At 70.1% G+C, this 55,966-nt stretch carries 53 protein-coding genes and 3 tRNA genes (2 of these 56 running past the window's edge); 30 read left to right on the top strand and 26 right to left on the bottom strand.

What is annotated here, in order from left to right:
• A protein-coding gene (locus tag N177_RS14440) for an NADH:flavin oxidoreductase (protein ID WP_023433106.1) crosses the window boundary here: on the top strand, positions 1-160 show its 3' portion. It extends 1,883 nt beyond the left edge of the window; 160 of the gene's 2,043 nt are visible here — the last part of the coding sequence; its start codon lies off the left edge, out of view; the stop codon is at positions 158-160.
• 10 nt (positions 161-170) lie between these two features.
• Here N177_RS14440 and N177_RS14435 read toward each other — a convergent pair whose 3' ends face one another.
• From N177_RS14435 to N177_RS14395, 9 genes are all read right to left on the bottom strand, one after another.
• A complete protein-coding gene (locus N177_RS14435; protein ID WP_023433105.1) occupies positions 171-1,265 on the bottom strand; it encodes an ABC transporter ATP-binding protein in 1,095 nt (364 codons plus the stop codon).
• Positions 1,262-2,062 carry an ABC transporter permease gene (locus tag N177_RS14430; protein ID WP_040485869.1) on the bottom strand — a complete coding sequence of 267 codons (801 nt, stop codon included), beginning with the start codon at positions 2,060-2,062 and terminating at the stop codon, positions 1,262-1,264. Before N177_RS14430 ends, N177_RS14435 begins: the two co-directional genes overlap by 4 nt.
• A complete protein-coding gene (locus N177_RS14425) occupies positions 2,062-2,910 on the bottom strand; it encodes an ABC transporter permease (RefSeq protein WP_040485868.1) in 849 nt (282 codons plus the stop codon). Before N177_RS14425 ends, N177_RS14430 begins: the two co-directional genes overlap by 1 nt.
• 63 nt (positions 2,911-2,973) lie before the next feature.
• Positions 2,974-3,987, bottom strand: coding sequence for an ABC transporter substrate-binding protein (locus N177_RS14420; protein WP_023433102.1), 1,014 nt, complete (start codon positions 3,985-3,987; stop codon positions 2,974-2,976).
• A 67-nt stretch (positions 3,988-4,054) separates the two neighbouring features.
• Positions 4,055-5,533 (bottom strand): aldehyde dehydrogenase, encoded by a 1,479-nt coding sequence (locus N177_RS14415; RefSeq protein ID WP_023433101.1) that lies wholly within the window; start codon positions 5,531-5,533, stop codon positions 4,055-4,057.
• Positions 5,534-5,540: 7 nt separating this feature from the next.
• Positions 5,541-6,584 (bottom strand): LLM class flavin-dependent oxidoreductase, encoded by a 1,044-nt coding sequence (locus N177_RS14410; RefSeq protein ID WP_023433100.1) that lies wholly within the window; start codon positions 6,582-6,584, stop codon positions 5,541-5,543.
• 13 nt (positions 6,585-6,597) lie between these two features.
• The gene (locus N177_RS14405) at positions 6,598-7,527 is read right to left on the bottom strand and encodes a flavin reductase family protein (RefSeq protein ID WP_023433099.1); all 930 of its coding nucleotides are present in this window, start codon (positions 7,525-7,527) and stop codon (positions 6,598-6,600) included.
• Positions 7,524-8,369, bottom strand: coding sequence for an alpha/beta fold hydrolase (locus N177_RS14400; protein ID WP_023433098.1), 846 nt, complete (start codon positions 8,367-8,369; stop codon positions 7,524-7,526). The genes N177_RS14405 and N177_RS14400 overlap by 4 nt, the downstream gene beginning before the upstream one ends.
• The gene (locus tag N177_RS14395) at positions 8,362-8,946 is read right to left on the bottom strand and encodes an amino acid synthesis family protein (RefSeq protein WP_023433097.1); all 585 of its coding nucleotides are present in this window, start codon (positions 8,944-8,946) and stop codon (positions 8,362-8,364) included. Before N177_RS14395 ends, N177_RS14400 begins: the two co-directional genes overlap by 8 nt.
• 128 nt (positions 8,947-9,074) lie before the next feature.
• Between N177_RS14395 and N177_RS14390 the strand changes: the two genes are divergently transcribed.
• On the top strand, positions 9,075-9,746 hold the full coding sequence (locus N177_RS14390; protein WP_023433096.1) for a GntR family transcriptional regulator: 672 nt from the start codon (positions 9,075-9,077) through the stop codon (positions 9,744-9,746).
• Between the two features lie 132 nt (positions 9,747-9,878).
• Positions 9,879-10,241: a hypothetical protein gene (locus N177_RS14385; protein WP_040485867.1), complete on the top strand. Its 363-nt coding sequence runs from the start codon at positions 9,879-9,881 to the stop codon at positions 10,239-10,241.
• On the opposite strand, the gene N177_RS14380 is transcribed toward N177_RS14385, so the two are convergent.
• Both N177_RS14380 and N177_RS14375 read right to left on the bottom strand, forming a co-directional pair.
• Positions 10,155-11,180, bottom strand: a complete 1,026-nt coding sequence (locus tag N177_RS14380; RefSeq protein WP_081718556.1) for a metal-dependent hydrolase — start codon at positions 11,178-11,180, stop codon at positions 10,155-10,157. The two genes, N177_RS14385 and N177_RS14380, sit on opposite strands and share 87 nt — an antisense overlap.
• Positions 11,181-11,330: 150 nt before the next feature.
• The gene (locus N177_RS14375) at positions 11,331-12,134 is read right to left on the bottom strand and encodes an NAD-dependent epimerase/dehydratase family protein (protein WP_023433094.1); all 804 of its coding nucleotides are present in this window, start codon (positions 12,132-12,134) and stop codon (positions 11,331-11,333) included.
• Between the two features lie 199 nt (positions 12,135-12,333).
• Here N177_RS14375 and N177_RS14370 point away from each other — a divergent pair, with 199 nt between their 5' ends.
• The 6 genes from N177_RS14370 to N177_RS14345 all read left to right on the top strand — a co-directional run bounded on the left by N177_RS14370 (position 12,334) and on the right by N177_RS14345 (position 20,072).
• On the top strand, positions 12,334-13,266 hold the full coding sequence (locus N177_RS14370) for a GntR family transcriptional regulator (RefSeq protein ID WP_051402408.1): 933 nt from the start codon (positions 12,334-12,336) through the stop codon (positions 13,264-13,266).
• 130 nt (positions 13,267-13,396) lie between these two features.
• Entirely contained in the window at positions 13,397-16,012 is a 2,616-nt protein-coding gene (gene acnA / locus N177_RS14365) for an aconitate hydratase (RefSeq protein ID WP_040485866.1), read from the top strand.
• Positions 16,012-17,103, top strand: coding sequence for an isocitrate/isopropylmalate dehydrogenase family protein (locus N177_RS14360; RefSeq protein WP_023433090.1), 1,092 nt, complete (start codon positions 16,012-16,014; stop codon positions 17,101-17,103). Before acnA ends, N177_RS14360 begins: the two co-directional genes overlap by 1 nt.
• Before the next feature lie 31 nt (positions 17,104-17,134).
• Complete coding sequence (locus tag N177_RS14355; protein WP_023433089.1) at positions 17,135-17,680, top strand: TRAP transporter small permease; 546 nt, start codon at positions 17,135-17,137, stop codon at positions 17,678-17,680.
• Positions 17,677-18,999, top strand: coding sequence for a TRAP transporter large permease (locus tag N177_RS14350; protein WP_023433088.1), 1,323 nt, complete (start codon positions 17,677-17,679; stop codon positions 18,997-18,999). Before N177_RS14355 ends, N177_RS14350 begins: the two co-directional genes overlap by 4 nt.
• Positions 19,000-19,052: 53 nt before the next feature.
• On the top strand, positions 19,053-20,072 hold the full coding sequence (locus N177_RS14345) for a TRAP transporter substrate-binding protein (protein ID WP_023433087.1): 1,020 nt from the start codon (positions 19,053-19,055) through the stop codon (positions 20,070-20,072).
• Positions 20,073-20,113: 41 nt separating this feature from the next.
• Here N177_RS14345 and N177_RS14340 read toward each other — a convergent pair whose 3' ends face one another.
• Positions 20,114-20,980, bottom strand: a complete 867-nt coding sequence (locus N177_RS14340; protein ID WP_023433086.1) for an amidohydrolase family protein — start codon at positions 20,978-20,980, stop codon at positions 20,114-20,116.
• 62 nt (positions 20,981-21,042) lie between these two features.
• On the opposite strand from N177_RS14340, the gene N177_RS14335 reads away from it, so the two are divergent.
• Positions 21,043-22,095 carry an Ldh family oxidoreductase gene (locus N177_RS14335; RefSeq protein WP_023433085.1) on the top strand — a complete coding sequence of 351 codons (1,053 nt, stop codon included), beginning with the start codon at positions 21,043-21,045 and terminating at the stop codon, positions 22,093-22,095.
• 27 nt (positions 22,096-22,122) lie between these two features.
• A complete protein-coding gene (locus N177_RS14330) occupies positions 22,123-22,890 on the top strand; it encodes an MBL fold metallo-hydrolase (protein ID WP_023433084.1) in 768 nt (255 codons plus the stop codon).
• 10 nt (positions 22,891-22,900) lie between these two features.
• Here N177_RS14330 and N177_RS14325 read toward each other — a convergent pair whose 3' ends face one another.
• Entirely contained in the window at positions 22,901-23,626 is a 726-nt protein-coding gene (locus tag N177_RS14325; protein ID WP_023433083.1) for a TetR/AcrR family transcriptional regulator, read from the bottom strand.
• 239 nt (positions 23,627-23,865) lie between these two features.
• Between N177_RS14325 and N177_RS14320 the strand changes: the two genes are divergently transcribed.
• The 8 genes from N177_RS14320 (at position 23,866) to nhaA (ending at position 34,048) form a co-directional block, all read left to right on the top strand.
• The gene (locus N177_RS14320) at positions 23,866-25,062 is read left to right on the top strand and encodes an ABC transporter substrate-binding protein (protein WP_023433082.1); all 1,197 of its coding nucleotides are present in this window, start codon (positions 23,866-23,868) and stop codon (positions 25,060-25,062) included.
• A gap of 67 nt (positions 25,063-25,129) precedes the next feature.
• Positions 25,130-26,002: a branched-chain amino acid ABC transporter permease gene (locus tag N177_RS14315; RefSeq protein WP_200863415.1), complete on the top strand. Its 873-nt coding sequence runs from the start codon at positions 25,130-25,132 to the stop codon at positions 26,000-26,002.
• Positions 25,999-28,494: a branched-chain amino acid ABC transporter ATP-binding protein/permease gene (locus N177_RS14310; protein ID WP_023433080.1), complete on the top strand. Its 2,496-nt coding sequence runs from the start codon at positions 25,999-26,001 to the stop codon at positions 28,492-28,494. The genes N177_RS14315 and N177_RS14310 overlap by 4 nt, the downstream gene beginning before the upstream one ends.
• Before the next feature lie 210 nt (positions 28,495-28,704).
• Positions 28,705-29,733: a TRAP transporter substrate-binding protein gene (locus N177_RS14305; protein ID WP_023433079.1), complete on the top strand. Its 1,029-nt coding sequence runs from the start codon at positions 28,705-28,707 to the stop codon at positions 29,731-29,733.
• On the top strand, positions 29,730-30,272 hold the full coding sequence (locus N177_RS14300) for a TRAP transporter small permease (RefSeq protein ID WP_023433078.1): 543 nt from the start codon (positions 29,730-29,732) through the stop codon (positions 30,270-30,272). Before N177_RS14305 ends, N177_RS14300 begins: the two co-directional genes overlap by 4 nt.
• A 13-nt stretch (positions 30,273-30,285) precedes the next feature.
• Entirely contained in the window at positions 30,286-31,572 is a 1,287-nt protein-coding gene (locus tag N177_RS14295) for a TRAP transporter large permease (protein ID WP_023433077.1), read from the top strand.
• Between the two features lie 30 nt (positions 31,573-31,602).
• On the top strand, positions 31,603-31,980 hold the full coding sequence (hpxZ, locus tag N177_RS14290; protein WP_023433076.1) for an oxalurate catabolism protein HpxZ: 378 nt from the start codon (positions 31,603-31,605) through the stop codon (positions 31,978-31,980).
• Between the two features lie 184 nt (positions 31,981-32,164).
• On the top strand, positions 32,165-34,048 hold the full coding sequence (nhaA, locus tag N177_RS14285; RefSeq protein ID WP_023433074.1) for a Na+/H+ antiporter NhaA: 1,884 nt from the start codon (positions 32,165-32,167) through the stop codon (positions 34,046-34,048).
• A gap of 22 nt (positions 34,049-34,070) precedes the next feature.
• On the opposite strand, the gene N177_RS14280 is transcribed toward nhaA, so the two are convergent.
• The 9 genes from N177_RS14280 to N177_RS14240 all read right to left on the bottom strand — a co-directional run bounded on the left by N177_RS14280 (position 34,071) and on the right by N177_RS14240 (position 45,751).
• Entirely contained in the window at positions 34,071-35,840 is a 1,770-nt protein-coding gene (locus N177_RS14280) for a TRAP transporter permease (RefSeq protein WP_023433073.1), read from the bottom strand.
• A 37-nt stretch (positions 35,841-35,877) separates the two neighbouring features.
• Entirely contained in the window at positions 35,878-36,834 is a 957-nt protein-coding gene (locus N177_RS14275; RefSeq protein WP_023433072.1) for a TAXI family TRAP transporter solute-binding subunit, read from the bottom strand.
• 125 nt (positions 36,835-36,959) lie between these two features.
• Complete coding sequence (locus tag N177_RS14270; RefSeq protein ID WP_023433071.1) at positions 36,960-38,057, bottom strand: siderophore-interacting protein; 1,098 nt, start codon at positions 38,055-38,057, stop codon at positions 36,960-36,962.
• A gap of 134 nt (positions 38,058-38,191) precedes the next feature.
• Complete coding sequence (gene cydC, locus N177_RS14265; protein ID WP_023433070.1) at positions 38,192-39,967, bottom strand: thiol reductant ABC exporter subunit CydC; 1,776 nt, start codon at positions 39,965-39,967, stop codon at positions 38,192-38,194.
• Positions 39,960-41,705 (bottom strand): thiol reductant ABC exporter subunit CydD, encoded by a 1,746-nt coding sequence (cydD, locus tag N177_RS14260; RefSeq protein WP_023433069.1) that lies wholly within the window; start codon positions 41,703-41,705, stop codon positions 39,960-39,962. Before cydD ends, cydC begins: the two co-directional genes overlap by 8 nt.
• Before the next feature lie 91 nt (positions 41,706-41,796).
• Positions 41,797-42,564: a glycerophosphodiester phosphodiesterase family protein gene (locus tag N177_RS22090; RefSeq protein WP_023433068.1), complete on the bottom strand. Its 768-nt coding sequence runs from the start codon at positions 42,562-42,564 to the stop codon at positions 41,797-41,799.
• A gap of 14 nt (positions 42,565-42,578) precedes the next feature.
• Positions 42,579-43,817 (bottom strand): 5-aminolevulinate synthase, encoded by a 1,239-nt coding sequence (hemA, locus tag N177_RS14250; RefSeq protein ID WP_051402399.1) that lies wholly within the window; start codon positions 43,815-43,817, stop codon positions 42,579-42,581.
• A gap of 198 nt (positions 43,818-44,015) precedes the next feature.
• Positions 44,016-45,506, bottom strand: coding sequence for a hypothetical protein (locus N177_RS14245; RefSeq protein WP_023433066.1), 1,491 nt, complete (start codon positions 45,504-45,506; stop codon positions 44,016-44,018).
• A 170-nt stretch (positions 45,507-45,676) separates the two neighbouring features.
• Positions 45,677-45,751: transfer RNA gene (locus N177_RS14240), tRNA-Thr, on the bottom strand.
• A 151-nt stretch (positions 45,752-45,902) separates the two neighbouring features.
• Between N177_RS14240 and N177_RS21905 the strand changes: the two genes are divergently transcribed.
• From N177_RS21905 to N177_RS14195, 10 genes are all read left to right on the top strand, one after another.
• Positions 45,903-46,058, top strand: coding sequence for a hypothetical protein (locus N177_RS21905; protein ID WP_023433065.1), 156 nt, complete (start codon positions 45,903-45,905; stop codon positions 46,056-46,058).
• 94 nt (positions 46,059-46,152) lie between these two features.
• Positions 46,153-47,445 carry a UDP-N-acetylglucosamine 1-carboxyvinyltransferase gene (murA, locus tag N177_RS14235; protein ID WP_023433064.1) on the top strand — a complete coding sequence of 431 codons (1,293 nt, stop codon included), beginning with the start codon at positions 46,153-46,155 and terminating at the stop codon, positions 47,443-47,445.
• A gap of 152 nt (positions 47,446-47,597) precedes the next feature.
• On the top strand, positions 47,598-48,053 hold the full coding sequence (locus N177_RS14230; protein ID WP_040485890.1) for a DUF2948 family protein: 456 nt from the start codon (positions 47,598-47,600) through the stop codon (positions 48,051-48,053).
• Positions 48,050-48,526 (top strand): UPF0262 family protein, encoded by a 477-nt coding sequence (locus N177_RS14225; RefSeq protein WP_023433062.1) that lies wholly within the window; start codon positions 48,050-48,052, stop codon positions 48,524-48,526. Before N177_RS14230 ends, N177_RS14225 begins: the two co-directional genes overlap by 4 nt.
• A 4-nt stretch (positions 48,527-48,530) precedes the next feature.
• Entirely contained in the window at positions 48,531-49,004 is a 474-nt protein-coding gene (locus N177_RS14220) for an arsenate-mycothiol transferase ArsC (RefSeq protein WP_023433061.1), read from the top strand.
• Between the two features lie 218 nt (positions 49,005-49,222).
• Positions 49,223-49,849: a Maf-like protein gene (locus N177_RS14215; RefSeq protein ID WP_023433059.1), complete on the top strand. Its 627-nt coding sequence runs from the start codon at positions 49,223-49,225 to the stop codon at positions 49,847-49,849.
• Between the two features lie 40 nt (positions 49,850-49,889).
• Positions 49,890-50,093 (top strand): DNA gyrase inhibitor YacG, encoded by a 204-nt coding sequence (gene yacG / locus N177_RS14210; protein WP_023433058.1) that lies wholly within the window; start codon positions 49,890-49,892, stop codon positions 50,091-50,093.
• An 89-nt stretch (positions 50,094-50,182) separates the two neighbouring features.
• Positions 50,183-50,392 (top strand): CsbD family protein, encoded by a 210-nt coding sequence (locus tag N177_RS14205; protein ID WP_023433057.1) that lies wholly within the window; start codon positions 50,183-50,185, stop codon positions 50,390-50,392.
• A gap of 214 nt (positions 50,393-50,606) precedes the next feature.
• A tRNA-Phe gene (locus tag N177_RS14200) sits at positions 50,607-50,682 on the top strand.
• 150 nt (positions 50,683-50,832) lie between these two features.
• Entirely contained in the window at positions 50,833-51,210 is a 378-nt protein-coding gene (locus tag N177_RS14195; protein WP_040485889.1) for a sensory rhodopsin transducer, read from the top strand.
• Here N177_RS14195 and N177_RS14190 read toward each other — a convergent pair.
• The 4 genes from N177_RS14190 to N177_RS14175 all read right to left on the bottom strand — a co-directional run bounded on the left by N177_RS14190 (position 51,179) and on the right by N177_RS14175 (position 53,870).
• Positions 51,179-51,817: a response regulator gene (locus tag N177_RS14190; RefSeq protein WP_023433055.1), complete on the bottom strand. Its 639-nt coding sequence runs from the start codon at positions 51,815-51,817 to the stop codon at positions 51,179-51,181. The genes N177_RS14195 and N177_RS14190 overlap by 32 nt on opposite strands.
• A 44-nt stretch (positions 51,818-51,861) precedes the next feature.
• On the bottom strand, positions 51,862-53,010 hold the full coding sequence (locus tag N177_RS14185; RefSeq protein ID WP_023433054.1) for a trans-sulfuration enzyme family protein: 1,149 nt from the start codon (positions 53,008-53,010) through the stop codon (positions 51,862-51,864).
• 96 nt (positions 53,011-53,106) lie between these two features.
• Positions 53,107-53,183, bottom strand: a tRNA-His gene (locus tag N177_RS14180).
• Between the two features lie 123 nt (positions 53,184-53,306).
• Positions 53,307-53,870 (bottom strand): phasin, encoded by a 564-nt coding sequence (locus N177_RS14175; protein ID WP_023433053.1) that lies wholly within the window; start codon positions 53,868-53,870, stop codon positions 53,307-53,309.
• A gap of 326 nt (positions 53,871-54,196) precedes the next feature.
• On the opposite strand from N177_RS14175, the gene N177_RS14170 reads away from it, so the two are divergent.
• A protein-coding gene (locus tag N177_RS14170; RefSeq protein ID WP_023433052.1) for a PAS domain-containing sensor histidine kinase crosses the window boundary here: on the top strand, positions 54,197-55,966 show its 5' portion. It continues 1,278 nt past the right edge of the window; 1,770 of the gene's 3,048 nt are visible here — the first part of the coding sequence; it begins with the start codon at positions 54,197-54,199; its stop codon lies off the right edge, out of view.

Here is a 55,966-nt window from a genome sequence, read left to right as displayed (position 1 = left end):
CGGCGCGGTCGACTATGCGGCGCTTCTCGACGGCCGGCCGCCGTTCCCGGAGGCGGAGAGCGCCGGGGGCTTCCTCCTCTACCGCATCGGCGACGCGGTGGCCTCGCGCAACGTGCACGCGGGCATCTATGACGCCGTCCGCTTCGGCCTGACCTGGTAGACGCCCGACCCTACTGCGGGTGGGGCGCTGCCCCGGCGAAGAAGTGGGCGTCGCCGCCGTCCCAACTCAGGGTGACGGGAGCCCCCGCGACGAGCGTCGCCGGGTTGCCGCGCCGTGGGCTGGTGCGCACGGAGAGTTCCTCTCCCCACGCCGTCCGGACCGCGAGGTGCAGCATCTCGCCGAGGAAGGTCACCTGCTCAACCGTCGTCTTGAACCCGACGCCGTCGTGGGGGGCGACGTGGAGGTCCTCCGGGCGGACCATGAGGTGGCCCCTCGTGCCCGTGCCCACGCCCGCGTGCGGACGGATGCCGCTGGCGACGGACCCGTCGGGGAACCGGGCCGTCACGCTACCCGCCTCTTCGCCGGCGACCTCGGCAGTGAGGAAGTTCGAGTTGCCGATGAAGCCCGCGACGAAGCGGGAGGCGGGGTTGCGATAGAGCGTCTCGCCGCTGCCGATCTGCTCGATCCGGCCCGAGTTGAAGAGGGCGATGCGGTCCGACAGCCTCAGCGCCTCTTCCTGATCGTGCGTGACGTAGAGGATCGTGACGCCCGTATCGTTGTGGATCCGCTTGATCTCGATCTGGATCTCCTCGCGCAGCTTCTTGTCGAGCGCCGACAGCGGCTCGTCCATGAGCAGCACCGGCGGGTCGTAGGCGAGCGCGCGGGCGAGCGCCACGCGCTGCTGCTGCCCGCCAGACAGCGCCGGCGGGAGCCGGTCGCCGAAGCCGTCGAGCCGCACGAGCGCCAGCATCTCCTTCACCCGCGCCTTGACCCGCGCGTCCGGCAGGCGGCGCACGCGCAGCGGAAAGGCGACGTTTTCCGCGACCGTCAGGTGCGGAAACAGCGTGTAGCGCTGGAAGACCATGCCGATGTTGCGTTTGTGCGACGGGGTCGGGAGGACGGACCGGCCCTCGAGGAGGATGTCGCCCGAGGTCGGCTGCTGGAAACCGGCGAGCGCGTAGAGGGTCGTCGACTTGCCCGATCCCGAGGGGCCGAGGAAGGTCAGGAACTCGCCCCTGGCGATGTCGATGTTCACCTCCTCGACGGCGACGAACGAGCCGAACTCCTTCCTGAGGCCGCGGATTGAGAGAAAGGCGTCGCTCATCGGGCGAAGATCCTGCGCGTGAGGGCGGCCAGCAGCATCAGCGCGATCGTGAAGGCGACGAGCAGCGTCGAGGCGGCGGCGATGACGGGAGTGAGGTCCTGGCGGAGCGTGCCCCAGATCCTGACCGGCAGCGTCTGGAGCGTCGGGCTCGCCATGAAGATCGCCACGACCACCTCGTCCCAGGAGATCAGGAACGAGAAGATCGCCGCGGCGAAGATGCCGAGCCTGATGGCGGGGAGCGTGATCCGCAGCTTCGCCTCGAGCGGATGGGCGCCGCAGAGGATCGCGGCGTCCTCGATCGACTTGTCGAAGCCCTCGAGCGCGTTCGAGATGGAGATCACCGCGAAGGGAAGGGCGAGGATCGTGTGGGCGATCACGAAGCCGACGAAGGTGCCGTTCAGGCCGACGCGCAGGAAGAAGGCGTAGATCGCGACGGCGAAGACGATGACCGGCAGGACCATCGGCGTCAGGAAGAAGGCGCGCAGGACCTCGCGCCCCCTGAACCGGCCGCGCACGAGGGCGAAGGAGCACAGAAGGCCGAGGAGAACCGCGAGGATCATGGTCGCGAACGCGACCTTCGCGCTCGTCCAGGCGGCCGCGAGCCAGCGCGGGTCGGCCAGGAGCTCGCCGTACCACCTCGTCGTCCAGGACGGGGGCGGGAAGACGAGCCACTGCGAGGACCCGAAGGACAAAGCGGCGATGAAGACGATCGGCAGGAGAAGGAACAGGGCGACGAGCGCGGTGAGGCCGACGAGCACCCACCTGAAGCCGCCGAGCCGGTCGAAGTCGAGCAGCATCACACGGCCCCCTGCGTCGCGAGCCGGCGGGTGTCGAGCAGGCGGATCTGCAGCGCGTAGATCGCGAGCGTCACGACGAGCAGCACGAAGGCCGCCGCGCCGCCGAGGCCCCAGTTCAGGAGCGACTGGACGAGCTGCGCGATCAGCTGCGCGAGCATCATGTTGGACGTGCCGCCGAGGAGGGCGGGGGTGACGAAGTAGCCGAGCGACATGACGAAGACCATGAGGCCGCCGGCCATGATGCCCGGCATCACGAGGGGCACGAGCACGCGCCGGAACGCCTGCCATCGGTTCGCGCCGCATAGGGCTGCGGCCCGGAGAATGGCGGGGTCGATCGTCCGGAGCGTCGCGTGCAGCGGCAGGATCATGAAGGGCAGCATGATGTAGACCATGCCGATCGTGACCCCGGTCAGGTTGTTCACGAGCGGCAGCGGCTGGTCGATCACGCCGAGCGAGATCAGCGTCTTGTTGATGACCCCGGTGCGCTGGAGGAGGACGAGCCAGGCATAGGTGCGGGCGAGGAGGTTCGTCCACATGGACAGGAGGACGATCGCGAAGACGATCGTCGCCCAGCGGCCCGGCAGCACCGTCATGAACCACGCCACGGGAAAGGCGAGGACGAGGGTGAAGACCGTGACGAGCGCCGCGACGAGGAAGGTGTTGAAGAGGACGCGCGCGTAGGTGCCGCTCCCGAAGAGGGCCGCGTAGTTCTGCAGGCCGAACTCGGGCTCCGTGACGCTGCGCAGGAGCAGCATCACGACCGGCACCACGAAGAACAGCAGGAGGAGGGCGAACGCCGGCACGGCCGGTCCCAGACCCGTCCGCGCGGCTCCTGCAGGGTTCGTCATCTCGCGCTCTGTCCCGGAGAGGAGGATGGCCGCGCCACGACTATGGCGCGGCCGGTTCCCGCGTCACTGCGCCTGCCAGGCGTACCAGCGGTCGGCGATCTCGTCGCGGTTCTCCGCCCAGTACTGCATGTCGAGGTCGATCTGGCTCTCGGTGTGGGAATCCGGCAGCGTCTCGACGGTCTCCGCGTCCATCAGGTCCTTGGAGTCGACGTTGATCGGGGCGTAGGCGCTCGCCTTCGCGAACTCGGCCTGCGGCTCGGCCGCCGTGGCGACCGCGAGGAACTTCATCGCCGCATCCTTGTTCGGCGCGCCCTTCGGAACGACCAGCACGTCTGCCGCCGTCAGGTTCTGCTCCCAGGAGATGCCGACATTCGCGCCGGACTGCGCGACGGCGGCGACGCGGCCGTTCCAGAACTGCCCCAGAGGCGCCTCGCCCGAGGCGAGAAGCTGCTGCGACTGGGCGCCCGAATCCCACCAGATGATCTCGCTCTTGATCGTGTCGAGCTTCGCGAAGGCGCGGTCGAGGTCCAGCGGATAGAGCTCCTCCGGCGCGACGCCGTCGGCGAGGAGCGCGATCTCCAAGACGCCCGGCGCCGACCACTTGTAGAAGGTGCGCTTGCCCGGGAACGCCTCGAGGTCGAAGAGATCGGCCCAGCTCGAGGGCGTCGTGTCGGCGTAGGTGTCGGCGTTGTAGCCGATCACGAAGGAGTAGTAGAAGCTGCCGACGGCGTGGTCGGTGACGAAGCGCGGGTCGATCGCGTCGCGGTCGACGACGGCGAAGTCGATCGCCTCGAGAAGCCCGTCCTGCGCGGCCTTGATCGCGAAGTCGTACTCCACGTCGACGACGTCCCAGCCGACATTGCCACTCTCGACCATGGCCTTCAGCTTGCCGTAGTCGGTCGGGCCGTCCATCAGGACGTTGACGCCGCTCTCCTCCGTGAAGGGAACGGCCCAGGCCTGCTTCTGCGCGTCCTGGGTGGTGCCGCCCCAGCTCGTGAACACCATGTCCTGAGCCTTCGCGGGCACCGCCGCGAGTGCGGCCGCCAGGATCGCGCTTCCGATCAGTAGCTGTCTCATCGTCTGTTCCTCATCTCTAGGGGACGTGTTTTCCGTCCGTTCTGGTATTCCCCTCCCAGGGGCAGGCTCAGCGCATCACGAAGGGATCGGGGATGGGGTCGTCGGACACCCGGATCCACACGGCCTTCGTGCGCGTGTAGTCGAGCGCGGCGTCGAGCCCGCCCTCGCGCCCGCTGCCCGACAGGCCGTAGCCGCCGAACGGCATGATCGGCGAGACGGCGCGGTAGGTGTTCACCCAGACGACGCCGGCTCGGATCGCGCGGATCATCCTGTGGGCGCGGGTGAGGGAGGCGGTGAAGACGCCGCTGGCGAGGCCGTAGGGCGTGCGGTTCGCGAACTCGACGGCTTCCGTCTCCTCCTCGAAGCCGAGGACGCTGAGCACCGGGCCGAAGAGCTCCTCCTCGACGCTCGGAATCGTGGTGGCGTCGCAGTCGATGATCGTCGGCTCGAAATAATGGCCCGCCGGGAAGCCGTCCGGCCGCCCGCCTCCGGTGACGAGGCGGCCGCCGGCGGCGAGGCTGCGGGCGATCACGTCCTCGATGTGGCGGAGCTGGCGGGCGGTGGCGAGCGGCCCCATCTCCGTCTCTTGCGCCTGCGGGTCGCCGATGCGGATCGCCCGCGCCTTCTGAACGAGCCGTTCGAGGAGGGCGTCCTTGATGCCGCGCTGGACGATCAGCCGCGAGCCCGCGACGCAACTCTGGCCGGTGGCGGCGAAGATGCCGGCGACGACGGCGTTCGCCACGCTGTCGAGATCGGCGTCCTCGAACACGACGACCGGCGACTTGCCGCCGAGCTCGAGCGTCACCGCCGCGAGGTTCTCGGCGGAGTGGCGGACGATGTGCCGGGCGGTGGCCGGCCCGCCGGTGAAGGCGATGCGGGCGACGAGGGGATGCGAGGCCAGCGCGCTGCCGCACTGGTCGCCGAACCCGGTGAGGATGTTCACGACGCCCGGAGGAAAGCCCGCCTGGTCGACGAGGCGCGCGAAGGCGAGGAGCGGCGCCGGCCCGTCCTCCGACGCCTTCAGCACGACGGTGCACCCGGCGGCGAGCGCAGGTCCGAGCTTCACGGCGCTGAGGAAGAGCTGCGAGTTCCACGGCACCACGGCCGCGACGACGCCGATCGGCTCGCGCCGGAGGTAGGTCTCCATGTCCGGCTTGTCGATCGGCAGGTGGGCGCCTTCGATCTTGTCGGCGAGGCCGGCATAGTAGCGGTAGTAGTCGGCGACATAGGCGATCTGGGCGGAGGTCTCGCGGATGATCTTGCCGGTGTCCCGCGTCTCGAGCTCGGCGAGCGCCTGCGCGTTCTCCGCCACGAGGTCCGCCAGCCGGTAGAGGAGCTTGCCCCGCTGGGTCGCCGTCAGCCGCGACCAGGAAGGATCGTGGAACGCGCGGTCGGCCGCCCGGACGGCGCGGTCGACATCCGCCGCGTTCGCCGCGGGCATGTTCGCCCAGGCTTCGCCGGTCGCGGGATCGACGCTCTCGAAGCTCCCCGCGCCGCCCTCGCAGAAAGCGCCGTCGATATAGTTGCGGAAGGGCTCGCTCGGCATGGCTTCCTCACGCCGTCTCGAAGGCCGGCAGGACCTGGTCGATGAAGCGCCGCAGCGACGCCTTCTTGCGCTCGAAGCTCATGCCGCTGTCGATCCAGAAGCTGAACTGGTCGTAGCCCATCGCCTCGATCCGCTTCACGCGGTCGATGACGAGGTCGGGTGTGCCGATGATGAGGTTCTTCATCATGATTTCGGGGGCGTACATGGCGTTCGCCGCCATCTCCTCCTCGCTCAGCGTCTCGATGAAGCCCCGGCGGATCGGCCGCTCGTTGCGGAACCAGGCGCCGAAATAGTTGTAGAAGCGGCTGAGCTCGCGCCCCGCGAGCTCGGCGTCGGCCGCGTCCTCGGCGACAAAGGCGTGCTGGAGCACCATGATCTGGGGCCGCTTCGCGCCGGGATGCGCGGCGCAGGCCTCGTCGAACTTCCTCTTCAGCGACACGACCTCGTCCTCGCCGTTCCACAGCGGCGTGACCTGCACGTTGCAGCCGTTCGCTATGGCGAAGGCGTGCGAATTCGGATCGCGCGCGGCCACCCAGACCGGCGGGTGCGGATCCTGCAGCGGCGACGGGACGGCGGTCGTCGCGGGAAACCGCCAGTACTTGCCGTCATGCGCGTAGTCGCCCTGCCAGAGCTTCTGGACGGCCGGCACGAGCTCGCGCATGCGCAGGCCCGCCTCCATCGCGTCGAGCCCCGGCACCATGCGCTCGTATTCGAAGGAATAGGCGCCCCGGGCGATGCCGACATCGAGGCGTCCGTGGGTCGCGAGGTCGGCGAGGGCGGCTTCTCCGGCGAGCTTGATCGGGTGCCAGAAGGGGGCGACCACGGTCCCCGTCCCGAGCCTGATGCGCGAGGTTCGCGCGCCGAGATAGGCGATGTTGATGAACGGGTTCGGAGAGATCGTGAACTCCATCCCGTGGTGCTCGCCGATCCAGGCGGCGTGGAATCCGCCGTCCTCCGCCATCTGGACGAGCTCCGTCAGCTCGTCGAAGAGCCTCGCGTGCGGCGTCTCCGGCGCGAGGCGCTCCATGTGAACGAAGAGCGAGAACTTCATCGGCTTGCCCCGGTCATGCGTTGGCGAGCCGGCTGACGGCGCCGGCCTCCGTGTCTCCGACATAGACGCCGAAGGCGTCCTCCCGCCGCTCGCGCAGATAGCGCTCCATCATCGTGCGGACGGCGCGGCCTTCGATGAGGGAGGGGTCGAGGGCGCCGAGCGGCACGAGATGGCGCCTCGCCTGGTCAGAGACGCTCTTGGCCTGTCCGCGGTAGTAGACGTTCTGCTCGCCGCTCCCGGTCTCCTCGAAGACCGCGAAGACGAAGGGAAACTCGGCCGTCAGGCCGTCCCTGGCGAGGCGGCCGACGAGGCTGTCGGGGTCGCCCGAATGGCCGAGCCGGCTCGCGGTCGGCGGCAGGGGCTGACCCTCGACGAGAGGGAGGTAGAGCGAGCCCTCATATTCCACGATGGCGCCGATCCGCGTGCGGCCCGGGGCGGACGCGGCTGCCACGGCCTCGGAGGCGAGTGCGAAGCTCACATAGGCACCGCGGCAGTAGCCGAGCGGGTTCGCGGCCGTGTGGTCGTAGCCGACGACGCGGCCGATCAGGATGAGATGATCTCCGGCCTCCACCTGATCGTGCGCCACGCAGTCGAAATGGGCCACCGCACCGTCGATGAGCGGGCTTCCGGTCTCGCCGCGCCGCCAGCCGATCCCGTCGAACTTCGTGCCGCTGCGCGAGCCGAAGGCCGCGGAGACGTGCTTCTGGCCATCGGCCAGGACGTTGACGGCGAAGCTCCGTGCGGTTGCGAACGCTTCGTAGCTCGCCGCCTTGCGCGCGATGCACACCGAGACGAGCGGCGGGTCGAGAGAGACGGATGCGAAGGAGTTCGCCGTGAATCCCCGGGGCGTCTCGGTCGCGTCGAGCGTGGTCACGACGGTGACGCCGGTGGCGAAGGTGCCGAAGGCGCTGCGCAGGTCGCGCTGGAGATCGGCTTCGCTCATCTCGCTCCTCCGCTCGGCATGGCACGCGTCGCGGCGCCGCCGGTTTCCGCCAGGAAGCCTGAAATGAGGTCGCTCGCCCGGCCCGGGCTGCGATAGGCGAACATGTGGCGCTCGCCCGGCAGGATGACGGCGCGGGCGTTCGACGCCTCCGCCGCGAGCGCGCGCGACATGGCCGGCGTCGAATGGGGGTCGAACTCGCCGGTCACGAAGAGCGCCGGCGCCGTCAAAGCCCCCATCTGGTCCGCGAAGGCGTCGTCGCTCGTGGCGAAGACGCGATAGGCGCGGGCATAGCCCTCCGGATCGGCTGCGAGAAGCCAGCGATGGAGATCTTCCGCTCGTCCCCGGTCCTCCGGCTCGATCGGCTCGCCGAACCACCGCGAGATCGCCGCGTCCACGGTGGCTGCGGACCCTTCGCGGGCGAGAAGCTCCGCCCGTTCGAGTGCCGAGCACCGCTCTTCCGGCGAGCGGCGGTAGACGGTGTTGAAGGCGACGAGCCCGTGCACCCGGTCCGGCCGGGTGGCGGCGAATGCCGTCGCGATCATCGCGCCCATCGAATGGCCGCTGAGAACCGCGGAGGGAATCTCCAGAACGTCGAGAAGGTCCGCGAGCTGGGCGAGATAATCCTCGAGCGTCGCGTCCCGTGGCGGCAGGTCGCTCCGGCCGTGACCGAGCGTGTCGTAGGCGACGACCCGCGCCCGCGTCGCGAAGTGGTCGACCTGGGAGCGCCACACGGCGGAGTGAAGCCCGACGCCGTGGATGAAGACGATCGCTTCGCCGCTGCCGCGCTCGAGATAGGCGGTGCGGCCGCCGCCGAGATCGGAATGGCGATCCGCGTCAGACATTGGTCGTGGCGCCCAGCTCCTGAAGATCCTGGTAGCGGTCGCCGATCCGGTGGTGCGGCCGGCCGCCGATCGAGGCGCCGAGCGCGACCACGATCTCGTCGGGCGCGGGCGCGTCGGGGATCGAGAAGTGCACGGTGAGGTAGTGCGAGCGCATGCCCTCGTCCGCCTTGTGCATCAGCGGGATCATCAGCGCCGTGTCGGGGCCGCCGCGCGTGTTCGTGAAGCTGAGATAGGACTTGGCGCCGACGGCCTTCCGGTAGTGGTTGCCGAAGCGCAGCGTGTGGATGAGGGCCGAGGCGTGCTCGACCTCGCCGGCCGTGCCGACGATCGCCGCCTTGCCGTAGCCTTCCACGGCATCGCCGGAGCCGGCCCAGCGCAGCACCTCATCGGTCAGGAGCTCCCCGAGCTGCGGCGCGATTGCCCGGATCTCCGGCTGCAGGTCCTCGACGAAGCCGCGGCCCGCCCAGGGGTTGGCGATGACGGCGGCGACACCGAAGAGCCGCAACGGCCGCGGCGCCGCCCTGCCGCCCTCGATCAGCGTGTCTTCCGAGTACCGCACCAGCTTCCGAACAGTCATACGGCTTCACCTCGCCATGGTATGCAGTATGATGGTATACCATAATATGACTGTCAACCGCATGTTGCGGCGGCGGGGCGCAGCCGTCACCTTGGGTGACGAGCGACCAGGAGGAATCACTGCGGACGATGGACAACGCCCTGAAGGTGGAGCGGCCGACGGTGACGCTCCGCGAGCTCGCGCTGAACAAGCTTCGCGACGCCATCCTGGAGCGGCGGTTCCGGCCGGGGGAGCGACTGGTGGAGCGGAAGCTCTGCGAGCTCCTGGGCGTCTCGCGGACCGTCGTGCGCGAGGTCCTGCGCCATCTCGAGGCCGAAGGCCTCGTCGAGATCCTGCCGCATCACGGGCCGATCGTCGCGCGGCTCGACCTGGAGACGGTCGAGCAGATCTACGAGATGCGGATGGTCATCGAAGTCATGGTCGTCCGATCCTGCGCCGAGCGCATAGGCGCGGCGGATGTCGATCTCCTCCGGGTACATCTCGACGAGATCCGCGCCGGCTTCGCGGCGAGCGACATCCGGAGGGTGATGCGGGGCACGTCGGCGTTCTACGAGGTGCTCTTCACGGCTGCCGGCAAGACTGTCGCCTGGGACGTCTTCCGAAACCTCAACGCGCGCATCAACCAGCTGCGCTCCTATACGCTGTGGTCGCCTGGCCGGAACGTGACGGGCCCCGGGGAGATGCAGGCGATGCTCGACGCCATCGGCGCGCACGATCCCGACGCCGCCGAGGCGGCATGCAGGCTCCATGTCGGGAATGCCTGGGCCATCGCGCGTCAGAGCGCGGCGGCGTCGGAGTAGGCCGCTCCTGCGCGCGACGGCAGCTATTCCGTCTCATCGACGCGATCGGCCGGCCGGCCGATCACCAGCCGGCGGATGCGGCCGGCGGCCGCAGTTGTCGGGGGCTCGACCTGCTGCGTAAGGTCTGGGGTCATGAAAGCCCTCAACGCACTGGCCTATGGCGTCGCCTTCCTCATCGCGGCGGGCGAGATCGCCCGCTTCTGGGGAAGCGAGCGCTTCGTTCCGATGGCGCTCGACGAACTCGCCGTGGCTGGCGCACTGGCCTGGGCCGGGTGGCGGTCGGCCCGTGACGGCGCCCTGTGGCACCTCGCATCATGGGGCGCCCTGTGCGGCCTGGTGCTCGTTCTCCTGGTCGAGACCCTCGACCACCAGATGCACGGGCCCGCGAAGGCGGCCGGGCCGGTCTACCTAGTCGCGCTGAGCCTCATGCTGGTCATCGGCCTCTGGGCCGTCGGGCGCGCCTTGCGCCTCGTCCGGCACGAGGGCGGGCGGTAGGCGGAGCGTCCGGGCGAAGCGTCCTGCGGCGGGGCCATTGCTGTAGCGCGCGTCGTCGATGGTCACGTAGGTCCCGTCCGCCCGGCGCTCGATCGTCGCGAAGGGCAGGCGGGACCAGTAGAGGAAGTCGGCGATCTCCTTCTCCCGCGCCGCCTCCGCGAGTGCGGGATCGTCCAGATTCGTCGGGGTGAGGCCCGGCTCGAGCTCCAACTGCGGCTTCGGCGTGAAGCGCAGCACGCCGAAGCCGTAGGCCTCGTCGGTGCCGAAGATCACGTCGCGCCGGAACGGGTTGATCGGCACGGGCGTCGCCACCACGGTCTCGATCGGGTCGGTTTCCCGCGCCTCGGCCGCCTCCCGCGTCAGCCGCTCCGCGGCGATGCTGCCGAGCCCCATCGCGGTGGCGTAGCTCGCGGCGACGCAGAGGCCGACGAGCGCCGGGCGGCCGGGATGCGGCGATCCTCTGCGCCAGCATCTCCTCGACAGCCAGACGCCGAGGCCCAGGGCGATCCACAGCCAGACATCGATGATGAAGAGCGTATCGCCGTAGAACCACCGCTCGGAGAACGGCATGAGCAGCCGGATGCCGTAGCTGTTCATGAAGTCGAGCAGCGGGTGCGAGGCCCAGCCGATATAGGCGAGCGCGAAGAGCCAGCCGACATGGAGGGGCAGCCGCCCGGCCGGCCGCGTGCCCCGCCGCGTCTGCCAGCGATCGAACAGCACCATGGCGCCGACGAGCAATGGCGGAAGCACGAGCATGGCGACCGGCCCGTGCGTCCAGCCGCGCCGCCAGGCGAGGTTCTCGCCGAACAGGAGGCCGAACGCGTCGACATCGGGCAGGTTGGCCGCGATGATCAGGGTGGCCATCCCCAGGCCTGTCTTCTTCTTGAGGCCCGCCTCTCCGAGCGCGGCACCTGCAAGACTGTGAGCGAGATTGTCCAAGGGGCCCTTTCGTGAAAGCCGAAAGCGTGGGGGAGGGGTTACGGGGCCCGCTGGGTGTGCCGGTGCAAGGGGGCGCGCTCGTGGTGTAGCACCGAACAGGCGCCTTGAGTGAGGAGCCTTCGCATGCCGAGGGCGGCCCGGCTTCTTTCCCTATCGCGGCCGGGGAGATCCCTTGAAGTCGGGGTCACAATAGGGGCCGCCGTGGAAGCGCCCGCCGATCGGGCCCTCCTCGTGCTCCGGCCCGGAAAGCTCGGCGGCGTAGATCTCGGCATCGTCCTCGGGCCTGTATCCGAGCCACTCGTCCAGCTCACCATTCGTCCAGCGCCGCCGGCGGTTGGCCGAGACGCCGTAGGCGGCGAAATACCGGAACGGCGGGGCATCGACGCAGCGGCGGATCAGCTGGCCCATGTCTCGCGGGCTGATCCACGTCGCGAGCTCGCGCTGGTTGAGGGGACGCTCGCGGAACGATCCGATCCTGAGCGAGCAGACCTCGAGCCCGTGGCGGTCGGAGTAGAGCCGGCCGAGCGCTTCTCCGAACACCTTCGCCACGCCGTAGAGGCCGTCCGGCCTCGGCTCGGCCTCCGGTCCGAGCACCTCGCGCACGTCGTGATAGCCGACGGCGTGGTTCGAGCTCGCGAAGATGAAGCGCTTCGCGCCGCCGAGCCGGGCCGCCTCGAAGGCATTGTAGGTCGAGACGTAGTTCGCCGGCAGAAGCTCCTCCCAGGGCGCCTCGGTGGGAATGCCTGCGAGGTGGATCACGCAGTCGACGCCCTCGCTCGCCCGGCGCATCGTCTCGAGGTCGGCGCAGTCGCCCACGATCATCTCCTCGTCGTCGGCCAACTCCTCCGCTTCGCGCAGGTCGACGAGCCGAAGCCGCGCCGGATGGTCGCGCAGCGCCCGCCGCGCCACGGTGGCGATGCGGCCGGCGGCGCCGGTGATCATGATGGTGTCCAAAATGCCCTCCCGGGGGATCGATATGTCACAGAGGCGGCGTAATCTGCATATCATGTGCAAGAAGCACAATCCGGCCGTGGCGTGGCATGCGCCTCTCGCGGGCGCGGCGATTGCCATGGGCGGCGGAAATCGTGCATCCCGTGGTCGGGCGGCGGAAATCGGGCATGCGTCGTCGGCGGGCGGCAGACGGATGAAAGAGATGGACGGGCAGCAGGAGGGAACCCGCGAGCGGCGGCGGCGGCGCGAGATCACGCAGGAGGTGGCCGCGCGCATCGTCGACCACATCGAGGCCGAGCAGCTGTCGACGGGCGCCCACATGTCGGCGCAGCACCTCGCCGACCGGCTCTCCGTCTCCCGATCGCCGGTCACGCAGGCCCTGCGGCTCCTCTCCGAGAAGGGGCTCGTCGTCCACGAGCCGAATCGCGGCTTCTTTCTCACCGGCGCCAGGGGCGGCTCGCCGAAGGAGCTCGGCCTCTCGGGCCACGACGAGCTGCGCGATGTCTATTTCCGCATCGCCGAGGACCGCCTGCGGGGCGCGCTCGAGGACCAGGTCTCCGAAACGCATCTCCGCGAGCGCTACGGCCTGACGCGCGGCGAGCTCGCGACGCTCCTGAACCGCATCTCGCGGGAGGGCTGGGCCGAGCGCCGCCGTGGTTACGGGTGGACCTTCTCCGCCATCCTGACGACGCCCGAGGCGCTCGACCAGACATACCGCCTGCGCATGGCGCTCGAGCCGAACGCGCTGCTCGAGCCGAGCTTCCACCTGCCGCGCCGCGAGGCGGCGAAGTGGCGGCGGGTCGAGGAGCGGCTGCTCGCCGGAGAGATCGACACGCTGTCGGCCGACGAGCTGCACGACAAGGGCGTCGACTTCCACGAGGCACTGGCGACGGCTTCCGGCAACCCCTTCTTCCTCGAGGCGCTGAAGCGGGTGAACCGGGTGCGGCGCCTTCTGTCCTACCGATCGATGATCGACCGGTCCCGCTACTACAGCCAGGCAGCACAGCACCTGGAGATCCTCGACCTCGTCGAGCGTGGTCGCCAGGAGGAGGCGGCCGAGGCGATGCGGGTGCACCTGCAGAGCGTCGTGAACAACCTCAAGAAGATCAGGCGCCTCCTCGAGCCCGAGGCCTGAGGAGGCGCCGCACGCGCAGCCGTGCGTCAGCCTTCAGCCGTAGCTGCAGATTGGGGATTGCATTTTTGCCGCAAGATGCGCAATCTCGCCGCCAACAACAAAGCTGACATCCGGGAGAGGGGCGCGCGTGATGGGGGTTGGCCATCCGCCAGTTGCCGAGTTCGAGGCCGCCGGACACCGACTTCGCGCGGTGGACGTCCGGGGCTTTGCCGGCAGCGCTCTCCCTCGTCTTCCCCACACGCTGCGGATCCTCCTGGAGAACGCGCTCGCCGCCGCGGGAGACGAGCAGGCGGATGAGAGCGCGAGGCTCCTTCTCGAGCGGGCGCGAGGTGGCCGGCCGGCGGGCGAGATTGCCTTTCGCCCCGGCCGGATCCTGATGCACGACACGACGTCGGTCCCCGCGCTCGTCGACGTGGCGGCGCTGCGCGACGCGGTGGCCGAACGGGGAGGCGATCCCGCATCGCTCAACCCGGTCCTGCCGATCCACGCGATGATCGACCACTCGGTCGCGGTCGACCGCTTCGCGAGCAGTGACGCGATCTCGTTCAACATGAAGCGGGAGATGGCGCGCAACGCGGAGCGCTACCGCTTTCTCAAGTGGGCCGACCGGACCTTCGAGAACCTGACGGTCTTCCCGCCGGGCACCGGCATCCTCCACACCGTGAACATCGAGTGGCTGTCGAAGGTCGCGGTGCGGGATCCGCGGGACGCGCGTCTCGTGCGGCCGGACACGCTCGTCGGCACGGACAGCCACACGCCGATGATCAACGCGCTCGGCATGCTCGCCTGGGGCGTCGGCGGACTGGAGGCGGAGATGGCGATGTTCGGCCTGCCGCTCACCCTGGCGTTGCCGAAGGTGGTCGGGGTTCGCCTGACGGGGCGCCTGCGGCCCGGCGTGATGGCGACGGATCTGGCGCTTGTCGTGACGGAGCGGCTGCGCCGGCACGGGGTGGTGGGAGCGTTCGTCGAGTTCTTCGGCGAGGGGCTCGGCCACCTGCCGGTGGGTGCGCGTGCGGCGGTGGCGAACATGGCCCCGGAATACGGCGCGACGACGGGCTTCTTCCCAATCGACCGCCACACGCTCCGCTACCTCCGTACGACGGGCCGCGACGAGGGGCACGTCGCGCTCGTGGAGGCGTTCGCGCGGCTGCAGGGGCTGTGGGCCGAGCCGGACTCGGTGCCCGACTACGACGAGACGGTCGAGATCGACCTCGACGGGCTCGCCACGACGATCGCCGGGCCGACCCGCCCGCAGGACGCGCAAGCTCCGGCCGCGGTCGCCGCCTGGGCCGAGACGCGGCCCGACACCGACGGCGCGCTGCCGCCGGCGGCCGTGGCGATCGCCGCCATCACCTCGTGCACGAACAGCGCCGATCCGCGCATGCTGGTCGCGGCGGGGCTCCTCGCGCGCAACGCCCGCCGGCTGGGGCTCAAGCCACCCCCCTGGGTGAAGACCTCCTTCGCGCCGGGTTCGACGGTCGCCACGCGCTACCTCGAGCGGGCCGGCCTTCTGTCGGATCTGGCGGCGGTGGGGTTCGACGTGGTCGGCATCGGCTGCACGACATGCATCGGCAACTCGGGCCCGCTCGTGCCCGAGGTCGAGGCGGCCGTGCGCGAGCGCGGGGCGGAGGTCGTCGCCGTCCTCTCCGGCAACCGCAATTTCTCGCGACGCGTCCACCCGCTGATCGAGAACGGCTTCCTCTGCTCGCCGCCGATGGTGGTCGCCTTCGCGCTCGCAGGCTCCCTGCGCGGCGATATCGGGCACCGCCCGCTCGGACGCTCGGGCGATGGACGCGAGGTCCGGCTCGAGGATATCTGGCCGGGCGAGGCCGAGATCGACGCCGCGGTCACCGCCGGCCTCGACAGCGGCGACATTGGCCGCAGCTACGGCGAGGCGATGGATAGCCCCGACTGGGCGGCGCTCGATGCTCCGAGTTCGACGCGCTTTCCCTGGGATCCGGCTTCCACCTATCTGCGCCGGCCGCCCTTCGTCGAGCGGGGCAGGGTGAGGCAGCCAGGATCGCTCGTCGCGGCGCCGCTGATCGTGCTCGGCGACGACATCACGACCGACCACATCTCGCCGGCCGGGGCCATCCCGCCGGAGGGCAGCGCCGGCAGACACCTTCAGGGCCAGGGGCAGGACGCCCGCGACCTCAACGTCTTCGCCGCCCGGCGCGGCAATTTCGAGGTCATGCTGCGCGGCGCCTTCACGAACCGCAACGCGGAGAACCTGCTTTGCCCTGAGGCCCGGCCGGGCGAGACCGTGACGCTGCTCGACCCCGTGCCCGTCCCGGCCTTCGAGGCGGCCGCACGGATGTGCGAAGCGGGGCACCGCCTCGTCATGGTCGCCGGCGAGCGCTACGGCTCGGGCTCGTCGCGCGACTGGGCGGCGAAGGGGCCGGCGCTCCTCGGCGTCGAGGCAGTTCTCGCGTCGAGCTTCGAGCGGATTCACCGCTCGAACCTGATCGGGATGGGGATCCTGCCGCTCCGGCTGCCTGCCGGGGTCCACGTCTCGGCCCTCGGTCTCGAGCCGTCGAGCCGGATCGAGATCGATGCCGACCCGGCCGCGATCGAACCGGGCGCCGCCGTTCCCGTGCTGATCGAGACGGACGGCCGCGAGACACGCTTCACCGCTCACGCCCTCGTCGACACGGCCCAGGAGTGCGAGCTCCTGCGCCACGGCGGCGTCCTGCCGTTCATGCTGAACCGAACCACCCACGCAAAGCCCGCAAGAAAGGCCGTCTGATGCCGAACAGTTCCGTCCGTCTCGCAGTCCTGAAAGGTGACGGGATCGGCCCAGAGATCACCGACGCGACCCTGCGCGTGCTGGACGCCGCGGCGGAGGCCTGCGGCCTCGATCTCGCCTACGAGGAGGCGGATATCGGCTTCGACGCGCTGAAGCGCACGGGCACGACCTTTCCCGACGAGACCTTCCAGATCTGCAAGGCCGCCGACGGCACGGTGCTCGGCCCGGTCTCGCACAACGAGTATCCGCCCAAGGCCGAAGGCGGGCCGAACCCCTCGGGCGAGCTGAGGATCAGGCTCGACCTCTACGCGAATATCAGGCCCGCGAAGACGATCCCGGGCCTGCCGCCCCGCTGCGGCAAGGACGTCGATCTCGTCATCGTGCGCGAGAACACCGAGGGCTTCTACGCCGATCGCAACATGTTCGCGGGCGGCGGCGAGTTCATGCCGACGCCCGACGTCGCTCTCGCCGTGCGCAAGATCACCCGCGAGGGCTCGATGCGGATCGCCGAGGCCGCGTTCGAGCTCGCCATGAAGCGCCCCCGCAGGAAGGTCACGAGCGTCCACAAGGGCAACGTCATGCGGCTGTCCGACGGGCTTTATCTCGAATGCACGAGGGAGGTGGCGAAGCGCTATCCCGAGGTCGAGTACGAGGAGCGCATCATCGACGCGATGGCGGCCCTCCTCGTTCGCGACGCCTCCGCCTTCGACGTCATCGTCACGACGAACATGTTCGGCGACATCCTGTCCGACCAGGCCTCCGAGATCGCCGGGAGCCTCGGGCTCGCCGCCTCGCTCAACGCCGGGCGGGACCATGCGGTCGCCCAGGCCCAGCACGGCTCGGCGCCCGATATCGCCGGCCGCGGGATCGCCAACCCGGCATCGCTGATCGGGTCCGCGGCGATGCTCCTCCACTGGCTCGGCACGCGCCGGGGCGATGCCGCCTTCCAGAGGGCCGCATCGATGATCCAGCAGGCCCTGCAGGCGACGATCTCGGCGCCGGAGACGCGGACCCGCGACATCGGCGGCTCGCTCGGAACCGACGCCTTCACCGGCGCGGTGGTCGGGGCGATCGGGTCGGCGCGGGGGTGAGGCGGCCGCCGGCCACCTGGGGGAGAGAACAATGAAAACGGCACTCAATCTCGTCGATACGATCCTGTCGAGGATCGAGTTCGTCGTCATCGCCGTCCTGTCCGTCGCGGCGCTCGTACTCGGGACGGCGCAGGTCGTGATGCGCTACGCCTTCAACACGGGCTACACCTGGTCGGAAGCCGTCTTCGTCCTCATGACGGTCGCCGCGATGCTGTTCGCCGGCAGCCGCGCGGTGCGGGAGGACGGGCACGTGCGGGTCGACATCCTGCCGCTCCTGATGCCGCAGAGGGTCCAGACGGTGCTGCGGATCCTCCGCTACGTCGTGTCCCTGAGCCTCTGCGCCTTCTTCGCCTATGCCGGCCTGCAGTACGTCGTCTTCACGAAGTCGATGGGAATCGTCTCGCCGGCCTCGAACCTGCCGGTCTGGATGACCTTCCTCATCGTCCCGGTCACGATGGGCTTCTTCTGCGCCCGCTACGTGATCCTTCTCCTGCGCGAGGCCGGCGGCGAGGAGACGGGCCGCCCCGAGCATTCCGAGGCCGCGCGCGTCGCCGCCGCTCAGGAGCCCGGCGAATGATCACCGCGACCCTGATCGTCCTCTTCTTCCTTCTGATCGCGATCGGCGCGCCCATCGCCGTGGCGCTCGGTGGGTCGGTCATCGTGACGTCGCTCCTGATGTCGCCGATCCCGATCGCGGTGATCGGTCAGAAGGTCCTCGCCAATCTCGACCACTTCACCCTGATGGCAGTGCCGTTCTTCTTCTTTGCGGCAGCCCTCATGGAGAACGGCGGGCTCGTCCGGCGGCTCATCGACTTCGCGAACTCGATCGTCGGGCACTGGCGCGGCGGCCTCGGCGTCACCTCCGTCCTGAGCTGCATCTTCTTCGCCGCGATCTCCGGCTCGAGCCCCGCAACGGTGGCCGCCGTCGGCCGCGTCATGTATCCCGCGCTCCTGCGCGAGGGCTACACCGCCCGATACTCGATCGGGGCGCTGGCGACCGCGGGATCGATCGGCATCCTGATCCCGCCCTCGATCCCGATGATCCTCTACGGCTTCATCACCGAGACCTCGATCACCAGGCTCTTCATCGCCGGCATCGTGCCGGGCCTCATCTACGGCGGGGGCATGATGCTGATGGCGAGCTACCTCGCCCGCCGCGAGGACATACCGCCGCGGCCGAAGGCGTCTTGGGGCGAGCGCTGGCGAGCCTTCAAGAGGGCGGGGCCCGCGCTCAGCCTGCCGCTGATCATCATCATCGGCATCTACGGCCTGCCGCGCTTCGACTTCGCGGGCCTGAGCCACTCCGGCGGCGCGATCTTCACGCCGACCGAGGCGTCCGTCGTCGCGGCGAGCCTCGCGCTCCTGATCGGCATGTTCGTCTACCGCGAGCTCTCCGTGCGCGGCGCGGTGCGCACCATCGTCGCCACGGCGCCGGCGGTCGGCATGATCTTCTTCATCGCGACCAACGCACTCCTCTTCGCCTTCTTCCTGACGAAGCTCGGCGTGCCGCAGGCGATCTCGAACGCGCTGATCGCCATGGACATGCCGCCATGGGCGTTCCTGCTCCTCGTCAACGTCGTGCTGATGATCATCGGCTTCTTCCTCGAAGGCGTGCCGGTTATCCTGATGTTCGTGCCGGTTCTCTTCCCGGCGGCGACGGCGATGGGGATCGATCCCGTGCATTTCGGCGTCATCGTCATCGTGAACATCGAGCTGGCGCTCGTGACGCCGCCCGTCGGCCTCAACCTGTTCGTCGGGTCGAGCGTCTCGGGACTGCCGGTCTTCGACGTGTTCAAGGCCGCGCTGCCGTGGATGATCGTCACCGGCAGCGTCCTGATCCTCGTCACCTACGTGCCCTGGATTTCCCTCTTCCTGCCGGGCCTCATGTTCGGCTGACGCCTCAACACCGAAGCCGTGGAAAGCGGCGACACACCAAGGGAGGACCCCCCATGAAGACCTCGAAGTGGCTCAACCTCACGGCGGCGGCGGCGATCGCCGCGGCGGCCGGCCTCGCGGGCGTCGGCGGCGCCGCCGCCCAGACCCCGGTCATCATGTCGAACGATAACAATGCCGTCGGCGTGAAGGGCAAGACGTTCGAGCTCCTGAAGGAGGAGATCGAGAAGCGCCTCGGCGACGCGGTGGCCGTCGAGCTCCACCATTCCGGTGCGCTCTTCGACCAGAACACGCAGATCCAGGGCCTGCAGCTCGGCAGCGCCCATATCATCGCCCCGACCTCCGGCCACTACGCCACGATCGCGCCGAACGTGAACGCGCTGTCGCTGCCGTTCCTCCTGTCGACGCCGGACCAGATCCAGGAGGCCATGGAGGACCCGACGATCCGCGCGGCGATCTTCGAGGACATGGAGGCCAAGAACGTGACGCCCGTCGCGATCTGGATGAACGGGCCGCGCGACCTCGGCTACACCGGATCCAAGGCGATCGTGACGCCGGAGGACATGGCCGGCGTTAAGATCCGCGTGCAGTCGATCCCGATCGACATCGCCGCCTTCGAGGCGGTCAACGCGCATGTCGTCGCGATGTCGTGGAGCGAGGTGCCGACCGCGATGCAGCAGGGCGTTCTCGACGCGGTCGAGCCGACCCCGAACGCGCTCGTCGGCGCCGGCCTCGACGAGATGATCGATCAGCTCACGAAGCTCCACTACTACTACTCGTTCTACATCGTCGGGGCGAACAAGCAGTGGTGGGACGGCCTCTCCGAGGAGGTGCGCCAGGGCATCCAGGAGGCCCTCGACGTGGCGACCGAATGGAACTGGGAGAACACCCGGATCGAGAACGACGAGGCCTACGCGAAGGTCGAGGAGCTCGGCAAGACGATCCACGAGGTCAGCGAGGAGGACCGCGAGAAGTGGGTCGCGGCGATGCAGCCCGTCTGGCAGCGATTCGGCGCGGACGCGATCGGCGAGGAGGCGATGAACGCCCTCCGCAGGATCGGCGGCGTCGAGCAGTGAGGCAGGCGGCGGGCGGCCGCGACGGTCCGCCCGCCCCGCACTCAGAAATCGTAGAGCCGCGCCGGATTGGCGACCAGGATCTCCTGCCACCGGCGCGGCTCGTCGAACCACTCCCGGATCGTGCCGAGAAGGGCGCGGTCGTCGAGCTCCCTGAACGGCAGCTCCGCGTCGTCGGCACTGGCGCCGCCCGGGTGGGCCGGCGTGTGCGGCCAGTCCGACCCCCACACGATGCGTTCGGGGTTCGCCCGGTGAAGGCGCCGCGCCAGATCCGCCATGCGGCCGTCGAGATCCGGCGGGTCGAGACGGTAGGTCCCCGACAGCTTGACCCAGGCCTTGCCGCTGCCGAGGAGGCGCAGGATCGCCGCCTCCTCCGGGCCACCGTCCGAGGCGGGAGACAGGAGGCCGAAATGGTCGATGACGATCGGGACGGGCAGCTCGGCGAACTCCGCCTTGAGCGCCGCGATCGTCGCGGCGGAGGTGAAGATCTGCAGATGCCAGCCGTTCCGCGCGCAGGTGTCCGCGACCGCGCCGAGCCCGCGTCGCGCCTCGCCGGGATCGTTCAGCCCGAGCGTCGCGAGATTGACGCGGATGCCGCGCACGCCGGCGCCGTGCATCTCGTCGAGGAGGCTGCCCGTAGCATTGTCTCCCGGAACCGCGACGCCGCGCGCCCTTCCGCCGAGGCGCGCCATCGCGTCCAGCATGCAGCCGTTGTCCGTGCCGAAGATGCTCGTCTGCACCAGCACGACGCGCTCGAGCCCGAGCCCGCCGAGCATCGCCTCGAGATCCTCGACCGGCGCGTCAGGCGGCGTGTAGGCCCGCGGGCTCACGAGCGGAAAGCGCGATTTCGGCCCGATCACGTGGGCGTGGCAGTCGCAGCTTCGCGGCGGCGGAAAGACGGTGTCCGGCATTCTTGCTCCTCGTTACAGGCGAGCCCGCTGGCCCGCCTCTTCTTGACCAGAGAAGGACTGACATGACCACCCCGAAGCCAAATCAGGACGTGATCGGCGAACAGGAACTGCGCGGGCTTGCGCTCGAGGCGCTCGAGGCTCTCGGCGTTCCGGCCGCCCAGGCGGAGGACACGGCGGAGATCCTCGTCCTCGCAGACCTGATGGGCGTCCACACCCATGGCGTGATGCGCGTGATCTCCTACGGCGAGCGCCTGCGCATCGGCGGCATCAAGGCCGGCGCCCGGATCACGCCGGAGCATGTCGCCCCCGCGATCATCCGGGTCGACGGCGACAACGGGCTCGGCCCCGCCGTGGGGATGGTCGCGCTGCGCGAGGCGATGACGGCGGCGGCGGAGACCGGTGTGGGGGTCGCGCTGTGCCGGGGCTCGAACCACTTCGGACCCGTCGCGCCCTACGCCTACCTCGCCGCGGAGCAGGGCTTCGCGAGCCTCATCGCCAGCAACGCAACGACGACGATCGCGCCGACCGGTGGCAGCGATGCCCGGCTCGGCAACAACCCGATGGGCTTCGGCTTCCCGAACCCCGGCGGAGATCCGATGATCCTCGACATGGCGATCAGCGTCGTCGCCCGCGCGAAGATCCGCAACGCGGCAAAGGCCGGCGAGCCCATCCCGGAGGGCTGGGCGACCGACGGGGCCGGCCGTCCCACGACCGACCCGAACGCCGCGCTGAAGGGCTTCCTCATGCCGTTCGGCGGCTACAAGGGCTACGGCCTGTCCCTCGCGGTCGACATGCTCACCGGCGTCTTGTCGGGTGCCGCCTTCCTCACCCACGTGAAGTCCTGGGTCGACGAGCCCGAGGCTCCCCAGGATCTGGGTCACGCCTTCGTCCTCATCGACGCCAAAAGGCTCGGGACGTCCGAGTGGCTCGGCTCGCGGATGCAGGACTTCGCCGGCATCATCCACGACACCCCGCGGGTCGATCCCGACACGCCTGTCATCCTGCCCGGCGAGCGCGAGCTTCAGCGGCTGCACAGGCAACGGCGGGAGGGGGTGGCGCTCGACCGCGAGACGCTCGAGGAGATAAGGGCGATAGCGGCGGGCAAGGCGCGGTAGGTCGAGGCACGGAGAGGAGATCGCGGCATGAGGAACTGGAAGCTCGAGGGCTACGAGATCGACATCGTCGTGGAGGGGTATCCCGGCAAGTCGGTGTGCCATGGCGGCCTCGGCTGGAGCTCTATCGTTCTGCTGCGCGGGCACGGCCGGGTCGCCCTCGTCGACGTCGGCGCCTTCGGCGTCCGCAAGACGCTGATCAAGCGGCTCGCCGACTACGGCCTGACGCCGAAGGACGTCACCGACGTCCTCCTCACCCATTCGCACTACGATCATTCCGTCAACTGGACGCTCTTCAGCCATGCGCGGATCGTGATCGGCGGCGACGAGCTCGACTGGTCGGTGAACGAGCCGTGGGGGGAGTCGCCCGTGCCGGAGCTCTACGTCCGCGAGCTGAGCACCTGGCCGACGCTCGCCCGCGTCTCGGAGGGCGACGAGGTGCTGCCCGGCATCACGGCCTACGACGCGCCCGGGCACACGCCGGGGCACCTGATCTTCGTGCTTCGGGGCCGGGAGCACGACGTCGTCTTCACGGGCGATGCGGCGAAGAACCGGGCGGAGCTCGTCTCGCGCGACACCGACATGACCTTCGATCCCGCCGTCAGCGCGGCGTCGATCGGCAGGATCTGGGACTTCTGGACGAGGCGGCCCGGCACCGTCCTCGTCCCGGGTCATGACCTGCCGATGGTGCTCGACGGCGGGGTCCCGCGCTTCCTCGGCGAGCGGGAAGCGGCGATCTCCGCCTGGATGGGCGACGGCATGGACGAGACGAGGCTCTTCCGCCTGAGCGGGACCTGAGGCGCCGGCATCAGCCGCGGGGCGTCGGTGCGGGGCCGGCCGTGAGGTAGCCCATGACGACCTCGACCGCATGGGCGCGCCGCTCGTCCAGCCAGTCGTCGGCACCGAGGTCGTTGCGAAACATGACCGAGAGCGTGTGTCGCTGCGCGAGGTGGGTGATGCACAGCGACAGGACGGTGATGTAGAGCTGCCCGGGGTCGACCTGCCGCTTGAAGGCGCCGGTCTCGCGGCCGCGGGTGAGGAGGTCGCTGACCGCTTCGAGCAGCGGCAGCGTCGAGTCCGAGACCATCGGCAGCTGGCGGACGAAGCGGCCGCCGGCCATGTTCTCGTTGCGGATCATGGCGACGAACTCCGGGTTGTCCCGGAGGTAGTCGAAGGTGAACTCCACGAGGCGGCGCATCCCGTCCGCCGGGGCCAGGGTACCGAGGTCGAGCTGGCGCTCGAGCGCACGGATACGCGCGTAGGTGTCCTCGAGCGCCGCCAGGTACAGCTCTTCCTTGCCGCCGAAATAGCGGTAGAGCATCTGAACGTTGGCCTGCGATGCGCGGGCGATCTGATCGATGCGCGCGCCCGTGAAGCCGTGCTGGGCGAAGGCCTCGCGCGCGGCGTCGAGAATGCGTTGCCTTGTCGCCGCCGCATCCCTCTTGTGGGGCGTGACTTGCCCATTGCGCGACCCCGTCTGCTTCCGTGACGCGGTCCGGCGCCTGTTCTCCGTGCCACTCGTCTGCTCGGTCATCCTGCCTCCTGCTTGTGCACCTGCAACGGCTTTGAGCAACCGCGCCGTCCAGGAAAAGTGACCTTGCGTCATTTGTCGCTGGACCAGGTATGTCAAAGTTTGCTTACCTATCACCGCGCGGCGGGCCGCCGGTACCACCCTTCCAGACAAGAGCACGAATTGGCCCGCCCGTTGCATCGTTTCCTGCCGGCAGGCGGAGCGACGCCTGCCCCAGGCACATCCGGATAGGGAGAGTCAGCATGGGGACGACCTCGAGGTTCAGAACGCTCGCCCGAGCGATGGGGGGCGCCGTTCTGGCGCTCGCGGTGGCGACGCCCTTCACCACGGCACAGGCGGCCGATCCGATCAAGATCGGGCACGTCGCCGCGCTGTCGGGGGCGTCCGCGCAATCCGGCGAGGCGATCACGCGCGGGATTCAGATGGCGATCGACGAGATCAACGAGGCCGGGGGGCTTCTCGACGGCCGCATGCTCGAGCTCGTCCAGCGCGACGACCAGTCGACGCCTCCGAAGGGCCTGATCGCGGCACGCGAGCTGATCTTCAACGAGGAGGTCGCCGCCATCTTCGGAGGCATCGATTCGCCTGTGTCGCTCGCGATCGTCCCGCTGGCGAACCAGAGCAAGGTGCCGTTCATGGGTGTCTGGGCCGCGGCGACCGGCATCACCGAGAACGGGGCCGATCCGAACTACGTCTTCCGCGTCTCCGCGGTCGACGCGCTCGTCGACGTGAAGCTTCTCGACTACGCGAACAAGAAGTTCGGCGCGGCGAAGGTCGGGCTCATGCTGATCAACAACCCCTGGGGCGAATCGAACGAGAAGGGGCTCGAGGCGGCCGACGAGGAGAACGACGCCGTCGAGATCGTCGGGGTCGAGAAGTTCGAGGCCGCCGACGTCGACATGACGCCGCAGCTCACGCGCCTGCGCGATGCCGGCGCCGAGGCGATCATTCTCGTCGTCAACGCGCCGCCCGGCGCGCAGGTGATGAAGTCGCGCGAGCGCATGGGATGGGACGCTCCCGTCGTGTCGCACTGGGGGATCTCCGGCGGACGCTTCCCGGAGCTCGCGGGCCCGACGGCGGGCGAGGCGCATTTCGTGCAGACCTACTCCTTCTTCGGCGATCAGGGCCCAGTGGGGCAGAAGCTCCTCGACACGCTCAAGGAGAAGTACTCGGAGATCGAGGGCCCCGAGGACATCTTCTCGCCGGTCGGCACCGCGAACGCCTATGACGCGATGCATCTCGTGGCGCTGGCGATCGAGCAGGCCGGGTCGACCGACGGCGATGCGATACGCGAGGCGCTCGAGAACCTCGATGGGCCCTATGAGGGGCTGATCAAGACCTACGACAAGCCCTTCTCGGCCGAGAATCACGATGCGCTCGGGGCGGGCGACTACATCATGGTCCACTACGACGGCGATCAGGTCGTCCCGACGGAATGATGTGAGCGGGCGCCGGCCCCTGCCGGCGCCACTGGCGCGACGTCTCGAAGCCCCGGAGCCTTCGATGATCTTCGTTTCCGCCCTGATCACGGGCCTCGGGCTCGGCAGCATGTACGGGCTGCTCGCGCTCGGCTTCTACGTCACCTACGTCGTCTCCAACACCGTCAACTTCGCGCAGGGCTCCACGATGATGCTCGGCGCGGTCATCTGCTTCACCTTCTGGGTGACGTTCGGGTGGCCCGCGCCGATCGCGGTCGTCGTCGTGCTCCTCGCCTGCACGCTGTGGGGCGTGGTGGTGGAGCGCGTCGCGGTGCGGCCGTTCGTGCGGCGGGGGTCGGATGCCTGGCTGATGGCGACGGTCGCGCTGGGCATCGTCATCGACAACGTCGTGCTCTTCACCTTCGGGCGCGACCCGCGCGGCATGCCGGCGACGCCGCTCGTCACCGACACGTTCGATCTCGCGGGCCTGCGGGTCCAGCCGCAGCAGGTGCTGATACCGATCGTCGGGCTCGGGCTCGCCGTAGCCCTCACCGTCTTCTCCCGCCGGACCCGGCACGGCCTCGCGATGATGGCGGTCGTGCAGAACCAGGCGGCGGCGCGGCTCATGGGCATCAATGTCGGCATGGCCGTGTCCGGCGCCTTCGCGCTCTCGGGGTTCTTCGCCGGAGTGGCCGGCATCCTGATCGCTCCGCTCTTCACGATCTCGTCGACCATGGGCACGCTCTTCGGGATCAAGGCCTTCGCCGTGGCGATCCTGGGCGGCATCACGAACCCCTGGGGCGTGATGTTCGCCGGCCTCCTCTACGGCGTGGCGGAGGCGATGATCACCGCGAGCTTCGGCTCGACCTACACCCAGATCGTCGCCTTCACCCTCGTCATCGTCGCGCTCGCGCTCAGGCCGGACGGCCTCTTCGGCCGGGCGGAGGTGAAGAAGGTATGAGATACGGCAACCTCCTCGCCCTCGGGGCCCTCGTCGCGCTCGCCGCGGCGGGCATCGCGGTCGGCAACGGCTACCAGCTCTTCGTGCTCTCTCTCATGGGCCTGACGGCGATCGTCGGCATCGGGCTCAACGTTCTCGTCGGCATGACGGGTCAGATCTCGCTCGGCCATGTCGGCTTCTACGCCATCGGCGCCTATACGGTCGCCATCCTGACCGTCGGCCACGGGTGGAGCTTCTGGATCGCGCTGCCGCTCGCCGGCCTCCTGGCGGGCATCGCCGGTGCCGTGCTGTCGGTCCCGGCGCTGCGGGTCCGCGGTCCCTACCTCGCGATGATCACCATCGCCTTCGGTTTCATCGTCGAGCAGAGCGCGGCCGAGCTCGGCTGGCTGACGGGGGGCTGGAACGGCATCATGGGCATCATGCCGCCCGTCCTCTTCGGCACGATGCTGGGGCCGCAGGAGATCGCCGTCCTCGTCCTCGTCCTGATGCTCGCGGCGCTCGGCTTCTACGCCCTCTTCAGCGAGAGCCCGTGGGGCAAGGCCCTGCGGGCGTTGCGGGATTCCGAAGTCGCCGCGCAGTCGATCGGGCTCAACCCCGTCCTCCTGCGCTGCGTCGCCTTCGCGCTGTCGGCCGTCTTCGCGGGGGTGGCCGGCGGCGTCTACGCCGCCATGAGCGGCTTCATCAGCCCGGAGAGCTTCCCGTTCTTCGAATCGATCCTGTTCCTGCTCGTCGTGATGATCGGCGGCGCCGACACGCTGCTCGGCCCGGTGGTGGGGGCAATCGTCGTCGTGCTCCTGCCGGAGCTCTTCTCCTCGCTCGCGGAGTATCGGCTTCTCTTCGTCGGCCTTCTCCTGCTCGTCGTGTTGCGGGTCGCGCCGCGCGGCATCGTCGGAGGCTTGAGCGGGCTCGCGGCACGGTTCGCACGGCCGCCGCAGGGACAGCGCCAACCAGGCGGGCCCGCCGCGCTGCCGCTCGACGGCCGCGAGGGGAGGCCGCTCGAGGTCGAGAACCTCTCGATCTCCTTCGGCGGCGTGCGGGCCGTGCAGGAGCTGGGCTTCCGGGCGGAGCCGGGCCGGGTCACGAGCATCATCGGGCCGAACGGGGCTGGAAAGACGACGGCGCTGAACCTCGTCGCCGGCTTCTACAGGCCGGGCTCCGGCCGCATATCGCTCGGCGACCGCGACCTGACGGGGCTCGCCTCGCACCGTGTCGCGCGGGCCGGCATCTCGCGGACCTACCAGACGACGCAGCTCTTCCAGCAGATGAGCGTCATCGACAACGTGATGGTGGCGATGATCCTCGGGCGCACCCGCGCCGGCGACGTGGTGCGACGGCTCGAGACGGGGGAACGGCGGCGCCGGGCCGAAGCGCTTCTGGGCTTCGTGGGGTATCGCGGCCGACCGGAGGCGCGGGCGGGAGAGCTCGCCCATATCGACAGGCGCCTCGTGGAGATCGCGCGCGCGCTCGCCTTCGACCCCTCCGTCATGCTTCTCGACGAGCCGGCGGCGGGGCTCGGCGAGGAGGACACGGCGGCGCTGTCCCGCCTTCTCAGGCGCATCGCCGACAGCGGCGTCACGATCATCCTCATCGAGCACGACATGGGCCTCGTGATGGGCATCTCCGACCACGTCCTGGTGCTGGATGCCGGCCGGAAGATCGCCGAAGGCAGGCCGGAGGAGGTTCGCGAGAACCCGGTCGTGCTGAAGGCCTATCTCGGCGAGGGCGCGCCCGTCGTGGCGCGCGGCCGCCAGGCCGGCGAGGCCGGCCGCACGGCGCTTAAGGTGAGCGGCCTTTCCGCCTCCTACGGCGCGAGCGAGGTGCTGCAGGGGCTCGACCTCGAGGTGGGCGAGGGGGAGCTCGTCGCCGTCCTCGGCGCCAACGGCGCGGGCAAGTCGACCCTCATGCGGGCGCTGGCCGGCCTCCACCGGCCGGTCGGCGGCGCGATCGGCTTCGCCGGAGAGGACGTCGCGGCGTGGCCGGCGAACCGGATCGCCCGCGCCGGCCTCGTCCTCGTGCCCGAGGGGCGGCAGGTCTTCCCGGAACTGACCGTCGTGCAGAACATCCGGCTCGGCGCATATGGCCGGCCGCCGGCCGACCTCAGCCGCGAGGTCGAGCGGCTGCTCGACCGGTTCCCCCGCCTGCGCGAGCGGAAGGGCCAGCGCGCTGGCTTCCTGTCGGGCGGCGAGCAGCAGATGCTCGCGATCGCCCGCGGCCTCGTCGCGCGCCCGAAGGTGCTGCTCCTCGACGAGCCCTCGCTGGGCCTCGCGCCGACGCTGATCCACGAGCTCTACACGATCCTCGCTGAGCTGAGGGACGAGGGGGTGACGATCCTCCTCGTCGACCAGATGGCGGAGATGGCGCTGGCCGTCGCGGACCGGGCCTACGTCCTCTCGTCGGGCGTCATCGTCGCGGGCGGGACGGCAGCCGAGATCCGCCGGGACGGCACCCTCGAGGACGCCTATCTCGGCGGCACCGCCACCGCCGCGTCCTAAAGGCCGGGCCAGCTGGAGATCGAGACGGCCAACGATCCGAGCGGGCTCTGCCGCGGCTGACGCCCCTCATGCCGCGTCGGCGATCACCTGTTGCCTAAATTTCATGCTGCTGAACGATTGACCATTTCTGAGCGTCATGTAAGCGTCCGCTTACAACCTGCCGGCGTCACGGCCGGCAATGCCAGGCTCTCACACCAGAAGAGGATCGAGATGATGTTCCGCCAGATCAGTCTCGCCGCCCGCCAGTTCCGTTCAGCCGGCGTGGCCGCCGCCGCCGTGCTCCTCGCCGGGACGTCGGTGCAGGCGCAGTCGGTCCTGAAGTTCCATCACGACCTTCCCGAGGACTCCGCGCAGCATCTCGGCGCCCAGCGCTTCGAGGAGCTGGTCGAGGAGCGCACCGGCGGGGCGATCGACATTCAGATCTTCGCGAACAACGCGCTCGGAGACGACGTCGAGGTGGCGCAGCAGATGCAGTTCGGCGCCGTCCACGCCGCCCCCATCCCGACGGCGAAGCTGTCGAACTTCTCCGCCAGCCTGCAGCTGATCGACCTGCCGTTCCTCTTTCCGAGCCGCGAGATCACATACGGCTTCCTCGACTCCGAGGTGGGCCAGGAGATCCTCGACGACCTCTCCGCCTCGGGCTTCGTGGGCGCCTCCTTCTGGGAATCGGGTTTCAAGCAGCTGACCTGCAACCACCCCGTGAAGAGCCCGGGCGACCTTCAGGGCCGCAAGGTGCGCGTGATGGAGAGCCCGCTCCTGATCGCGCAGTTCGAGGAGCTCGGAGCGACCGCGATTCCCGTCGCCTTCTCCGAGACCTACTCCGCTCTCCAGCAGGGCGTGGTCGAGTGCCAGGAGAACCCGATCGTCTCGATCCTCAAGATGAAGTTCTACGAGGTGCAGGACGACCTGATGGTCTCGAACCACGGCTATCTCGGCACCGCCTTCATCTTCTCGAAGACGTGGTTCGACACTCTCGACGCCGAAACGCAGGAGATCCTGCTCGAGGCCGCGAAGGAGGCCGGCGCCTACCAGCGCGAGCAATCCGCAGAGCTGCAGGAAGACTATCTCCAGCAGATCCGAGACGCCGGGACGACCGAGATCGTGGAGCTGAGCCCAGACGAGGTCGCCGCGTTCTCCGAGGCGATGAAGCCCGTCCACGCTCGGTTCGCCGAGAGGATCGGCCAGGATCTCCTCGACCGCACCTACGCGAAGATCGAAGAGCTCGGCGCGACGCAATGAGCGCCGCCGCTCCGGCAGGCGCCGCCCGAACGGGTGGCGCCCTCGGCGTCCTCCGCCTCCTCGACAGGGTGGTGACGGCCGCCGAGGCGACGCTGATGGTCGCGAGCCTGGCGCTGTCGGTCGGCTTCCTCGTCGCCGACATCGTCCTGCGGGTCGCGGCCAACGTGGCGCTTCCCTGGGCCGCCGAGGCGACACGCTACGCCATCGTCTGGCTCGTCTTCATCGGCGGCAGTCGCGCCGCGCGAACGGGGGCGCACATCACGATCGACGCGGTGCCGGAGTTCCTGCCCGAGCGGCCGGCGCGGCTCGTCCTCACGGCGGGCCTCGTCGTCTCCTCGCTCTCCTGCGCCGTCCTCGCCTGGTATGGCGTGGCTCTCGTGCGGCAGATGATGAACTTCCGCCAGCTCTCGCCGTCGCTCGAGATCCCGATGTGGTGGGTCTATCTCGCCCTGCCGATCGGCTTCGCGCTGATGGCGATCCGCTTCGCGCAGGCAGCCTTCGCACCGCGTGCCACCGGGCATGCCGGCTCGGCGGCGTAACGAGGTTCCTCCCATGCCCCTCGGCTTCGCCGCGACCCTCACATTCCTCCTGGCACTCAGCGTGCCGATCTTCGTGGCACTGTCGCTCCCGGTCCTGGTGTTCCTGCTCGCCACGACCTCGACGCCGCCCATGCTCGTCATCCAGCGCCTCTTCTCGGGCGTCGACAAGTTCCCGCTGATGGCGATCCCCTTCTTCATCCTCGCGGGCAACCTGATGGCGAGCGGCGGTCTCTCGCGTCGGCTCACCGACCTCGCCGTCTCGCTCGTCGGGCCGCTGCCGGGCGGGCTCGCCATGACCTCGGTCTCGAGCTCGATGTTCTTCAGCGCGATCTCGGGGTCGAGCCCGGCGACCGTCGTGGCCGTCGGCAAGATCATGCTGCCGGCGATGACGGAGGCGCGCTACGCGAAGCCCTTCTCGATCGGCCTCCTCATGAGCTCGGGGTCGCTCGGCATCGTCATTCCGCCGTCGATCTTCATGATCGTCTACGGCTCGGTCACCGGCGTGTCGATCGGCGCGCTGTTCCTCGCCGGCGTCGGTGCCGGGCTGATCTACGGCGCCGTCTTCATGGTCATGTCGATGATCTATGCGAAGTTCGCCGGGCTGCCGCGGGCGGCCGGATGGTCGAGGGCCGAGATCCTGCGCAACCTCAGGGGCTCGGCCTGGGGCATCGCGATCCCCGTCATCGTGCTCGGCGGCATTTATGGCGGGTTCTTCACGCCCACGGAGGCCGCCGCCGTGACGGTCGCCTACGCGGCCTTCGTGACGATGGTCGTCTACCGCGAGCTCGACATGAAGGGCCTCGTCACGGTGCTGCTCGACTCGGCCGTGACGACGGCGCAGGTGATGATCGTGGTCGCCGCCGCGTCGGCCTTCGCGTGGTACCTCACGACGTCGGGCTTCGCGACCGGGGTGCAGGGGCTGCTCTCCGGCATCGGGAACGATCCGGTGAAGGTGCTGCTCGTCATCAACGTCGTCGTGCTGATCGCCGGCATGTTCCTCGACCCGAACTCGATCATCATCATCCTGGTGCCGTTCCTGTTCACGGTCGCGACCGCGGCCGGCGTCGACCCCGTGCATCTCGGCGTCGTCCTGTCGGTGAACGCCGCGATCGGCATGTTCACGCCGCCCTTCGGCCTCAACCTCTTCGTCGCCAGCACGCTCGGCATCACCTACCGGCAGGCGGCCATCGGCTCCGCCCCCTTCATCCTGGTGGCGCTCCTGGCGCTGATGGTCATCACTTACGTGCCGCAGGTCAGCCTCTGGCTGCCCGCGCAGGTCTACCAGGGGATCGGCGGCTGAGGGCCGTGTCGGAGGATCGGGAGGAACGCGATGGAGATCGATCTGCCGGACGTGAGGGCCGAAGTCGAGGCGGCCTTCGCGCGCTACGAGCGGGCGCTCGTGACGAACGACGTCGACGTGCTCGACGAGCTCTTCTGGGACGACCCCCGGACGATACGCTACGGGGCGACCGAGAATCTCTACGGCTACGAGGAGATCAGGGCCTTCCGGGCCGGCCGGAGCAGCAAGAACCTCGAGCGGACGCTGAAGCGGACGGTGATCACCACCTATGGCCGCGACTTCGCGACCGCCATGACGCTCTTCGAGCGCGAGGGCAGCGAGCGCGTCGGCCGCCAGAGCCAGACATGGGTGCGCACCGCTTCGGGGTGGAGGGTCGTCGCCGCCCATGTCAGCCTGACCGGGGCGTGAACGGCGTCCATCCGCCGCCGGTCGAACGGCAGCGGTCCCGTCACGGGAAACGAGGCCGTCCGGCCATGCTGCCCCTCCGCCAGCGAGGGGATGATGGCATGGTCGCCAATCATTGGGCAGAGTGGGTTCGTGATCCGGTGGCGAGCCGCGCCCTCGGGCGTGGCCGAGCGATGGTGCGAGCCCGATGACTTCTCCTCCTGACGTCGGGCGGCTCGACAGGCCGGTCGATCCGGCCTCGGACCACGTGCTCGGGCCCTTGAGCGCACCCATCACGCTCGTCGAGTACGGCAGCTATGACTGCCCGCACTGCCGGGCGGCGAACGAGCGCATCTCGGAGGTGCGCGACCGGTTCGGCGACAGGGTGCGCTACGTCTTCCGGCACCTCCCGATAAAGGACAGCAGGATTGCCTGGCGCGCCGCCGTGCTGGCCGAGCGGGCGCCGGACGAGGAGAGCTTCTGGCACGCGCACCTGACGCTCATGACGCGCTCGCCCTCGCTGACGGAGGACGACCTGCGGGCCGTCGGGGAAGAGCTCTCCATAGCCGTCGCGGAGGCCGACGACGTCGCGGGGCACGACGTCCCGGCGGAGGAGCGGGTGCGCGCCGACGTCGCCAGCGCCAGGGCGAGCGGCGTGATGTTCACGCCGACCTTCTTCATCAACGGGCGACGGTATGACGGGCCGTGGGACGAGAGCTCGTTCATCGACGCGATGGAGGGAACGCTCGGCCACCGCGTCCGCGCCGCGGCCCTCGGCTTCGCGGCATGGGGCCCGTCGGCGGGCCTGCTCCTCCTGGGCGCGGTGCTCGTCGCGATCGCGCTGACGAATGTCGGATTCGCCGAGGCCTACGAAGCTTTCTGGGAGATGGCCCTCGGCGCCTCGCTCGGCGGCGCCGCCTTCTCGCTCTCTTTGCGCCACTGGGTCAATGACGGCCTCCTGACGATCTTCTTTCTGGTCGTGGGCCTCGAGATCAAGCGCGAGTTCACCGTCGGACGGCTCGCGCAGAGGAGCTCGGCCGCGTTTCCCGTGGCGGCGGCGCTCGGCGGCATGGCGGTGCCGGCGCTGCTCTACGTTCTGCTGATCCCTGACGGCCCCTGGATTCACGGCTGGGGCATCCCGATGGCCACCGACACCGCCTTCGCCATCGCGCTGATCGTGATGATGGGCTCGCGCGTGCCGATCGAGCTCCGCATCTTCCTGACGGCCGCCGCGATCGTGGACGACATCGGCGCGATCGTCGTCGTCGCCGTGGCCTATTCGGAGGAGCTGCAGCTCGGCTTCGTCGCCGGCGCGATGGCGACGGTCGTGGTGCTTGCCCTGCTCAACCGCTGGCGCGTCTACCGGGTCGCGCCCTACGCGCTCGTCGGGCTGCTCCTGTGGGCGCTCGTTCTGGGCAGCGGGCTCCATGCCACGCTCGCGGGCGTCCTCCTCGCCCTCTTCATCCCCACGAGGCCGCCGGCCGACCTGAGGGCGCTCACGACGCAGGCGAGCGCGCTGATCGCCGCGGAGGCGCGTCGCGGCGGCGAGGTTCTCCATCACGGTCCGTCCGTGCCGGCGCTCAGGGCGCTCGACGCGATACACGATCGGCTGGAATCGCCGGCCGACCGCCTGCTCCGCCATGCCGGCGCGCGGTCGAGCTACATCGTGCTGCCCCTCTTCGCCCTCGCGAATGCCGGGGTCGTGCTGGAGACCGAGGTCCTGTCCTCCCACTGGGCGCTGATGCTGGCGATCGGGGCCGGGCTCGTCATCGGCAAGCCGATCGGCCTCCTCGGCGCGTCCTTCCTGGCGGTCCGGATGGGCCTCGCGACGAAGCCCGAGGAGTATTCCTGGCGTCAGCTCGCCGGTGCCGGCGCGCTGGCGGGGATCGGCTTCACCATGTCGGTCTTCATCGCGGGGCAGGCGCTGCCGACCACCCAGGACTTCGAGGCGGCGAAGGTGGCGATCCTCGGCGCTTCCGTCGTCGCCGCCACGCTGGGCGCGCTGATCCTGTGGCTTCCCGGCCGCGCCGGCGAGACGAGCGGCCTTCCGTACGGCGAGACGGGCGAGGCGGATCGGAGCCCCGCTTCCTGAGGTCGCAAGGCCGGCCCGCGCGTCAGAGGGAGACGAAGACGGCCGCGAGGCCCGCCGCCACCGACAGCGCGCGCAGGACCGCCCGGCCGCGGGCGATCATGCCGAAGGAGACGAGCGTCAGCCCGACCCCGACCTTCACGAAGGCGACGAGGGCGAGCATGGGCGCCTGGCCGAGCGCGAGGAGATCGGGGTTGGCGATCATGCCGAGCGGGATGATGTAGAGCCCGATCCCGAGCACCATCGCGCTGCCGGCGACCTTCAGCCAGTTCTCGCCGATCATGCCGGCTGCGATGAACACCGCGCCGCAGACGGGCGGCGTGATCGTCGACAGGAGCGCGAACCAGAAGACGAAGAGATGCGCCACGAGCGGCTCGACGCCGAGCTGCGACAGGGCAGGCCCCGCCACCGAAATGCAGATCACGTAGGCCGCCGTCGTCGGCACCTCCATGCCGAGGATCAGGCAGGCGAGCGCCGTCAGGAGGAGCGCCGGCCACAGGGAATCGTCCGCGACCGAGAGGATCGTCGAGGTCACCTTCACCCCGAGCCCGGTGAGCGAGAGAACGCCGATGACGATCGACGCGCAGATGATGATCGAGCCGATCATCGCGATCTGCCTGCCTGAGGAGACGGCGGCCTCCGCGAGGCGGGTCCCGAACTGGCGGAGCGAGGCGCTGAGCCTGACATCGACGAGGAGCAGGATCGCCGCGGCGAGGATCGCGATCGAGGCCGCGAACTGGGGCGTGTAGCCGCCGACGAAGATCGCGCCGAGAAGCGCGAGGAACGGGACGGCGAAGAAGAGCGACGTGACGACGACGTCGCGGCCGTGCGGACGGTCCTCGAGGTCGACCGGCCTGAGGTCGTGCCGGGTCGCGAAGGCGTTGATGCCGACCCAGACGGTCAGGAAGTAGAGGATTGCCGGCGGGAAGGCCGCCGCCATGATCTGCGCGTATGGCGTGCCCGTCAGCTCGACCATCACGAATGCGCCGGCCCCCATCAGCGGCGGCATGATCTGCCCGCCGGAGGACGCCACCGCCTCGACGGCACCGGCCAGCGATCGCGGATAGCCGAGGCGGATCATCGCCGGCATGGTGATCGCGCCCGTGGAGGCGACGTTCGCCGAGGCCGAGCCCGAGATCGACCCGAAGAGCGCGGAGGAGAGCGTGGCGACCTTGGCGGCCCCGCCCTTGAGACGCCCGGCCACCGCGGTCGCGACGTTCATGAAGCCCTTGCCGGCCTCGCCGGCGTTCAGGACCGCGCCGAGGATGACGAAGATCGCGACGACGCCGACGGAGACGCCCGTGAGCTGCCCCCAGAGCCCGCCCTCCGCCAGCACCAGCGTGCCGAGGAAGCTCTCGACCGGCAGGCCCGGATGGCCGAACTCGCCCGGCAAATGCTGCCCGAAGAAGCCGTAGAGAAGGGCGGCGAGGGCGACCGCCGGCAGCGGCCAGCCGATCGCGCGGCGCGCCGTCTCGAGCGCCACTGCGAGGAGGAGGAGGCAGAGCGCCAGCTGGAACGGGCCGTCGACGAAGCCGTACTGGTCGGAGATCTCGCCCGCGTTGAGCGCGATGTAGAGACAGCCCGAGACGCCAGCGACCGTCAGCGCCCAGCCGCTGAGGCGCTGCCAGCCGGTCACCGCCGGCAGGACGAGCATCCACGGCAGGAGGAGCGCCATGTGCAGCGGCCGGCTGACGAGCGCCGGCGCCAATCCGTAGAAGATGAGGCCGATGTGGAAGGCGACGGAGACGAGCCCGAGCACCACCCACACCGGCCGGACACGCGCCGGTTCGTCCAACGTCCGATCGCTCCGTGAGAGTTCGCCGAAGCGCCGCCTACTTCAGCTCGTCCGGCACCGCGATGCCGGCTTCCTCGTAGTAGCGGAGTGCGCCTTCGTGGAGCGTGCCCTCCATCGTCTCGAGAAGCTCGGGCGTGACGGCCTTCCACCAGGGGGCGCTGTCGGCCATCTCGGCCTTCTTCTCCCAGAAGGTCTTCGTGACGAGGTAGGCCGTCTCATCGTCCATCCGGGTCGTCGTGTAGGCGACGACCGGCAGGGCCGTCGTGACGACGTCCTCCCCGATCCCGGCATAGGTGCCGGCCGGGATGACGACGCGCGTGCGCCCGGTCTGCTCGACCTGCTCGTCGGTCATCGTCACGAGGCTGACGCCGCCGCTCGCGGAGGCTTCGATCACGTTCGGGGCGGGGAAGGAGCCTGCCGTGACGAAGGCGTCGATCTGGCCGTTCTTCAGGGCGTCGGCCGCGTTGCCGAGCTCCGCGTCGGCGACCCGCAGCTTGTCCTTGAGGCCGAAGAGCTCGAGATACTTCTCCCCTTCCGTCGCGCCGAAGGAGCCCTTGCCGAGAAGCACCGTCTTGCCCTCGATCGCCTCGAGCGGCACGGCGCCCGCCTCGCCCGCGAGGACGATATGCATGGTCAGGGACGGGATCGGGAACAGGCCGCGAATGTCGGCGAACCGCTCGCTCGGCCGCTTCTCGAAGGGGCCGGACCCCTCCCGCGCCTGGGCGGCGAGCGCCGGCGGCGTCGTGAAGATGTAGTTGCCCGGCCTGACCGCGGCCTCCATCACGTTCTGGACGGAGCCCTGGCTCTCCTCGACCGTCAGGATCACCTCGCCGCCCGTGCCCTGCTTGATCGCCTCGGAGAGCTCGACGCCCATCTGGTAGTAGGACGTGCCGGCCTTCGCCGACTTGTAGGTGACACGGGTCTCGGCATGGGCCGCGCCGGCCGCGATCGCGCCGCCGAGGACCACGGCGAGCGCCTGTTTCCATCGGAACATCGAGGTTCCTCCCATCGTCTTGCTTGTTGGCTCTCCGGGGAGAGGCGGGACAGGGGAGGCCTTAGTCGATCCCGGCGTGCCGGGCAAGCGAGGGGCGGGTGCCCCGCGCCGCCTGCCCTGCGCCTTCAGTCGCGCGCCTCGGACCGCGCTTCGTCGCCCGCCGCGCCCCGCCGCCAGTAGGCGACGGCCAGATGGTCCTCGCGGGCGAGGCCCAGGCTCTTCCGGAAGTGACCCCTGATCGTCTTGAAGGCCTCGAACTCGCAGGCGGCCCAGGCGAAGACTCGGGGCCCCTGCGGCAGCTCGATCCCCCGCACCGCCTCGGCGAGGAGGTCCGTCGTGCCGGCGGGGCGGCCGCCGCGTTCGAGCCATCGCAGGTCGAGATCCGCCCGCGTCCGCAGCTCCTGCCGCTCGGCGGCGTCGGCGACATCGACCAGCGCCACCACGCGGCGCCCGGCCGGCATCTCCTCGAGGATGCGGCCGATCGCCGGCAGCGCCGTCTCGTCTCCCGCGAGGAGGTACCAGTCGGCCTCGCCGACGCCCGAGCCGCCCGGTCCCGTCATGCCCACGACGTCGCCCGGAGACGCCTCGGCAGCCCAGGCCGCTCCCGGCATGTGATCGCCCTCGTGCAGCACGAAGTCGACGTCGACGAGCCCCGCGCGGGCGTCGATGTGGCGTATCGTGTAGACGCGCATCGCGGGCCGTTCGCCCTCGTCGGGCCAGGCGATGTCGCCGTCCGCCCCGAGGATCGGCCAGACCGGCGCCACGTCCCGGCGCGGCGGCAGCAGGAGCCGCACGTGCAGCCCCCCGTGGGTGAAGCGCTCGAGGTTCTCGCCGGCGAGCCGGACGCGGCGCATCCGGGGCGTCACGTCCCGGGCCGAGACGACGCGCATCTCGCGGAAATAGGGCGGACGCTTGCCCGCCTCGTTCGCCCCGCTCCAGACGATGCCGTGGGCCTCGTCGGGCGCGAACTCCCGGAGGTGGCTCGTGAATCCCATCTGCAGGTAGGCGAGGGAGGTCGGGTCCGGCGACACGATGCTGACCCGCAGCGTCCGCGGCCCGGCAAGCGCCGTCGCGGTGCCGAACTCGTGGTCGAGCCGGCATGCGTCCCGCAACCGCGTCACCTTCCCGTGCTCCGCCAAATGCGCCTCGATCCGGGCGAGCACGGCGTCTGGCGCCCGAAGCGCGACCTCGCCCTCGGCCTTGAATCGCGAAGCTATCGTCATGCCGTCCCCCGCTGCGCGTCTTGTGCCTGCGGAAGGCCCGGCCATACCCCGGCGAGAGCTCCGCTGCGCAAACGTCGCTAGGCGAGGAGCGACGTCATGTCAATAAAGTTGACATTCAACTGCATGTTTTCCTGTCAGGCGGTCAGGCTCCGCAGGAGCAGCGCGTAGCGGCTCTCCGGATCGCGCGCCAGCTCCGCGGGCGGCCCCGCCTCCACGATGCGGCCGGCCTCGAGGAACGCCAGGCGATCGAAGCTCTCCAGACCCTCCGGCCGGTGCGTGACGACGAGCAGGCCGCGGCCGGCGCAGCGGCGGCGGATCTCCGCCATGACGTGTCGGGCCGTGTCGCGGTCGAGCCCTTCCGCCGGCTCGTCGAGGAGCGTGAACGGAGCCGGGCGGAGGAGCGCCCGCGCCACGCCGAACCTGCGGAGCTCGCCGCCCGACAGCGAGCTGCCGCCCTCGTCGGGATAGGAGCCGAGCCCGTCGGGCTGGTGCGTGAGCCACGGGCCAAGGCCGAGCGCGGCGAGGATCTCCGTCATCTCCTCGTCGGTGGCGCAGGGCGCCGCGATCCGCAGGTTCTCGCGGTACGTCTCGCCCAGGAGATGGGTCTCCTGCCGCGAGACGGTGAAGGCGCGGCGTAACGTCGTCTCGCCGAGGTCGGCAAGCTCGACGCCGCCGAGCCGCAGCGTTCCACCGTCGGGCTCGACGAAGCGAACGACCGCGTCGAGGAGGGTCGTCTTGCCGCCGCCGGAGGGGCCGAGCAGGGCGAGATGCTCGTCGAGCCGGAGCGTCAGCGATACGCCCGACAGGATCTCGCGGCCGTCGAGCGCGACCCGCAGGTCGTCGATCTCCATCGGGCCGTCGCGTGGCGTCGCGCGGTCCTGCGGTGGAAAGACGATCTCCGGCGCGGCGCGGCTGAGCTCCTCGAGCCTGGTTGCGGCGGCGGTGATCCGCGCGAGGCTCTGCCAGGCCGGCGGCAGCAGCGCAACGGCCTCGAACCCTGCGAGCACGGTGAAGGCGATGAGCGCGATCAGCGCGGGATCGAGCGCCCCGTCGCCGACCGCGGCGGCCGCGAATGCGAGCGTGCCGGTGACGGCGATCCCCAGTAGCCCCTGCGAGACGAGCTGCGACAGGCCGGTCAGCCGGGCGAGCCTCCGCTCGTCGAGGTCGCGTGATGCCTGCGTGTCGAGGAGCTCGTCGGTTTCCCGCCGCCAGCCCTCGTAGAGCAGGAGCTCCGGCAGGCTCGCCAGCCGCTCGACGAGGCGGGCGCGCAGCGTCGCTTCGAGGCGATGACGGCGGGCGGAGGGGCCGCGGCCGAGCCGCCAGGCGAGCCAGGGCCCGACGAGACCCGCCGCCGCGAGGCAGAGCCCCGCGAAGACGCCCGCCGCCGGCGCGAAGACACCGATCAGCGCGGCGCAGCCGATGACCGCGAGGAGCGCCACGAGCGTCGGCGCGACGATGCGCAGGTAGAGCCCATCGAGCGCGTCGATATCCGCCGTCAGGCGTGTCAGCAGGTCCCCGCTGCCGTGGCGCAGGAGGGCCCGCGGCGACAGCCGCTCGATCGCGCAGTAGACGTCCCGCCGCAGGAGAGACAGCAGGCGGAACGTGCCCTCGTGCGAGGCGAGCCGCTCGCAGTAGCGGCCGACGGTTCTCGTGACGACGAAGAGCCGGATGCCGGCGGACGGGACGGCGTAGTTGAAGACGACGCCGGCGAGGCCCGCGACGGCGGCCGCGCTGATGAACCAGCCGGACAGGGCGAGCAGGCCGATGCTCGAGGCGACCGTGACGAGGTTCAGGAGGAGCCCGAGGCCGAGGAGGACCGGAAACCGCCGCATCCGCGCGAGGTAGGGCAGCAGCGGGTGGCGGGAGATGCCGCCGTTCGTGCCGGCGGGTGACGGGGGCGTCTCAGCCATGGCCGGCCTCCGCGTGCAGCCTCACCGTGGCGGACGGGCCCGCCACGATGGAGGCGATCCTCCCCTGTTCGACCCGGGCGATCCGGTCGGCCAGCCGCAGGAGGTCGAGACGGTGGGTGACCAGCGCGACGGTGCGGCCCACGCGCAGGCGATCAAGCGCTCGGATGACCCGTTCCTCGCTCTCGTGGTCGAGGCTCGCGGTCGGCTCGTCGAGGAGGACGAGCGGCGCGTCGCGCAGGAAGGCCCGGGCGAGGGCGAGCCGCCTCGCCTCGCCGCCGGAGATCGGCCGGCCGCCGCCGCCTATGCGTGTCGCGAGGCCGGAGGGCAGGGCGCTAGCCCAAGGCCCGAGATCCGCCTTGTCGAGCGCGGCCAGAAGCGCTCCGTCGTCGGCCTCGGGTGCCGCGAGGCGCAGGTTTTCCGCAAGCGTGCCAGACAGGATCGCGGGGTTCTGGCCGACCCACGCGACGGCGCGTCGCCAGGCCTCCGGGGCAATCGAGACGATGGCGGTCCCGTCGTCCGTCGTGACGCTCCCGGCCTCGGGCTCGAGAAAGCCTCCGAGAAGGTTGAGAAGCGTCGACTTGCCGTGCCCGCTGGGGCCGACGAGCGCCAGGGTTTCCCCGGCCCGAATGTCGAGGCTCAGCCGGTCGAGCGCTGCCGGCTGGCCCGGCCCGTAGCGGCAGGTCACCCCCTCGAGCCGAAGCCCCAAGCGGCTGCGCGGTCCCCAGTCGACCGCACCGCCGCGCGCCGGCAGGTCGTGCTCGAGGATCGCGATCAGATCCTGCGCCGCAGCCTCGGCCTCGGCCTTGGCGTGGTAGTGCGTGCCGAGCTCGCGCAGCGGCTGGTAGAAGTCCGGCGCGAGGATCAGGATGAACAGCCCGGCAAAGAGGTCGAGGCCCTGGCCCCAGGTCCCGAACGACATGAAACCCAGATAGACGAAGCCGATATAGACAGCGAGGATGGCGATCGCGACGGAGCTGAAGAACTCGAGGACGGTGGAGGAGAGGAAGGCGAGGCGCAGCACGTGCATGGTGCGCTTGCGGAAGCCCTCGGATGCCTCGTGGACGGCCTCCGCCCTCTGGCCTCCGACGCCGAACAGCTTCAGCGTCGGCAGGCCGCGCAGCGTGTCGAGGAAGTGGCGGCCCATCCGGCCGAGCTCGCGGAACTGCTCCTCCTGGCGCTCCCGCGCCCCCGCGCCGACCATCGCCATGTTGAGAGGCACGAAGGGCGCCGTCATGAGGAGCGCGAGGCCGGCGGCCCAGCTCAGCGGGAAGACGGCGAGAAGGATGACGAGCGGGATCGTCGCGCAGAGCACGAGCTGCGGCCGGTAGCCGGCATAGTATCCGTGCAGCGCGTCGACCTGATCCCACACCCGGTTGCCGAGGACGGCGCTGTGCTGGCGGCGCGCCCAGACGGGGCCCAACAGGCCGATCCGCTCGAGGAGGTCGCGCCGCACCGCGTGCCTCACCTTCAGCGCGCCGAGCGTCGAGGTCTCCGTGCGCACCCAGGCAAGGGCGCCGCGCAGGAGAAAGGCCGCCGGCAGGACGAGGAGCGCCGGCACGATGCTCGAGAACGGGGCACCTTCGATCACCATGCTCTGGCCGATCGTGGCGACCGACCAGGCGATGGCGAGAAGCGGGACGACCGTCAGGCTTCCCGCGGCGGCGGCGATCCACGGCCACCAGCCCGCCCGGCCCGCATTCGCGGAGAGCCAAGTCCTGGGCGTGGAGGGGTCGGCCATGAGGCTCCTGCCGGAGAGGGATCTTGCGGGGCGTGGCGAACATGACGGCAGGGGGCCCGGATATCAACGCGGGACGGCGTCGCATCGGCCGCTATCGGCCGTCCCACTGGCCTCGCGATTCCAAGACCTGCCTCAGGAGCGAGGGCCGATCCGTCATCAGACCGTCGACGCCGAGGTCGAGCAGGCGGCGCATCTCCTCCTCGCGGTCGACGGTCCAGACGTGCACGTGGATGCCGCTCGCATGCGCCGCCTCGACGAAGCGGCGCGTGACGACGGGGATGCCCCGGAAGTGCGTCGGCACCTGGACGACGGGAAACGGCAGCGTCGGCGATCCGACGCCGAAGCCCGCCAGCCAGAGGCGCGCGACCCCGCCGTGGCTCGGCGACCAGCAGGCCCGGCCGCCGAGGAGGCCCAGCACCCGCCGGGTGCGCCGGACGTCGAACGAGCCGATGCAGACGCGCTCGACGGCGCCGCACCGCCTGATCGCCTCCGCCATCGGCTCGACGGAGGCCTCGACCTTCGCATCGAGGTTGAAGAAGGTGTCGGGGAAGGCGGCGAGAAGGTCGTCGAGCCGCATGAGGCGCTCGCCCCCCGGCGTGGTGAGCCGCGAGAGCTCGTCCCAGCCGTGGTCGCCGATGCGGCCTTCGGCGCCCATCACGCGCTCGAGCGTGTCGTCGTGGAAGACCACGGCGACGCCGTCGCGGCTCGCCTGCACGTCCGTCTCGATGTAGCGGTAGCCGAGCTCGACGGCGCGCGCGAACGCCGCCGGCGTGTTCTCCTCGCCCCCCTCGTGGGCGCCGCGATGGGCGAAGGCGATCGGGTGCGAGGCGTTCAGGAAGGCGTGGGCCGTCGCGGTCACCGGAGGCGCCGCCGTCAGGCCGCGACGCCGATCCGCTCGTTCGCGAAGGGTATGCCGAGCGCCGACCACGTTTCGACCAGCGCCTCGCCAAGCTCCCCGACCAGTTCGTCGTCGTGGAACGGCGTCGGCGTTATCCTCAGCCGTTCCGTCCCGCGCGGCACCGTCGGGAAGTTGATCGGCTGGATGTAGAGCCCGTGCCTGTCGAGCAAACGGTCGCTCGCCGCCTTGCACAGCTCCGGATCGCCGACGAGGAGCGGGACGATATGCGTCTCGGACGGCATCACGGGCAGGCCGCGGCTGCGCAGCACGTGCTTCGTCGTCGCCGCCTGCCGCTGCTGTCCCTCGCGCTCGGCGCCCGAGCCCTTCAGGTGCCGGATCGACGCCGTCGCCGCCGCGGCGATCGCCGGGGGCAGGGCGGTCGTGAAGATGAAGCCCGGCGCGTGGCAGCGGACCGCGTCGACGATGTCGTTCGACGCGGCGATGTAGCCGCCGAGGCAGCCATAGGCCTTCGCCAGCGTGCCCTCGATGACGTCGAGCCTCGCCATCTCGCCCTCGCGCTCGGCGATGCCGGCGCCGCGGGGGCCGTACATCCCGACGGCGTGCACCTCGTCGATATATGTCATCGCGCCGTATTTCTCGGCGAGGTCGCAGATGCGCCCGACCGGGCCGACGTCGCCGTCCATCGAATAGACCGACTCGAAGACGATGAGCTTCGCCCGCTCGCGGTCCTGCGCCTTGAGGAGGTCCTCGAGGTGCTCGAGGTCGTTGTGTCGGAAGATCTTCTTCTCGACGCCCGAGCGGCGCACGCCCTCGATCATCGAGGCATGGTTCAGCTGGTCGGAGAGGATCAGGCAGTCCGGCAGGAGCCGCGCGAGCGTGGAGATCGTCGCCTCGTTGGAGACGAAGCCCGAGGTGAAGACGAGGGCGTTCTCCTTGCCGTGCAGGTCGGCGAGCTCGCGCTCGAGCATCACCAGCGGGTGGTTGTTGCCGGAGATGTTGCGCGTGCCGCCGGCGCCCACGCCGAGGCGCGACGCCGTGTCCTGGAAAGCCTCCAGCACGGCAGGGTGCTGGCCCATGCCGAGATAGTCGTTCGAGCACCAGACGACGATGTCGCGGGGCCCGGTCTCGGTGTGGTGGACCGCGTGGGGAAACCGGCCGGCGATCCTGGCGAGGTCGGTGAAGACGCGGTAGCGCTTCTCCTCCCGCACGCCGTCGACGGCGTCGGCGAACACTCGTTCGTAGTCGAAAGCCATGAGCGGGGCGCGCTCCTTCAGGGGCTCGGGGCGAGATGCGGCCACCTAGGTGGCTCGCTCATGTCCCGACACTAGACATCCGGGGGCGACGCGCGTTGACGCGCATCAATCTGGCATCGTTCCAATCTAGCAAGCGGCACGCGGTGCGGCAAACCCGTCGCCGCCTGCCCTGCGCGTCGCCGGCTGCGGCAGGCCGCCTCACCCCTTGCCGCAGGCGGCGGCAAACTCGCCGATATGGTCCTTGAGGCCGTCCGTGCCGAACGTCGCCTCCCACTGGCGGGCGGGATCCTCGACGATGCGGACGCTCACCCGCTCCGCGGCCGCGACCTTGCGCGCCAGAGCCAGCGCCGTTCCGTGCCCCTCGCGGATCAGGGTGCGGCCGTCGTCGCCGACATTCCAGGCGGCCGGATCCTCGAGCTTCCCGTCGAACGCGAGCGCGGCCTTCATCGTCTGCGCCGAGGTGCCGTAGGGCCAGGTGACGCGGACGGCTCCGGAGCTGTCGCTGCACGAGAAGGACAGGAGCGTCATGGGCCGGTCGCCCTGACGCTCCGAGGCGCGCGTGAGCGTCATGTCGCGTGCGCCGGAGAGAGGCGAGGTCCATCCGGAGACCGACCAGGTGCGCTTGATGCCGCTCACTCTCGGCACGTGCAGCGACGCGGTCTCGACGTGCTCCCGTGCCGCCTCCGGGTCGAAGTCCATCTCTCCCTCGTCCTGCGCCAGCGCCACGAGCTGCTGCATTTCGACCTCGCGCGCCCGTTCGATGTCCTCCTGCGTCGGCAGATCGCCCGCGAGCAGCCCGGTCAGGTCGGGCGTCCGGCCGGGTGGCGTCGGCGGCAACGGGACGACGGGCAGGCTCGCCTGCATCTCTTCGTCAGGCTCGTCGCGCGTGGCGGCCTGGGCGGGGCTTGCGAACTCGAATAGCTCGACGAAGGACGAGAGAGGCGAGCCGCCCGGCGTTTCGGCGGACGAGGCGGTTTCCGGCTCGTTCGGCGGATCGACGTCCGTCGGCTCGGCCGCGGCGAGCACCAGCGGCTCCGCCTCGTCCGACTCGTCCTCCTCGTGCCGGACGAGCTCCGCCGGTCGCGGCTTCGGCATGGGCGGAGCCGCGGCGACGGCCGGCTCTGCCGGCGCGTCTTCTGGCAGCGCGACCGCGCTCCGCGACGCGCCACCCGGCCACCCTTCCGCGAGGAGCACGTCCGGAAGCTGTCCCTCCGTGGAAAGCGGTCGCGCCTCCACGACCTGCCGCGCGCCGGGACCCGGCGACGGCGGGATCTCGGCCGGCGGAGACGGCGCGATGCGCCATGCCGCACCCGCTGCGTCCGAGACCGCCACGATCAGGGTTCTCCGCGCCGCCGGGACGTCGGCCGGATCCTCGTCGGCCTCTGCCCGCGCCGGCGGCTGGGGAACGTCGCCGACGGCCAGCGTCCCGCCCGCGGCCTCGAGCCGCTCCCGCGCTCCGGCGCCGATCGAGCCCGTGGTGGTGCTCCGGCGCGGCAGCTCGCTGCTCAGCCTGTCGAAGCAGTTGAGGCGGAGCTCCTCCTCCGGGAGGGAGCGGCAGAGCTGCAGCTGCAGGACGATCTGGTCGTGCGACAGGATGGGCTGCGCCGAAGCCCCCGTGAGCAGCCCCCCGGCGGGGGAGAGGACGAGTGTCAAGCCGAGAGCGCCGAGGCGGAACTTTGTCGACAGCATGGCGTGGCCCCCACTCCCACAGGAGCGGTCCCGTGACGCGAATACAGACCGCACCACCACTACCAACGATCAGGGAGAAAACAAGGCGGCGCGTCGGGACGGCGGCAACCGTTGCACTTCGGCTACCCCTCGGCGCGGGCGGTCGGGCGGTGCGATGAAGGGGAAAAAGCTGGTGCTGCGAGAGAGGATTGAACTCTCGACCTCTCCCTTACCAAGGGAGTGCTCTACCACTGAGCTACCGCAGCGTCGTTGCGTCCGGTCGCACAATCTGCGCGAGGGAGCGGAAGCGTCGGCGCGAGGAATCGCCCCGGCCGAAGTCGCGCGGAAACTGCCACACCGTCGGCGGCGAGGCAAGCGTCTCTCCCGCCGCGCCGGCCGATGGGGTATCGTTGCCGCATGAGCGACGAATCGAAGGCGAAGGCGTCCCGGGAAGAGCGGCTGGCCGAAGCGCTGCGGGCGAACCTGCGGCGGCGGAAGTCCCAGGCGCGGGCGAGGGCGGCGCGCGAGACGGAAGCCGAGGCGGACGACGAGCCGCCGGCCCGGGAGGAGTGAAAGTCCCGGACTGTCACCGTCCAGTCATTGTCCTCGTGCGGCCACGGGGGTAGAGGCCTCTCCAACACCTCACACGAACGCGGGAGTGACTGCGTTGGAGAAGATTCGCATTCGCGGCGGGCGCAAGCTCGAAGGGACGATCCCGATCTCGGGCGCCAAGAACGCGGCCCTGCCGCTGATGATCGCCTCGATCCTGACGCCTGAGCGGCTGACGCTCGAGAACGTGCCGCGGCTGCGCGACGTCTCGCTGCTCGGCCGCATCCTCAACAATCACGGCGTCGACATGACGATCGCCGGCAAGCGGCAGCAGACGGCCGGCGAGGCCAGCCAGACGCTGCACCTCGAGGCCGCCGACATCTGCGACACCGAGGCGCCCTACGAGCTCGTCTCGCAGATGCGCGCGAGCTTCTGGGTGCTCGGGCCGCTGCTCGCCCGCTGCGGCGAGGCCCGCGTCTCGTTGCCCGGCGGCTGCGCGATCGGAACGCGGCCGGTCGACTTCCACCTTCAGGGTCTCAAGGCGCTCGGCGCCCAGATCGACGTGGAGGGCGGCTATGTCGTCGCGAAGGCCCCGAAGGGAGGGCTCGTCGGCGGCCGCGTCACCTTCCCCAAGGTTTCCGTCGGCGCGACCCACAACGTGCTGATGGCGGCGGCCATGGCGCGTGGGCAAACCGTGATCGAGAACGCGGCGCGGGAGCCCGAGATCGCCGACGTCGCGGAGTGCCTGCGGAAGATGGGCGCCCGGATCAGTGGCGCCGGCACCTCGACGATCGAGATCGAGGGCGTGAGCGACCTCCACGGCGCGACCCACGAGGTGCTGCCGGACCGCATCGAGACGGGCACCTATGCGATGTGCGTCGCGATGACGGGCGGCGACGTGGTGCTCGAGAACGCCCGCGCCGACCTGCTCGACGAGCCGATCGCGGTCCTGCGCGAGGCGGGCGTCGACGTGAGCGAGACGAACCGGGGCTTGCGCATCCAGCGCAACGGCCAGGCGCTCCAGCCGATCAGCGTGGAGACGGCGCCGTTCCCGGGCTTCCCGACCGACCTGCAGGCGCAGCTCATGGCCATGATGACCCGTGCGGACGGCACCTCGACGATCCGCGAGACGATCTTCGAGAACCGGTTCATGCACGTTCAGGAGCTGGCCCGCTTCGGCGCCGACATCTCCCTCGACGGCGAGTTGGCGACGGTGAAGGGCGTGAAGCGGCTGACCGGCGCGCCCGTCATGGCGACCGACCTGCGCGCGTCGGTCTCGCTCGTGATCGCAGGCCTCGCCGCCGAGGGCGAGACGACGATCTCGCGCATCTACCACCTCGACCGCGGCTTCGAGCGGCTCGAGGAGAAGCTCGGGGCGTGCGGCGCGGAGGTGGAGCGGCTCGCCGGCTGAGCCTTCCCCGGACTGCAAGCTTGAAGGCCGGCGGCCGGCGACCGATATCGGATCCCGAACCGACGGGGTCGTTGCATCGGCCCCGCGCCCCCGCTAACACCGAGGCGGAGCCTCTTCTCGAAGGCTCCGCCGCTTCGTTTGCAGTCATGATCATGAAGCCACTCAAGCTCATCGCCCTCGACGCGGAAGACCTCGAAATCCTCTCGGCGCATCTGCAGGATGCGGTCGGCATCGTCGGCGACGTCTGCTACCGCCCGAAGGAGCGCCGCTTCGTCATGATCCTCAACCGCTTCGTGTGGGAGGAAAGCGGCGGACGCTGGCAGCGCGGCTACGAGAGGCGGCGCACCGCGCTGCACTTCGAGCGCGTCACGGCCTGCCGCTGCCGCGGGATCGATCCCCGGACGAAGGACGGCGTCCTGAACCTCCTCGCAGTGCGCTTCTCGCCCGCCGAGGAGCCGTCCGGTCACGTCGACCTCATCTTCTCGGGCGGCGCGACACTGAGGCTCGAGGTCGAGTGCATCGAGGCCCGCGTGAAGGATCTGGGGCCCGCGTGGTCGACGAAGGCGCGGCCGGACCACGAGGCGGCGGAGGCCCCGGTCCCGCAATGAGCTGCGAGCGCGACCGCATCGTCTCCGTGACGCTTGACGAGGGATCGATCGGTCGCGGCAACCGGGATATCGAGCACGAGCGGGCGGTCGCGATCTACGATCTTCTCGAGGAGAACGAGTTCCGCGTCCTCGGCGAGGACAGGGGGCCCTATGCGCTCGACCTGTCGATCCAGGACAAGCGGCTCGTTTTCGACGTGCGGACGGAAGGGGGCGAGCCGGTCGTGACGCACATGCTCTCGCTGACGCCGTTCCGGCGCATCGTGAGGGACTACTTCCTGATCTGCGAGAGCTACTTCCAGATGATCAAGACGGCGAGCCCCAGCCGCATCGAGGCCGTCGACATGGGGCGGCGGGGCGTCCACAACGACGGCTCGCGCATCCTGGAGGAGAGGCTCGCCGGCAAGATCGAGGTCGATTTCGACACGGCGCGCCGCCTCTTCACGCTGATCTGCGTCCTGCACTGGAAGGGCTGACGCCGTGGCGGCACGGGGCCCTTCCTCGGGCGAGAGCGGCAGGCCGCCCTCCGCCGTCCTCTTCGCCTGCGGCATGAACGAGGTGCGCTCGCCGATGGCGGCGGCGATCATGCGCCACCTCTTCCCGCACGCCGTCTACGTCGCCTCCGCCGGCGTCCACGAAGGCAAGCCCGATCCGATCGTCATCGAGGTGATGGACGAGATCGGCATCGACGTGAAGAGCTACCGCCCCACGACCTTCGAGGATCTCGCCGACACCTCCTTCGACCTCGTGGTGACGCTCGCGCCGGAGGCGCATCACCGCGCGCTCGAACTCACCCGCACCATGGCGGTCGACGTCGAGTACTGGCCGACCGAGGACCCGACCCTCACCGAGGGCAGCCGGGAGCAGCTCCTGCATGCCTATCGGCGGGTGCGCGACGGGCTGATGCGGCGCATCAAGGAGCGCTTCGAGTGGCACCGCCCGCCGGCGATGTAGGGACGCGCCCCCGCCGCCATTTCGGTTCACAGCCGCTCCGCTTTCGGCTAGTTTCCGGCCATTCGCTGGGCGGGGCGCATGCAGGTGTCGATGGCCGGGGAAGAGGTGTTCGTCGAGATGACGCCGCACGACCTCTCCAGGCGCCGCATCACCTGCCGCTTCAAGTAGCCCTCGCCCGCATCCCGCCGATCCTGAAACGCCGGAGATAGTGAGAGTTCATGAGCGGACGGCCGAAGCTCGTTCTCGCCAGCGCCTCGCCGCGCCGCCTGGCGCTCCTGCAGCAGGTGGGCATCGAGCCCGATGCGCTGCGTCCAGCCGACATCGACGAGAGCCCCGCCAAGGGCGAGCAGCCGCGGACGCTGGCGAAGCGCCTCGCCCGCACGAAGGTCGAGATCGCCATGCGCGCCGCCGACCGCGACCCGGAGACGGCGGGCGCGCTCGTGCTCACGGCCGACACCGTGGTGGCCGTCGGCCGCCGCATCCTCGGCAAGCCCGAGACGGTGGAGGAGGCGTTCGCGTGCCTGCGTCTGCTGTCGGGGCGCAGCCACAAGGTCTTCACGAGCATCTGCCTCGCGACCGGCGACCGGTCGATCCGCCAGCGGCTGATCGAGACGAGGGTGCGGTTCAAGCGGCTCTCGCGCCAGGAGATGGAGGCCTACATCGCGTCCGGCGAGTGGCGCGGCAAGGCCGGCGGCTACGCGATCCAGGGCCTCGCCGGCGGCTTCGTGGTGAAGCTCGTCGGCTCCTATTCGAGCGTCGTGGGCCTGCCGCTCTACGAGACGATGTCGCTTCTCGCGGGCGAATCATACCCCGTCCACCACGACTGGCCGAACGCACCGGCCTGAGCCGCTTGCCCGGAGCGGCGAACGCGGCCAGATAGGCGTCATGACAGAGACCGAAGACACCCGTCCGTGCCCGATCTGCGGCCGGCCGCGCGAGGAGCGCTGGCGGCCCTTCTGCTCGAAGCGCTGCGCCGACGTCGACCTCAACCGCTGGCTCGTGGGTGCCTACGCCATCCCCGCCGTCGAGGAGGACGACGAGGAGGGCGAGCCTGCGCTGCCGCCCGGCACGGAGGATGAGGCGCCCTGACGCAGGCGCCCCCGCGGAACGCGTCCGGCGCCTCGCCCGTTCTCAGGCCATCGACAAAGCGCATCTCGCGAGCGGAAAAGGAGCGAGCGATGAACTGGGATCAGATCAAGGGCCAGTGGACGCAGTACAAGGGCGAGGCGAAGGTCCAGTGGGGCAAGCTCACCGACGACGACCTCGACGTCGCCGCGGGCCACCGCGACAAGCTCGTCGGCCGCATCCAGGAGCGCTACGGCTACGAGAAGGATCAGGCCGAGCGCGAGGTGGACGAGTGGGGCCGCGGGATCTCGAACCGCCCCTGACGTTCGTCCAGGACGTTCCGCCAGGAAATGGAGTGCCCGGCCCCGTGCCGGGCACTTTCGCTTTCGGCCGCTGCGCTCTCGTGGACCCGGAGGAGGGGCAACACACCCCCGCCGGGCCGTGTCGAGTTCTCGGTCTTTAAGTGCTGGACAGGGGCGCCGCGACTTTCTATAAGGCCCCTCGCTCGCCGGACGCGACACGCTTCGCCGGTGGCATGCCCAGGTAGCTCAGTTGGTAGAGCATGCGACTGAAAATCGCAGTGTCGGTGGTTCGATTCCGCCCCTGGGCACCATTTTCCCTCCGCTAGTCCGGCGCCTCCTGCCCCACCGACCGTGGCGGACGTAGTCTTTCGACCACTGTCTTCATTCTCGTGAAGCCCTGCGGAACGCCGCGCCGGCCGGCGCGGTTGTCGCTTGCGGCAGGGGCAGCGAAGGAGTTCATGATGGCGCGCGAGATCGGGCACACGGTGTGGGCGCTGGCGGAAGGCTACATCCCGGCCTGGAGCAACGGGCCGCCGCCGGAGTTCGAGAGCCACGAGACGGCCTGCATCCTCAACGCGGGCGACGAGCCGGCGAATGTCTCGCTCACGCTCTATTTCGAGGGCAAGGAGCCGGTCGGCCCCTACCGCGTGACGGTCGGAGCGCGCCGCACGGTGCATCTGCGCTTCAACGACCTCTCCGACCCCGAGCCCGTGCCGAAGGGCACCGGCTTCGCGACGGTGATCGAGAGCGACCGCCCGATCGTCGTCCAGCACACGAGGCTCGATTCGCGGCAGGCCGAGAACGCGCTCATGACGACGATGGCCTTCCCCGTGCGGTGACCGGAGAAGCGTCCGCGGCGGCCTCTTCGGGCCCGTCGTCGAGGATGATGCCCCCGGCGTGGCGGGAGGCGACCGTGTCCTGACGCCTGCGATCCTCGACCGTCTCGATCCCGTCGACCCGCCGGCGCCGGTCCGGGCCGAAATAGACGCCCGGTATCTCGACATAGACCGGCGGGCGCTGCACGAGCCTGGAGATGCGCTGGTAGAGCGTGATCGGCCTGAGCGGCTTCACGAGGCAGTCGTCGACGCCGGCATTGATCGCCCTGCGCAGGAGCAGCCGGTCGAGCTCGCCGGTCAGGAGGATCACGGGCAGGCGTCGGGCGGGCGCCGTCCCGCCGCGTATCGCCTTCACGAGGTCGAGCCCGGTGCCGTCCGGCAGCCGGAACTCCGACAGGACGAGCGAGACCTGCCGCTTGGCGAGGATCTGCCGCGCTTCCGAAAGCGTGCCGGCCTGCGTGATCTGGGTCATGTGGACGTGGCGCAGGATGTGCCCCACGACCTCGCGGAAGTTCCGCTCCGGATCCACGACGAGCACGTGGATGCCCCGGAGCTCCCGCGCGAGCGCCTCGGGGATCGTCGTCGGCAGCGAGGGGATCGCGGTCTGCATGGAAGGATGCTAGCTGCAAGCCTCCTAACTTCCCGTCAACCCCGTCAGATCCGCTCCAGGGCCTGCCTCAGGTCCGCGAGGAGGTCGTCGACGGCCTCCAGGCCGACCGACAGCCTGATCAGGTTGTCGGCGACGGCGCTCTGCGGGCTCTCGATCGAGCGGCGGTGCTCGATCAGGCTTTCGACGCCGCCGAGGGAGGTGGCGGGCACGAAAAGCTCGGTCGCCGCGGCGACGGCCCGGCCTTCCGCCGCGCCGCCCGCGACGAGGATCGACAGCATGCCGCCGAAGCCGCCGGTCATCTGGCGGCGCGCGACGGAGTGGCGCGGATGGCTGTCGAGGCCGGGATAGAGAACCCGTTCCACCTTGGGGTGGTCGAGGAGCGCGGTCGCGAGCGCCATCGCCGTCTCCGACTGGCGGGCGAAGCGGACATAGAGTGTGCGAAGGCCGCGCAGCAGGAGCCATGCCTCGAACGGGCCGAGCAGGGCCCCGGTCAGCATCCGGACCTGGCGGATCTCCTGCCACCGCTCGCCGTCCTCGCGCGCGACCAGCACCCCCGCGGTGACGTCGCTGTGGCCGTTCAGGTATTTCGTGGCGGAGTGGAAGACGATGTCGGCGCCGAGCTCGAGCGGCCGGGTCGTCGGGGGTGGCGCCCCCGTCGAATCGACGGCGAGCCGCGCCCCGTGGCGGTGGGCGGTCTCGGCGGCGGCGGCGATGTCGGTGATCGACCAGGTCGGGTTGGCCGGCGTCTCGATGCAGACGAGCTCGGGCCGCGCCTCGGCACAGGCCGCCTCGAGCGCGGCATCGTCCGTCTCGTCGAAGAGGGCGAGCCTGATGCGGCCCCGGGCGTCGAGGCGGCGCAGCCAGTCCTGCCCGCCGAAATACATCGTGCGGGGCGCCACGACGGCCGCGCCCTCGGGAACGCTCTCGACGAGCGCGGTGAAGGCGGCGAGCCCGGATCCGAAGAGCTGCGCCTCGATCCCGCCCTCGAGCGCGGCGATCGCGCGCTCGGCCTGGTCGACCGTCGGGGAGCCGTAGCGGGAATAGAAATGGGCGCCGAGGAGCTCGTAGTCGCCGCCGCGCGCGAAGGTCGTGGCGGGGTGGAGCGGCGGCACGACCGCACCCGTGGCGGGGTCGACCGCGTGCAGGCCCTGGGCCGCGATTGTCTCGGGCGACCGCTTGTGCTCGCTGCCCACGATGGTGCTCCTCCTGCCGAAGTCGTTCCCGTCTTCGGTAGCAGGCGGTGCGACCCGGTCAAGCGGGCATCGGCGCGTTCTGCAGAGAAATGAAGATGGTACCGCCTCCCCGGCTCGAACGGGGGACCTTCGGATCCACAATCCGACGCTCTAACCAACTGAGCTAAGGCGGCACGAGATGGACGCGCCCCTGCCGGGCGCGACCAGCCGTCTTTTACGGGCGACGACCCCCGCTCGTCAATGACGTGCCGAACCCGGCACGCCATCGGCTGGTGTCGCTGTTGAAGACCGATGGATCAGGCGCTCGCGCGCCACTGCTCCATGACCTTGCCGAGGTTCTGGGTGAACGGCTTCGCCGTCTCCTGCTGGAGCCGCGACGACAGCGTCTGGAACTCCTTGATGTTCGACTGCATCGTGTCGAACTGCTGGCGCATGAAGCTCGACTGGAGCTCGAGCGCCTCGGAGAACGTCTTCACCTTGAGCATCTTCTCGGCGAAGTCGAAATTGGCGTTCATCTGCGTCTTCGCGGAGATGAGTGCCTGGCGCTGGATCTCGCCGGCGTTCTTGTTCGCCGTCGTCAGCGCGTCCTCGACCGCGTCGGTGGCCTCCTCGGCGAGCGACTTGTAGGTGTCGTAGTTCGCCCTGGCCCGCGTCATGCCCTTCTCGGCGAAGTCGCGGAAGACGTTCGGCATGTCGAAGGCGTTCGTCGCGAAGACATCCGCCGCGCCCTTGAAGGTCTCGCTGGCCTCGCTCGCGGTCTGGGCCGTGCTCTCGGCCGCCTGCTTCGTCGTCTCGGCGGCGGTCGCCGTCGCGTCCTTGGCGGTCTGTTTCGTCTGCGTCGTGGTGGTCTTGTCCGTCATGGTGTCTGGACCTCCTGTTGCGTTTCGGCGCATCGGCGGATGCGCCGTGCGATCTTGGTCGCGCCCCCGCCCGACCCCTCATGCAGGGTCACGCTGGGGAAGATAGGGACATTTATTGTGCATCGCAACATGAGTTGCGCCGCAGCACTGGGCATGCGGCCCTGAGGTGCCGCGACGGCGCTGGGGGCCTTAACCGTTTCTTTGGCCGAAGAGTGCCCTTTCAGGCATTGCTGGACGGGTGCCGAGGCCGTTGCCTATATATGAGCGGTCCGGGACGGCCAGCGGCGTGGACGGTCCCGATTCGATCTCCAGGGGCCGGAGGTTTCATGCGCGGCATCATGCCGCACCTGTCGAGCAGCAACCGGAGTCGAATGTCGGTCGGCCTCGCCCTTGAAGACGTCCTGTCCGATCCGCGCCTGAAGGACATCGCGCTCGGCGACCAGCCGGCATGGGCCTGGGACGTGGCGAGTTCGCACGTCGTTTTCGCGAATGCGGGCGGCGTCGCTCTCCTCGGCTGCGGAACCCTCGCCGAGCTCCGGCACCGTGGTTTCGGACAGGACGATATCGTCGCGCAGCAGATCATTCGCCTGGCGGCCACGGTCCCGGCCGACGGTGGCGCGCGGATGGCGATGCTTCGCCTGCCGCCGGGTCCGCGGCCGATCCCGACCGCGTGCAGGTGCCGTCGGCTGACCGTGGCGGGGCGGGATCTCGTGCTCTTCGTCGCCGTGGGCGCGGGGGCGGATCAGAGGCCGCTCGCCGAGCGGCTGGGCATGCTCTTCGGTGGCATAGGGGGGCCCGTCCGGGTGCTGCGAGGCGAGGAGGAGTTCTATGCCGGTTCAGTGGCTGGTGCCGCCGGCGAGCCGGTCTCGCGCTTCGTCCTGCCGTCCTCCGAGGGCGATCTGACGGTCGAGGTCGCTGAGGCGGCCGGAGAGCCGGCCGGCGGCCCTCATGCGCTATCCCCCCTGCACGGGGCCTTCGACCCGTCCAAGGCGCCCGTCGTGACGGCCGAGGGCGTCGCCGAGCGGGGAGAGGGGGAGGCTCCGGAGCTTCCGGAGGACGAGGCGGAGCAGGCCGGGCCGGCGTCCGAACAAGCCGATTCGCCCGCTTCGCTCGACAACGGGGCAAGCGATGACGCCGCCGAACCGGAGCGTGAGGTGATCGCGGCAGAAGAGGCTTCGAAAGAGGTCGCGAACACGGCTCCTTCCTCCGGCGAGAGCCGTCCCAGGCGATTCACCTTCGAACTCGACGCGGCGGGCACGGTCGTCGAGGTGGGGCCGGCCCTGCGTGAGGTCGCGGGCGCCAGCGGAGCCGTCCAAGGGCGGAACTGGAGCGAGCTGGCGCAGGCGTACCGGCTCGACCCCGACGGGGAGATCTCCCGCCTGATGGACACGCGCGAGACGTGGAGCGGCATCGTCGTCGACTGGCCGCGCGAGTCCGGCGGATCGGTCGGTGTGCGCCTGTCGGCCCTGCCGAGATTTTCCGGCGACCGGCAGTTCGCCGGTTACCGCGGCTTCGGCGAGATCCTCGAGGCGGAGCCTGTCGCCGAAGCGGGGGAGCGGCCGGACGCGCCCCAGGCGGTCGACGAAGCCGAGGGCGAGCCGCGGGGTGAGGCCGCGGAGGTGCCGGAAGACCACGGCGCCGTCTTTGCCAACGTTCTGCGGCTGCACTCGACGCAAGCCCGCGAGCCCGTTCCGGACGTTCGGCTGAACGAGCGCGAGCGCAACGCCTTCCAGGCGATCGCCAGGGCGCTCGGCGCGAGATTGCCCTACGAGGCGTCCGAGGACGGCGAGGGCGGGGTCGAGCCGGCGCGGGAGGCTGCCCCGTCCCCGGATGTGGCGACGGCGGACGAGCCGGCTCCCGCGGCCCTGGCCGCAGAACCGGGAGATGAGCCGGGTGCTCCGCCCGGGCGGGCCGGGGAGCAAGCCGAGCGACCTGCCGCCGACCCGGCGCGGCTGACGCAGGAGCTTCTTGCGCGGGTCCCGTGGGGCCTGGCGGTCGTGCGCGACGAGCACGTGATCTACGCCAACCGGGCGTTCCTCCAGACGTTCGGCTTCACCGATCTCGACGATCTGGAGATCGCGGGCGGGCTGCCGGCG

The sequence above is a fragment of the Lutibaculum baratangense AMV1 genome, from assembly GCF_000496075.1.
In the GTDB taxonomy this organism is placed as follows: domain Bacteria; phylum Pseudomonadota; class Alphaproteobacteria; order Rhizobiales; family Tepidamorphaceae; genus Lutibaculum; species Lutibaculum baratangense.
The sequence above is the reverse complement of the archived record's forward strand: the minus strand, read 5'-3'. Positions and strand labels throughout refer to the sequence as shown.

Excerpts from the sequence above, each read along its gene's own strand:
- N177_RS14385 (WP_040485867.1), top strand. The coding sequence starts at position 9,879 with ATGAAAGCCCTCAACGCACTGGCCTATGGCGTCGCCTTCCTCATCGCG.
- N177_RS14300 (WP_023433078.1), top strand. The coding sequence starts at position 29,730 with ATGAGCGCCGCCGCTCCGGCAGGCGCCGCCCGAACGGGTGGCGCCCTC.
- cydD (WP_023433069.1), bottom strand. The coding sequence starts at position 41,705 with ATGGCCGACCCCTCCACGCCCAGGACTTGGCTCTCCGCGAATGCGGGC.
- N177_RS14405 (WP_023433099.1), bottom strand. The coding sequence starts at position 7,527 with ATGAGCGAAGCCGATCTCCAGCGCGACCTGCGCAGCGCCTTCGGCACC.
- N177_RS14195 (WP_040485889.1), top strand. The coding sequence starts at position 50,833 with ATGGCGCGCGAGATCGGGCACACGGTGTGGGCGCTGGCGGAAGGCTAC.
- N177_RS14340 (WP_023433086.1), bottom strand. The coding sequence starts at position 20,980 with ATGCCGGACACCGTCTTTCCGCCGCCGCGAAGCTGCGACTGCCACGCC.
- N177_RS14175 (WP_023433053.1), bottom strand. The coding sequence starts at position 53,870 with ATGACGGACAAGACCACCACGACGCAGACGAAACAGACCGCCAAGGAC.
- N177_RS14190 (WP_023433055.1), bottom strand. The coding sequence starts at position 51,817 with ATGCAGACCGCGATCCCCTCGCTGCCGACGACGATCCCCGAGGCGCTC.
- N177_RS14410 (WP_023433100.1), bottom strand. The coding sequence starts at position 6,584 with ATGAAGTTCTCGCTCTTCGTTCACATGGAGCGCCTCGCGCCGGAGACG.
- N177_RS14295 (WP_023433077.1), top strand. The coding sequence starts at position 30,286 with ATGCCCCTCGGCTTCGCCGCGACCCTCACATTCCTCCTGGCACTCAGC.
- nhaA (WP_023433074.1), top strand. The coding sequence starts at position 32,165 with ATGACTTCTCCTCCTGACGTCGGGCGGCTCGACAGGCCGGTCGATCCG.
- N177_RS14355 (WP_023433089.1), top strand. The coding sequence starts at position 17,135 with ATGAAAACGGCACTCAATCTCGTCGATACGATCCTGTCGAGGATCGAG.
- N177_RS14335 (WP_023433085.1), top strand. The coding sequence starts at position 21,043 with ATGACCACCCCGAAGCCAAATCAGGACGTGATCGGCGAACAGGAACTG.
- N177_RS14230 (WP_040485890.1), top strand. The coding sequence starts at position 47,598 with ATGAAGCCACTCAAGCTCATCGCCCTCGACGCGGAAGACCTCGAAATC.
- N177_RS21905 (WP_023433065.1), top strand. The coding sequence starts at position 45,903 with ATGAGCGACGAATCGAAGGCGAAGGCGTCCCGGGAAGAGCGGCTGGCC.
- N177_RS14420 (WP_023433102.1), bottom strand. The coding sequence starts at position 3,987 with ATGAGACAGCTACTGATCGGAAGCGCGATCCTGGCGGCCGCACTCGCG.
- N177_RS14215 (WP_023433059.1), top strand. The coding sequence starts at position 49,223 with ATGAGCGGACGGCCGAAGCTCGTTCTCGCCAGCGCCTCGCCGCGCCGC.
- N177_RS14270 (WP_023433071.1), bottom strand. The coding sequence starts at position 38,057 with ATGACGATAGCTTCGCGATTCAAGGCCGAGGGCGAGGTCGCGCTTCGG.
- N177_RS14370 (WP_051402408.1), top strand. The coding sequence starts at position 12,334 with ATGGACGGGCAGCAGGAGGGAACCCGCGAGCGGCGGCGGCGGCGCGAG.
- N177_RS14400 (WP_023433098.1), bottom strand. The coding sequence starts at position 8,369 with ATGTCTGACGCGGATCGCCATTCCGATCTCGGCGGCGGCCGCACCGCC.
- N177_RS14330 (WP_023433084.1), top strand. The coding sequence starts at position 22,123 with ATGAGGAACTGGAAGCTCGAGGGCTACGAGATCGACATCGTCGTGGAG.
- N177_RS14430 (WP_040485869.1), bottom strand. The coding sequence starts at position 2,062 with ATGCTGCTCGACTTCGACCGGCTCGGCGGCTTCAGGTGGGTGCTCGTC.
- N177_RS14350 (WP_023433088.1), top strand. The coding sequence starts at position 17,677 with ATGATCACCGCGACCCTGATCGTCCTCTTCTTCCTTCTGATCGCGATC.
- N177_RS14320 (WP_023433082.1), top strand. The coding sequence starts at position 23,866 with ATGGGGACGACCTCGAGGTTCAGAACGCTCGCCCGAGCGATGGGGGGC.
- hpxZ (WP_023433076.1), top strand. The coding sequence starts at position 31,603 with ATGGAGATCGATCTGCCGGACGTGAGGGCCGAAGTCGAGGCGGCCTTC.
- N177_RS14325 (WP_023433083.1), bottom strand. The coding sequence starts at position 23,626 with ATGACCGAGCAGACGAGTGGCACGGAGAACAGGCGCCGGACCGCGTCA.
- N177_RS14245 (WP_023433066.1), bottom strand. The coding sequence starts at position 45,506 with ATGCTGTCGACAAAGTTCCGCCTCGGCGCTCTCGGCTTGACACTCGTC.
- cydC (WP_023433070.1), bottom strand. The coding sequence starts at position 39,967 with ATGGCTGAGACGCCCCCGTCACCCGCCGGCACGAACGGCGGCATCTCC.
- N177_RS14225 (WP_023433062.1), top strand. The coding sequence starts at position 48,050 with ATGAGCTGCGAGCGCGACCGCATCGTCTCCGTGACGCTTGACGAGGGA.
- yacG (WP_023433058.1), top strand. The coding sequence starts at position 49,890 with ATGACAGAGACCGAAGACACCCGTCCGTGCCCGATCTGCGGCCGGCCG.
- N177_RS14415 (WP_023433101.1), bottom strand. The coding sequence starts at position 5,533 with ATGCCGAGCGAGCCCTTCCGCAACTATATCGACGGCGCTTTCTGCGAG.
- N177_RS14435 (WP_023433105.1), bottom strand. The coding sequence starts at position 1,265 with ATGAGCGACGCCTTTCTCTCAATCCGCGGCCTCAGGAAGGAGTTCGGC.
- N177_RS14310 (WP_023433080.1), top strand. The coding sequence starts at position 25,999 with ATGAGATACGGCAACCTCCTCGCCCTCGGGGCCCTCGTCGCGCTCGCC.
- hemA (WP_051402399.1), bottom strand. The coding sequence starts at position 43,817 with ATGGCTTTCGACTACGAACGAGTGTTCGCCGACGCCGTCGACGGCGTG.
- N177_RS14425 (WP_040485868.1), bottom strand. The coding sequence starts at position 2,910 with ATGACGAACCCTGCAGGAGCCGCGCGGACGGGTCTGGGACCGGCCGTG.
- N177_RS14275 (WP_023433072.1), bottom strand. The coding sequence starts at position 36,834 with ATGTTCCGATGGAAACAGGCGCTCGCCGTGGTCCTCGGCGGCGCGATC.
- N177_RS14305 (WP_023433079.1), top strand. The coding sequence starts at position 28,705 with ATGATGTTCCGCCAGATCAGTCTCGCCGCCCGCCAGTTCCGTTCAGCC.
- N177_RS14360 (WP_023433090.1), top strand. The coding sequence starts at position 16,012 with ATGCCGAACAGTTCCGTCCGTCTCGCAGTCCTGAAAGGTGACGGGATC.
- N177_RS14205 (WP_023433057.1), top strand. The coding sequence starts at position 50,183 with ATGAACTGGGATCAGATCAAGGGCCAGTGGACGCAGTACAAGGGCGAG.
- N177_RS14395 (WP_023433097.1), bottom strand. The coding sequence starts at position 8,946 with ATGACTGTTCGGAAGCTGGTGCGGTACTCGGAAGACACGCTGATCGAG.
- N177_RS14345 (WP_023433087.1), top strand. The coding sequence starts at position 19,053 with ATGAAGACCTCGAAGTGGCTCAACCTCACGGCGGCGGCGGCGATCGCC.
- acnA (WP_040485866.1), top strand. The coding sequence starts at position 13,397 with ATGGGGGTTGGCCATCCGCCAGTTGCCGAGTTCGAGGCCGCCGGACAC.
- N177_RS14390 (WP_023433096.1), top strand. The coding sequence starts at position 9,075 with ATGGACAACGCCCTGAAGGTGGAGCGGCCGACGGTGACGCTCCGCGAG.